Genomic DNA, 57,671 nt, shown 5'->3' on the forward strand with positions numbered 1-57,671 from the left:
GTCGGCTTCGTCATTCCACCAACCGACAATGCCGGTATCGAACGCATGCTTCAGCTGCGTGTTGAAGAACCACGTGCGTACGGCAGGCTGATTGAAATCCACTTCGCGCACGGGCTTGAGCGAAAAGTAATCCGTGTTCTGCGGGCGACTCTTGAACCAATAACCATGTTCCTGCGCGTAGCGGCCTTCCACCGTATCTACGTGGATGCGCGGTTTCATGATGCCGGTCATGTGCATGCCAAGCTTGTCCATCTCGGCTTTCAACGCACCGCTTGGACCATCCGGAAATTTCGTGGCATTCCAGCGGAACTCGCCGTAGTTGTCGTCACCCCAGGCTTTCCAGTCGAAATCGAAGGTGAAGTTGTCGATCGGAATATGCCGCGTGCGATACCCCTGCACGATGCTCTGCAATTCCTTCTGATCGATGCCCCATTGGCTGTTGGTAAAACCCATCGCCCATTTCGGGAACAGCGGCGGCGCACCGCTAAGGTCCGCGAGCGCGGCAAAGATTTGCGGCGGCTTGCCCGCGATCACGTCGTAGCTGACATCCATACGACTGATGCCTGTGATCTGCACATGCCCGGCGGCCAGATCGAACTTGGCCCCCACCGTATCGACCAGCAGGCCGTAGCCGCTGGTGCTCCACACGAACGGGCCGCCCGGATAACCCTGCTCACCGGCTTTCACGATCTGCACGCCCTTGCGCAGCAATCCGCCTGTTGCCGGTTCAAAGGCATCGTAGCCACCGATACCGTAAAGCGAATCGCCTGCGTCGTGCTGCAGATCGATCTGGCCGTCCATGAGGGAAGCGGGGTCGGTCTGCAACAGCGTATGCCCTTGCGCATCGGCAATGGTCAGGCTTGCCTTGTGTTTGTCCCAGATGACGGTCAATGCATCGGTTGCCACCGAGGCGCTGTCCGCCGTCGTCGTGACATGCAGGTTAGCCAGATCGCCATGTGCGGCATGAGGATCCATCACCACGCCCGGCGGTGTGCTGATGTGATCGGGCATGCCGTGAATCTGCAGTACGTTCGGCGCGAGGAAACGCAAGCTGATGCGATCCTTGCCGCGTACCAGATCGATGCCGTGCGCATCGGCATGTTCGAGCTGAAAGTTTGGACCGGCTGACTTCACAGGCGGCACCGCCAGGATCGGGAACGCGACCGTCGACAAGAGGCCGCATATGGCCAAGTTACGCAGTGTTGTCATCCAACCGTCCTTCTTCAGTACAGGATCGCCCGAGCACAGCCCAAGCGCGGGCGCGATAGCGCCCGACTATAACCAGATGTCTCGTATAAGGGGATAACGCGTGGCCGTCCATACCGGCCTAAGCGGATTGTTACATCCGCTCACGCAGCGTCCGTTTCAGTGCAGGATCGCACTGCCATAAGGCGGCAGGCTTAGCTGCCCCCGGGTCACCGTGGCGCCCGGCGTGCTTTGCACGAGAATCGTCGCATTCGGCAACGCTGCGCCCAGCGATACGGTTCGCGTATCGCGCGAGAGGTTATGCACGACCAGCACGCGGGATTGCGCATCCTGCAGCGTATACGCAAGCACATGGGGATCATCGACGGGCACGTTGTGCAGCACGCCGTCCCTCAGTGCGCTGATCTGCGTGCGCCAGCCGATCAAGCTGCGATAGAGCTTGAGCAGCGAATTCGGATCGGTCTCTTCGGCTTCGACGGAAACGTCCGGACCATCGCTCGTGCTCCACGTTTTCCAGCTCGCCACACCGGGACCGCTGTTGCGATACCAGCGCATCGGTTCGCGGATATCTTCGTCGGGCTTGATGCCTTGCATGCCCAACTCTTCGCCGTAGTAGATGAACGGGTGACCCGGCAGTGTCAGCAGCAGCGCTGCGGCAAGACGCATATGCGCCGTGTTGCCCTCGAGTTCGCTCATCACGCGGTTCTGATCGTGGTTGGTCAGAAACGGTGCGTCGTCGAATTGGCCATCCGCATGTGCGCGATACGCAGCGTAGGTATATTCCAGTCCCGTGCCGATACCGAGATTGCGCTCCTGCCGCACACTGTTGAGCAATTGCGTGGCGAGCGGAAAATTGAACACCGTGTTCAACGGGCCCATGTACGGCACCAGATCGTCCGGATTCTGGCGCGCCACTTCGCCGACCAGCCACACGTTCGGGTCCGCCGCTTCCAGGCCGTGGCGATATTCGCTCCACCACGTCACGTTCTTTTTCAACGCAACGGGGCTATCCATGTCGGATCGTAGATCGTCATAGATGTGCTGGGCTGCGTCGAGACGAAAACCATCCACACCCTGCTTCAACCAGAAGCGACCGACGTCGATCATTTCCTTGCGCACCGCGGGATTGTCGTAATTGAGATCGGGCATCGCGCTCGTGAAAACGCCGACGTAATACTGACCATTCGGCGCGCGATGCCATGCGGGACCACCGGTGGCGCTGATCGCATGCAGATCGCTCTGCGGCGTAGCCCATACGTACCAATCGTGATGCGGATCTTTCGGATTCTGCGCCGCCTTGAACCACGGATGCTGATCGCTGGTGTGATTGATCACCATGTCCATCACGACCTTGATGCCGCGCTTGTGCGCTTCATCCAGCAATCGCTTGAAATCCTGCATCGTGCCGTATTGCGGACTGATGCCTTCGTAATCGGTGATGTCGTAACCGTGATAACTGGGCGACGGATTGATCGGCATCAACCAGATGCCGCTCACGCCCAGCGACTTGATGTAATCGAGTTTGGCAGTAATGCCATTGATGTCGCCCACGCCATCGCCATTGCTGTCGTAGAAGGCGCGAACAAAAATTTCGTAGTAGACGCCGGATGATTGCGCCGATGGCTTCGTTGCCGAATTGCCCTCTTTCGCACCAGCAGGGAGCGCCAGCACAAGCATCACCATAGCCATGGTGATAGCGCGAATGACGGGGCGAATCTTTGACATGCAGGGTTCCCGGGGATGGAGTGTCGTTGTCATGGCATCGGCTGCACAAGCGTGTCGACAACGACTAGGGCGAACCGGGCCTCGCCTGAAAAGAACCCGGTTCCGCAACAGCGCGGAACCGGGGAGGGAGTCGACTTGGCGCCATGAGAAAACGCCAGGCGATGGATTAAATTTTCAGGTTGAAACCAGCGTAGAACGTGCGTCCGAAATACTGGATCGTGCCCGTCTCGGACGGATTGCCGAAGTAGGTGCGCGTCGGCTGGTTGGTGATGTTGAGAACCTGGAACAACAGGCTGACGTTCTTGGTGAGGTTGTACGCCGACTGCATGTCCCACACCGTTTCAGGCGCGAAGTAAACGATCTGGTTGGTGACCGCAATCTGCGAATCCGACACGAACTTCGAACGATAGTTGCCGGTGATGTTCGCCGAGAACGTGCCGTTGTCGTAGAAGATCTGTGCACTTGCCACGTTACGCGACAGTCCCGGCAGACCCTGGGCTTGCGGCGGACCGCCGAGCGTGGATGTCTGACCGAACGGGCTCTGCGTCAGCGCGTAGTTCGCACCGAAACCCAGCCCCGACCAGATGCCCGGCAGGAAGTGCGTCTTCTGCAACGACAACTCAAGACCACGCACCATGCTGCCCGGCGCGTTGTACGCGGTGGTGTACGAACCGTTGAGGTACGGCACGCCGGTCGCCGGATTGATCGGCACCTGGATGCCCACCGACGCGAAGTTGAAGTTGTTGTACGTCACGTTGGTCTGCACGAACGTGTCGATGTGCTTGACGAACACGCCGGCAGTGAACAGACCGGTGGAATCGTCGAAGTAGTGTTCGTAATCGAGGTCGTACTGCATCGCCGTCAGCGGACGCAGCAGCGGGCTGGTGCCGCCCCACACGTTGTACTGACCATTGGTGATGTACGAACCGGCGCCGGCCAGCATCGAATCGATCGGCGGACGCGACAGCACTTTCGACACGGAGAAACGCGTCTGATCGCTGTCGGTCCAGTGATAGATCAGGTTCAACGACGGCAGCCACTTGGTATAGGTCATGCCGACATTGATCGGGATGAAATCGTTCGCTACGTAGCCAAAGCCGTCGGTCATCGGCACGCCCTGGCCGGGCTCCACTTCTTGAATACCCGAGCTGTATTGCGAAGTATGCGTACCGCGCACGCCGATGTTGCCCGTCACTTCGTGGCCAAACCACGTCGTGTCGATATCCGCCATGACGAACGCATCGCGCACCTTCTCATTCACCGCGCCGCTCTGAATGCCCGACCAGCTGTTGTTGTCCAGATCGAGCTGCGGATTGGGATGAATACCGTACTGAGCGAGAATCGCAGCGGTATTCAGCTGCAGAAAACACGGCATGCCACTGAACTTGCCTTTCCAGCAGACAACCTTGGTGTCGCTGCTGTTCAGCGGCAGCGGCGGCTCGGGATTGGGATTGGGTGTGTACGAATTCCATTCCGAACCGTAGACCCAGACCGTGCGATTGGCTTCGAAGGTGTGGTTGTTGATGTAAATACCAGCCTGGATGTCGCTGAAGATCGGATTGTCTTCCAGGTCGTACTGGACCGCCGTGCGGAACGCCTTGTAGCGATCGTGGTAGATATACGGATACACGCCGTAACGCGACAACGCCATGTCGGCAGGATTGGTGTAAACACCGGGGTTGCTCACCGACGCGGAGCCGATGTTCAAGCCATTGAACGCGAACGTCGTGGACTGATTCATCAACTGCGGGTTGGACGTGCCGAGCCCTGTATACGCGTCAGCCGTGGTATCGACGTTGATTTCATCGCTTTCGGCGTGCGAGAGCGAAAGATCCGACTCGACATGCCACGGACCGCTGTTCCACTTCAGATTCAGGCCGCCGGAAAAGATTCCCGTATCGGTGCTGTAGTTGTCGGCCGTGGTTTCGTTGGAGAACTGAACCTGTCCTGCCGGAAGCGCCGTGTTGGTGCTTGCAGTACCGCCGAGCAGCGCACCACCGGCACCGATGACCGGATTGGTGATGATGGCATTGTTGCCGTAGAAATTTTGCGAGCGAAGACCGTAGCCGTAGTAGTTGTTGTCGAACTTCGAGTAGTACATGTCGCCCGTCACCTGAAGATGATCGGTCGGTTTCCACACGATGGTCGACAGATAACCGGTACGGCGCTCGCTGCCGCCGTCCTGCTGCAGCTGGATACCTTCGGGCAGGTAGGCTTTCTGGCCGTCTGCCAGCGTGTACAGATTGCCGTCAGAGGCTTCGCCCACGAATTGTTCGGCGATATGCGGCTGATACAGCTGCGCAAAACCCAGGCCGACACCTAGCGTGTTGTCGAGGAATTTTCCTTGATACGCCACGCTGATGCGGTAACCGTTCGTGCCGTCACCGACGATGTCATGCCCCTGTCCGTTGTAGCTTCCGCGCGCGTCGACGTTGAGCGTCTCGTCTTTTTTATTGTCCAGCGGATTGGCCGTCTGCAAGGCAATCGAGCAGCCGACACCGCCTTCGATCAACGATGACTGCGACGACTTGTAAACGGTCGCCATGCTGATCAGTTCCGAGGGGTACTGATCGAACTGGATGTAGTTGCTACCGCTGGTGGATGGCTGTTCGCGTCCGTCCAGCGTCGTCTCGATGAAGTTGCCGGACAGACCGCGGCAGTTGATCTGCGAGTCCTGGCCGGCAATACGCTCGGCCGCAACGCCGGGCAGACGCGTCAACGCATCGGCAATGGATTGATCGGGCAGACCGCCGATGTCCGCGGCCGTGACGACGTTCTGAATCGTGTCGGCGTAGCGCTGATAGTCGATCGACTTCTCGACGCTGCTGCTGAAGCCGGTCACCGTCACCGTCGACAAGCTCTTGGCCAATGCCTGTTGGCTCTTGGGATTGCTCGTCGACTGATCCGTGCCGCCATTGCCCGTACCGGTACTGGCCGTGGTCGTTTGCTGGCTGGTGCCAGACGTTGTTGTTTGCGGGCTGTCGCCGGCTGCCTGTGCACCGAATGCCATGCATAGTCCTGCCGATGCCAATGCCACTACCAGCAAATTGCGCTTGAGAATCACGTGTTCCCCTCCCCCGAAATTTTTGTCGTTGCGTCGTTCTTGATCGCCAACCACCGTCATTCACGCTGCATGTGAATGCCCCGACCGCTCGCACCCCAATGGTCATGGTGGAGGCGTGAGCGGATGGTAGGGCGCGTTTTTCCAAGCACACCACACCCTGCATACGTATTCATTTCGTCGGCCGTCCGGCATGCATCGCAGCGCAACATGCCATTCACACGCCGTCGTGATGAACATGAAAAATACCCTGAAAATGAGCCTTTTCCTGCCTTTTACGCAATGGATGCCTGGTGCGCGACGTACACGTGCGATTCGACGTACGCACATCCATGACGCACTCGCAGCACGAATGAATACGTATGCAAACCCCTGCGATCCGCGGCAGGGCAAAGGCTAAGCTGCACTCCGTTCGCGCAGGTGCCAGGAGGTGCCTGCTTACAGTGGGGTTTTCGATGATCGATGCATCCTGGTGGCGCGGCGCCGTCATCTACCAGATTTACCCGCGTAGCTTCCTTGACACCAACGGTGACGGGGTGGGTGATCTGCCGGGCATCATTCAGCGCCTGGATTACGTGGCGAGCCTGGGCGTGGATGCGATCTGGATCGCCCCGTTTTTCCGCTCGCCAATGGCCGATTTCGGTTACGACATTGCCGATTACCGCGATGTCGATCCGCTGTTCGGCACGCTCGACGATTTCGATCGACTGCTCGCCAAAGCGCACGGCCTCGGCCTGAAAGTGATGATCGATCAGGTGTTGAGTCACACCTCCGATCAACACGCATGGTTCAAGGCAAGCCGCGAAAGCCGCGACAACGACAAGGCCGACTGGTACGTATGGGCCGATGCGAAGCCCGATGGCAGCGCGCCGAACAACTGGCTGTCGATCTTCGGCGGTTCCGCATGGAAATGGGAGCCGCGCCGCAGCCAGTATTACCTGCACAACTTTCTTTCCTCACAGCCGGATCTGAACTTCCATCATCCGGATGTGCGCGCCGCCGTGCTCGACAATGTGCGCTTCTGGCTGGACAAGGGCGTGGATGGGTTGCGACTGGACGCGATCAATTTCTGTTTCCACGACAAGCAGCTGCGCGACAACCCGCCCAAGCCGAAAGAAAAGCGTGTCGGCCGCGGTTTCAGCGCGGACAATCCCTACGCGTTCCAGTATCACCTCTACAACAACACGCAGCCGGAAAATCTCGCTTTTCTCGATGAATTGCGCAGTTTGCTCGACCGTTACCCGACGGCCGTCACGCTGGGCGAAATTTCTTCGGAAGACTCGCTCGCCACGATGGCCGAATACACACGCGGCCACCGTTTGCACATGGGCTACAGCTTCGAACTGCTGAGCAGCGATTTCAGTGCGCACTACATTCGCGACACGGTGGAGCAACTCGAAGCGCAGGTCAGCGAAGGCTGGCCGTGCTGGGCGATATCCAATCACGACGTGGAGCGCGTGCTCACGCGTTGGGGCAACGGCAATGCATCGCCGCGTCTTGCCAATCTGCTGACGGCGATGGTGTGTTCGCTGCGCGGCTCGGTTTGCGTGTATCAGGGCGAAGAGCTTGGCCTGACAGAAGCGGAGGTGCCTTATGAATCGCTGCGCGATCCGTACGGCATCGCGTTCTGGCCGAACTTCAAGGGCCGCGATGGATGCCGCACGCCGATGCCCTGGGACGACAGCGCGCACGCCGGTTTCAGCCCAGCCGATCCATGGCTGCCCATCGACGGAAAGCACAAGACGTTGGCGGTTGCGCGGCAGGAAGCCGATCCGGATTCGGTCTTGCAGGGCTTTCGGCGCTTCATGACGTGGCGCTCCGATCAACCAGCCTTGCGCTGGGGCGCGATTCGCTTCCTCGATACGCCCGAGCCGGTACTCGCCTTCGTGCGCAGTCACCGCGATGAAGACGTGCTGGCGGTGTTCAATCTGGGCAAGCAGCCAGCCGACGTGACGCTCGATCTGCCCCACCTCGATAAGGCGCAGCTGCTGGACAGCCACGGCCTGCTGCAGGGATCGCTCGACGGCCAGCGATTGCATCTGCCCGGTCACAGCGTTTTATTTGCGCGGCTTGCGAAGTAGTACCGATATTCACGGATTTGGCTGGTTTAAATCCGCTGAAATCCCCGTCAACGGCCCAACCCTCAGTTGCCTGCTCCCTCTCCCCTCCGGGGAGAGGGCTGGGGCGAGGGGCCAATCTCGCGATGAATGGCGCTATTGCACGAAACATTCAAAGCCATGCTTTACGCAAGCCATGAGGATGGTGGCAAGTCCACCCCTCACCCTCTCCCCAGAGGGGAGAGGGAACCATTCGAGCGCAACTGAATTTCGGGGCTAATGTCGTAAGTCATGCGCCAGGGGCGCGAATCGTTCGGCAATCTGGTTCATAATCGACGGGCTAGCCCTGTCCATGTACTGTGCACCCCCACGTACGCTCACGCCCCGCCGCGACACAGGTGAAACGACCCTGCTCGGCTTAGGACGGAATTGAATATAGCGGCAGCATGAGCCCGATTTGACCCGAGGAACACTGGTTTTGAAGACAGCGAATGAGACGGCAGCACAACGGTGCAATCCTGGTGTAAGTGGTTTGAGCCTGTATGTTCCGCAGCCGCGTGTGCCGTTGCGCGACTGGTGCGAATGGACCGGCAATTCGTGGGACAAGGTGCAGGCCGTGGTCGGCCGCAGCTTTCGCCGCCCGGCGCCGTATGAAGATGCCTACACGATGGCCGCCACCGCGGTGCTTCGCCTGATCCGCAACTACAACATCGACCCGCGCGAAGTCGGCCAGCTTGCCCTGGGCACCGAGAGCAGCAAGGACAACTCCGCCGGTGCCGTGATCGTGCGCGGCATGGTCGATCGCGAGCTGGAACGCCTTGGCTTGCCGCGTCTGTCGCGCAACATCGAAGTGCCTGAATTCAAGCATGCCTGCCTTGGCGGCGTGTATGCGCTGAAGAGTGCGCTGCGCTATGTCGCCTTCGACGGACAGCATCGCAAAGCCATCGTCGTGTGCAGCGATATCGCCGAATACGAGCGCGGCTCCACCGGCGAACAGACGCAAGGCGCAGGCGCCGTGGCCATGCTGGTGGAAGCCACGCCGAAACTGTTCGAAGTGGATCTGGAACACTCCGGCAGCGCATCGGACTACCGCGGCCCGGATTTCCGCAAACCGTTCGCTCGCCATTTCGATCAGGACTATTCCGAGCGCGGCAAGCGTCTGCACGATTTCCCGATCTTCAGCGGCAAGTACTCCACGTTCGCCTACCTCGACGAAACGGGACAGGCGTTCGACGCGATGATCGAACGCCTCGGCACGACCGGCAGCGAATTCCTCGCGTCGGTGGATAGCCTGTTTTTCCATCGTCCGTATCACATGATGCCGCTGCAGGCATTGGCCTTTATCTACGCCCGCGCACTCGCACGCGCACCGCAACCCAATGCGGAATTTCAGGCGCTGTGCGAACAGGCTGGCGTGTCGCCGGAAGGCGTGATCGAAGAATGTCGCAACAATCCGGATCTGTACGGTGACTTCGTGCGTCGCGGCGGTCACGCCGATGCCGCGCAGGAACCGCATCCGCTGACGACGAAGTTGTCGGGCGTGGTGCGCAAGAGTCCGGCGTTCCAGCAATTGCTCGCCACGCGCGTGAAACTTGGCACCGATTCGGCCATGGAACTGGGCAATCTCTACACCGCCGCCTTGCCGGCGTGGATTGCTGCAGGTTTCGAAGATGCGCTGGAGCAGAACGTCGACCTGACGAACGCCAAGCTTGCCGCTATCGGCTATGGCAGCGGCGATGCCGCCGAGGCTGTGCCGCTGCGTGTCGTACCGGGTTGGCGGGATGCCGCCAGCAAGATCGGTTTCCGCAAAGCGCTGGAAGCATCGGTCGATCTGTCACAGCAGCAGTACGAAGCCCTGCACGACGGCAAGCACGTCGATCTGAATTGTCCGCCGCGCGATCAGTTCGTCATCGCCCGCACCGGTAGCACGTACGAAAACGCGTTCCAGGACTTGGGCGTGGATTACTACGAATTCGCGCCTTAATTGGCGGCGACTCGGCGCTTCACCGAAAGCATGTTGCCCGTCATTCCCGCTTGACCAGCTTCGCTGTTGAGAAGCGCCTCGCGGGAATGACGAGCCGAGACACTCGCTTCGCGGCCCATTTAGCTAGACTCGGTCTCGCTGAAGCGACACCACGAGGCTGGCGCGATCATGTTCAAATTAAAAGGCGTACTCTCGCTTCACTCCGACGACCGTGCTCTGGGCGGCGCCGATCGCATCGCATTGCTGGCCAAGATTGACGAAAACGGATCGATCACCGCTGCCGCCCGCGCCGTAGGAATGAGTTACAAGGGCGCATGGGACGCCATCGACGCCATGAACAATCTGGCGGATGAGCCCCTCGTAACACGCGTAACCGGTGGCAAGGGCGGCGGCGGCTCGCAACTCACCGAGCGTGGCAAGCGGTTGATCGAAGCCTTCGCTGCGCTGGAAGATGTGCATCGCCGCTTCTTCGAACAATTCGAAACGCTGGCCAATGAATCGGCCGCCGACATCAAGCTGATAAGGAGCCTTATGTTCCGAACCAGTGCGCGCAATCAGCTGGCCGGTCGTGTGGTGAACATCCACAAGGGTGCCGTCAACGACACCGTTGAACTTGCATTGCCCGGTGGTGAACATGTCGTGGCCACCTTGACCTGCGAAAGCACGCAGGATCTCGGACTTGAGATCGGCAGCGAAGCGATTGCGCTCATCAAATCGTCGTCGGTGTTGATCGCACTGCCGGATGACGGTATGCGCCTTTCCGCGCGCAATCAATTTCCGGGAACGGTCGTCCAGGTGACGATGGGCGCGGTGAATGCGGATGTACGTATTCGCCTGGACGGCGGCAGCGTCATGACGTCCATCGTGACGACCGAAAGCGTGTCGGCCTTGGGCTTGGCCGAAGGTGTGGCGGTGGTAGCCGTGGTCAAGGCATCCAGCGTCATTCTGGGGACAGCCCGCTAGTCCGCGCTTTTGTACTGCCCTTCACAGGAAACCGTCATATACTCGACCTTATTACGCCTCGACCCGAGGCGCGGGGATAGGTCGGGCTTATGCTTCCCAAGGGCGGATGTGCATTCATCACGCAGCAGACCACATCGCGCGCCGCTGGTTTTCGTTGCGGCAACACCGCGATGACGCGCCGATGGTTGGCGCTGTTACTCGCCCTCCTCGCCTTCTCATCCATCAACGTCGCTGCGCAAACGGCGCCCGCCGATCAGCCGGTTGTGCGCGTCATTGCCGATGGCAAGGCACCTATAACGCTCGATCACACTGCATTGGCCGCGATGCCGCGGGTCAGCGTCACTGCATCTGCGCATCACGAAGCACCGAGTCGATGGCAAGGCGTGTCGCTGCAAAGCATCCTGCAAAAAGTGGACGCACCAAGCGGCGAGAAACTGCGCGGACATGCCATGACGACGATCGTGCGCGTCACCGCATCCGATCACTACCAGATTGTTTTCAGCCTCGCCGAACTCGATCCGATGCTCGGCAACGAACAAGCGATGCTGGCCGACACGCAAGACGGTCATCCGATTGCGAAGGACGGCCCTTACCGAATCGTTGTACCTGGGGACAAACGGCCGGCACGCTGGATACGCAGCGTGACGACGATCGAGGTAATCAACACCGCAGCACCCTCACCCTGATTCCTTTCCATAACCACGCAGATGGTGATTGCGTTTCGCCACGCCATCACGGGAGAACTCCACATGCTGAAGAAATGGATAGTTGCGAGTCTGGCTGTTGCGTTGATGATTGCCAGCATCACGGCACAGGCCGATACGGCAAGCCCTGCCGATCCGCAAGCCGCACAACCGGCTCCTGCTGCGCCATCCACTCCTGCCGCGTGCTCAAGCACGCAAGAGTTCTTCGCTACCGATTGCCCACTGACCTGGCACGGCATCACGCTGTACGGCGCGTATGACGTCGGCTTCGGCTGGGTCAGCCATGGCATGCCGACCAACGGGCATAACTATGAAGGCGAATCGTTGGTCAATCGCAACGGCAATCGGTCTCGATATCTGATCGAACCGAACAACCTGCAGCAGACGGGTGTCGGCATCCGCGCGAAAGAAAAAATTGTCGAAGGCTGGACGGTGGTGTTCAACGCATCGACCGGTTTCAACCCACAGTCTTTCGAGATGGCCAATTTGGCGGCCACCAATACCGTCAATAACGGCCGTGCGCGGCAGAATTATTCGTTTGCCGGAGATGGCGCACGTGCGGGCCAAGCGTTCAACGACGAAATCTATGGTGGTATCTCGTCGACGGATTTCGGCACGCTTACGTTCGGTCGTCAGCGCGCGCTCGGCACCGATGTGATGCTCCAATACGATCCCGCCGGCGGTGCCTACGCCTTTTCGTTCATCGGCTATAACGGTTTGATGGCTGGCGGCGGCGACACGCAGGACACGCGTTGGGACAACGCCGTGAAATACCGCCTCACCTATGGCCCGTTCCACGTCGGCGCGATGTACAAATTCACCGATGGTCAGGGCGGTTGCTACTCAGCATCGTCCACCTGGACGGCTGCCACGTGTACACAGGAAGGCACGCACAACCAAGCTTATGGATTGGACGTCGGTGGAACGTACAACAAATTCTCCGCCGACTTTGTCTACCAGCATGTCGACCAGGCGATCAGCGTCGTCAACCCGCTGCTGGGGCCGGAGAGTCTGACGCAACCGTATCAATCGACGCTCAATAGCATCAATACCAACCCCATTACCGGCGCCAACGTGATCTCGCCGGCCAACACCGAATACGGCATCGTGACCAACAACAGCGCCATCATGGGCACAGCCAAATATACGTGGGACGCGTTCAAGTTCTTTGTCGGCTACGAACATATCCGCCAGATGAATCCCAACAACCCCTTGGGCGTTGGCGCCACCGCGCAGGGCGGTTATCGCCTGAGCGGTGTCGAAGACAACAATCTCGATTCGCCCAAGATCGTGCAGGTCTGGTGGACAGGCGTGAAATACGCGCTCGGCAGCAAGACCGACATCACGGTGTCTTACTATCACGAGCTGCAGAACGACTTCCGTATTCCGACGACCTGCTCAGTCGCCGCCGGATTCCGCAGCTCCTGTGGCGGCACGCTCAACGAAGTGTCGCTCTATGTAGATCATCACTTCACCAAGCGTTTCGACGCGTATGCGGGTGTTGCGTATTCCGACGTGAGCGGCGGCCTTGCCATCGCCATTCCGCACGGTCCCGGCGTTCCCTACTACCACGACAACAATCTTGCGCCGACCATTGGTGCCCGCTTCATCTTCTGAGCGGTTTGCGGGCGATCGCATCGAGAGTGCACCGACAAAGTAGCCGTCCACACATTGCAGGCAATCATGAAACGCCGCTGAGGAAAGTACGTGCGTAGCTTCCTCGGCGACATGTCTGCGCTTATGATCGGGCGATCATCCTCGAGGAGCCAATCATGCGTGCCATCCTGGTCATCATCGGAATCGTGCTGTTGGGCGCAGGGCTTTGGGTTGTGTTCGGTCACGGCAGCTATACGCAAACCGATACCGTCTTTCAGCTGGGTTCGGCGAAGCTCACCGCGACCCACGACAAAGTCATTCCCGAATGGCTGGGCATTGCAGGCATCGTGGTAGGTGGCTTGCTGACACTCGGCGGCCTGCTCTCGAAGCGCTGATTTTCTCCCTCTCCCCTATGGGGAGAGGGCTGAGGTGAGGGGCCAATGTTGTGCTGCCCGCCATTTGAAGCGAGCTTTTGCTCTCAACGCTTCTCGCAATGAAAGCGCGCGCTGTAGAAACATTTTCGCAAGCCCGAGCCCCTCACCCCGCCCCTCTCCCCATCGGGGAGAGGGAGGAATGCGTAGCCGCACAGCGGCTACAATGCCGCAGATGGATGTCTCGCACCTGATCGACTCACTCAACGACGCGCAACGCGAAGCGGTCTGCGCGCCACCCGGCCACTACCTGATTCTTGCGGGCGCAGGCTCCGGCAAGACACGCGTATTGACCCATCGCATCGGCTGGCTCAATCAGGTCGAGCATGTGCCGCCGTGGGCGATTCTTGCCGTGACCTTCACAAACAAGGCCGCGGGCGAAATGCGCGCGCGCATCGAGCACCTCATTCCCGGCGGTACACAAGGACTGACGGTCGGCACCTTCCACGGCATCGCGCATCGTCTGCTACGCAGGCATTGGCGTGAAGCCGGATTGCCAGAAAGTTTCCAGATTCTCGATGCCGACGATCAGCAACGGCTGGTCAAGCGCGTCATCGCCGGACTCGGCCTGGACGAAGCACGCTTCCCGCCGCGTCAGGCCGCATGGCAGATCAACAGCTGGAAAGACGAAGGCAAGCGCGCGGAGAACATCGAGCACGGACAACATCCCGTCACGCGCACATTGGTGCAAATCTATCAGGCGTATGAAGACGCATGCCGTCGTGCAGGCCTGGTCGATTTCGCCGAACTGCTGCTGCGCGCACACGAATTGTGGTTGAAACAGCCGGCCATTCTTGAGCATTACCAGCAACGCTGGCGCTATCTATTGATCGACGAATTCCAGGACACCAATTCGTTGCAATACGCGTGGATTCGCGTGCTCGCCGGTCAAACCGGCCAGGTCTTCGTCGTGGGCGACGACGATCAGGCAATTTACGGCTGGCGTGGTGCGAAGGTCGAGAACGTGCAGCAATTCCTGCGCGATTTCCCTGGCGCGCGAACGATCAAGCTCGAACAGAATTACCGTTCTACGTCGAACATTCTCAAAGCCGCCAACAGCGTGATCGAACGCAATGGCAGCCGTCTTGGCAAACAGTTGTGGACGGCCGGCGAGGAAGGCGATCGCATTGCCGTTTACGCCGCGTATAACGAGCAGGACGAAGCACGATTCGTCATCGAGCGCATTCGCGAATACATCGCCGAACACGGCAACGCGAAAGACTGCGCCATTCTCTATCGTTCCAACGCGCAATCGCGCAACTTCGAAGAGCAGTTGATCCAGCACGATGTTCCGTATCGCGTGTATGGCGGCCTGCGCTTCTTCGAGCGCGCCGAAATCAAGGATGCGCTTGCTTACCTGCGCCTCACCGCGAATCGTCACGACGATGCGGCGTTCGAGCGCGCCGTGAATACGCCGCCACGCGGCATCGGCGATCGTACGCTGGATGTGTTGCGCCGGCGTGCGCGGCAGGACAGCACGTCAATGTGGGAGGCTGCGCTTGTCGAACTTTCCAGCAGCACGGAATTAGCAGGGCGCGCGAAGAATGCGGTGAAAAGCTTCCTCGCCATGATTGACGAGATGGCGCGCACTTTTGCCCCCTCTCCCCTCCGGGGAGAGGGCTGGGGTGAGGGGACAACCTCGCCGGAACTCCTCGCTTCGAACAGCCCCTCACCCAACCCTCTCCCCGAAGGGGAGAGGGCTAGTGCGGCATTGCCACTGGCCGAACAGATCGACCACGCCATCGTGCAATCGGGTCTGCGCGATTTTTATGAAAAAGACAGCCGCGGCAATGCCGAATCGCGCGTAGAGAACCTGGACGAACTGGTCAACGTCGCGTCCCGCTTCGAATTGACACCCGATGACATCGAAGCAGGTCTGAGCGAACTCTCCGCATTTCTTTCGCACGCAGCACTTGAAGCCGGCGAAGGCCAGGGCGACTCGTGGGATGACTGCGTGCAGTTGATGACACTGCACTCGGCGAAAGGCCTCGAGTTTCCGCTGGTTTTCCTGGTTGGCGTGGAAGAAGGCTTGTTCCCGAGCCAGCGTTCCGTCGAAGACGAAGGCCGACTGGAAGAAGAACGCCGCCTCGCCTACGTCGGTATCACGCGTGCACGCGAACGTCTCGTCATAACGCACGCCGAATCGCGCCGCATGCACGGCACAGAAATGCTGGCGCGCCCTTCCCGCTTCCTGAGCGAAGTGCCGCCGTCGCTGATCGACGAAGTACGGCCGCGCGTGCAGGTCAGTCGCCCGCTCTACGCCGGCCGCTTTGCCGAACCGGCGCCGTCGCTGAAAGAAGATTTACCGGTGAGACTTGGACAACGCGTCAGCCATCCCAAGTTCGGCGAAGGTGTCGTGGTCAGTGCCGAAGGCAGCGGCGCGCATACGCGCTTGCAAGTGAACTTCGAAGGCGAAGGCAGCAAGTGGCTGGTTGCCGCTTACGCGAACCTCACGCCGCTTTGAGGAGAGTGCGCCGATGAGCGAACAAGATCTCCGCGACAGCCGTCGCCAGCTCAGCTTTTTTCATGGCCAGCTCGAAGACTTGTACAAGCGTCTGCCGTGGGGTCATCGCTTGGTCGATGGCCTTTCGATGGCGGCGCAGGCCTTGGCTGCGGGCAGTCTCGGTTACAGCGTCGGCTTGCTGCTACACACGGAGCAAGCCTTCTGGGGCGCGCTGACGGCGATCTCCGTCACGCAACAAACGTACATGGATACACGCAAATCGTCGCTCGATCAGGTGATTGGCGCGGGCATCGGCGGGACGGTCGCGCTGATCGGCTCCTATGTGGCGAAGGACAATTACACCGCCTATGCCATCACCATGGCGGTGGCGATCATGCTGTGCTGGTGCTTCAAAGTGGGCAGCTCCGGTAAGTTGAGTGCAACGACGGTCACCATCGTCATGCTCGTCCCGCATGCAGGTCCGTTCTGGACCGTGGCACTTACTCGACTGGGTGAAGTCACCATCGGTATTGCGAGCGCGCTGCTGGTCACGCGGCTCGCACATTGGCTGGAAGATCACTGGCTGGGCGATCCCAACGCAGATTCTTGAATCCATCTCGCAGTTAAACGCAGGCTCTTGCTGTGAAACCTGCGCCGGATAGGCCGGTCCATTTTGATCGACGCCACACGTATCGATCACGCCATGAACGCCGCAGCAGAAAAACAACAACCGTGTCTGCACCACGATATCTGCGTACACATCTTTACCGCATCGGCTGCAATGGTCGGCGTGTGCCTTACGGTGATCGGCATCATCCGCGTCGTGATTTCGCTGCGTCGGCCGGACATCTTTGGCGATGATCTGCTGGCCATCAACGCCATGCTCTATCTCGCTGCCTGCCTGGTGTCGTACTGGGCGTTGCGCACACGTAACCTGCGGCGAAATCACCGGCTGGAACGTGGCGCGGATGTGTTGTTTCTTGTCGCGTTGACGCTGACGGCGGTGAATGCGGCGTTTATTGCGTGGGCCGTTTCCGTGCATTGAGGGGCTTACCCCTCCCCAACCCTCCCCTACTTCGCAGGGGAGGGAGTTTGATGCGCGCTGCATTACACCTCCCTCGAATGGGAGCCGCGTTGCCCCTCCCCCTGCGAAGTAGGGGGAGGTTGGGAGGGGGTCGCACGCACTAGCCGTATCGCCAGGTTGTTTGACCCCACCCCAACCCTCCCCTGCTCGCAGGGGAGGGAGCAGCGAATGACCAAGTTCCTGCCGTTCGAAAAAATTTACGCGTTCTATACGCGGGGCGCCGATTTCGCTACCCGCTTCTTATACCCCGGTCTCCACAATGCGCAGCTGTGTGGCACCGAGGCTTTTATGGACGCTATCTATCTCATTTTCGGTTTTGTGCTGGCTGCGGCCACGCTGGGCTTTCTGTTGCTCTGCGACCGCCTGGGGCCACGAAGCTAACCGCGCGCGGCGCTGCCGCGAGTCTCTAACGGAGCGAATCCCATGAACTTTTTCTACGGACTGGCCGCCGTCATCGCGGTGGCTTTGACGGTTTATTTGTGCGTGGCGCTGTTGAAACCGGAGTGGTTCGAATGACTGCCAATGATTTCATCCAGATCGGTATCTTTCTGGTCGTCCTTTTGTTGCTCGTCAAACCGATGGGCCGCTACATGGCGCATGTGTACGCCGACGAACCCAATCGCGTCACGCGTCTGGGCGGTGGCGTGGAGCGCTTCATTTATCGCCTCTGCGGCATCAAAGCAAATGAAGACATGGGGTGGAAGCAGTACGCCATCGCCATGCTCGTCTTCAATGTGTGCGGCATGGTTGCGGTCTATGTTTTCCAGCGTGTGCAGCAGTGGCTGCCGCTGAATCCGCAGCACTTTCCGGCACTCTCGCCGGATCTGTCGATCAATACCGCCATCAGCTTCGTCACCAACACCAACTGGCAGGCCTACTCCGGCGAGTCGACGATGAGCTATCTCACGCAGATGGCCGCGTTGGCAGTGCAGAATTTCCTGTCTGCAGCGACGGGCATCGCGGTGCTGATCGCCGTGGTGCGTGGTTTTGCGCGCAAGACGACGAAGGGCATCGGCAACTTCTGGGTCGATCTGACGCGTACCACGCTTTATGTGCTGATGCCGCTGTCGTTCCTGCTGGCGATGCTGCTGGTCTCGCAGGGCGTCATCCAGAACTTGAAGCCGTATGTGGACGTGCCAGTGGTGCAGACCAGCTCGTACGCCCAACCGGTGACCGACTCGGCTGGCAATCCGGTCAAGGATGCTTCCGGTAATCCGGAAACCAAACCTGCACAAACCACCACGCAAACCCTTCCGATGGGTCCGGCTGCATCGCAGATTGCGATCAAGATGCTGGGTACCAACGGCGGTGGTTTCTTCGGTGCCAACTCGGCACATCCGTACGAAAACCCGACACCGTTCTCCAATTTCCTGGAAATGCTGGCGATCTTCCTGATCCCGGGCGCACTCTGCATCACCTTCGGTCAGATGGTGAGCGACCGTCGGCAGGGTTGGGCGATTCTCGCCACGATGCTGGTGATCTTCATTCCGCTTGTCATTGGCGTAACGGCTGCCGAACAGAGTGGCAATCCGATACTGCATTCGCTGTCGATCGATCAGCACGCATCGGCCTTGCAATCCGGCGGCAATATGGAAGGCAAGGAAACGCGTTTTGGCATCGTCGCGAGCAGTCTGTTTACGGCCATCACCACGGCTGCTTCCTGCGGCGCGGTGAATAACATGCACGACTCGCTCACGCCGCTCGGTGGTTTGGTTCCGATGTGGTTGATGCAGTTGGGCGAAGTGATCTTCGGCGGCGTGGGTTCGGGTCTTTACGGCATGTTGGCCTTTGCGGTGGTCGCCGTATTCATTGCAGGACTGATGGTAGGCCGCACGCCGGAATACCTGGGTAAGAAGATCGAAGCCTACGAGATGAAGATGGCGAGCCTCGCCGTGCTGATTCCCTGCGCGCTCGTCGTGATCTGCACTGCTATCGCCGTGATGATGCCAACCGCGACCGCCACCGTGGGCAACCCGGGCGCGCACGGTTTCAGCGAAATTCTCTACACGGTGACGTCGGCTACCAACAACAACGGCAGCGCGTTCGGTGGGCTCTCCGCGAACATTCCCTTCTGGAACGTCATGCTGAGCGTATGCATGTTCTTCGCACGCTACACGCTGGCGATCGCGATGCTTGCACTGGCGGGCTCCGTCGCCGCGAAAAAGCATGTACCCGAATCGGCCGGCACGCTGCCTACGCACACGCCACTCTTTGTCACGCTATTGGCCAGTGTGGTGATCATCGTCGGCGCACTTACCTTTTTGCCCGCGCTCGCGCTCGGTCCCATCGCCGAATATCTGATGTCGGCGCACTGATCCCTCCGGGCTGATTGAATAGGAATTCTGATTCCATGACTTCGCATACACACGCCGTTAGCAGCTTCGATCGCACGTTGATCTGGAGAGCCGTTGCGGATGCGTTCCGCAAACTTTCGCCGCGGTTGCAGTTCCGCAATCCGGTCATGTTCGTGGTGTTCGTCTGCAGTGTTCTCACCACCTTGTTATGGGTGCAGGCACTTGCCGGTCACGGTGAGGCGCCGACCGCCTTCATCTTCTGGGTTAGCATCTGGTTGTGGTTCACGCTGTTGTTCGCCAACTTCGCCGAAGCATTGGCCGAAGGCCGAGGCAAGGCGCAAGCCGCCGCACTGCGCAGTTCGCGCAAGGACGTGATCGCCAAGAAATTGGCCGAACCCAAGCGCGATGCTCCCATTGTGTTCACGCCATCGAGCGAATTGCGCACCGGCCACTACGTGCTGGTGGATGCGAACGAGCAGATTCCCGGCGACGGCGAAGTGGTCGCCGGCGCAGCGAGCGTCGATGAAAGCGCGATCACGGGCGAATCCGCACCCGTCATTCGTGAAGCCGGTGGCGATCGCAGTGCAGTAACTGGCGGTACGCGCGTACTGTCGGACTGGCTTGTCGTGAAGATCACCAAGAACCCGGGCGAAAGCTTCCTCGATCGCATGATTGCGATGGTGGAAGGCGCGTCGCGCCGCAAGACGCCGAACGAAATCGCGCTGACCATTTTGCTGGCGAAGTTCACGCTGATCTTCCTGCTGGCCTGCGCCACGCTGCTGCCCTACTCCATCTACAGCGTGCAGGTGGCAGGTAAAGGCAATCCGATCACGTTGACCGTGTTGATCGCGCTGCTGGTCTGCCTGATTCCCACCACGATTGGTGCGCTCCTGTCGGCGATCGGCATTGCCGGTATGGATCGCATGATCCGCGCCAACGTCATCGCGACATCCGGCCGTGCCGTGGAAGCGGCGGGCGACGTCGATGTGTTGCTGCTGGACAAGACCGGCACGATCACGCTCGGCAATCGTCAAGCTGTCGCGTTTCATCCGGCCCCGGGCGTCGAAGAGCGCAGCCTCGCCGATACGGCACAGCTTGCGTCGCTCGCCGACGAAACGCCGGAAGGCCGCAGCGTCGTAGTGCTGGCGAAGGAGCGCTTCAATCTGCGCGAGCGCGAGCTGGAATCGCTGCACGCCGAGTTCGTTCCGTTCACCGCGCAGACGCGCATGAGCGGCGTAAACATGGGCGAGCGCCGCATTCGCAAGGGCGCGCTGGATGCTGTGGAACGCTATCTGGAAAGTCTCAACAGTCATCTTCCGCCGCCTGTGAAGCGCATGGCCGAAGACATCGCACGCCGCGGCGCGACGCCGCTGATCGTCACCGAAGGCGACCGCGCACTTGGTGTGATCGAACTGAAAGACATCGTGAAGGGTGGCATCAAGGAACGCTTTGCCGAATTGCGCCGCATGGGCATCAAGACGGTGATGGTGACGGGCGACAACCCGCTCACCGCCGCAGCGATTGCCGCCGAAGCCGGTGTCGACGACTTCCTCGCAGAAGCGACGCCCGAAGCAAAGCTCAAGCTGATCCGCTCCATGCAATCGCAAAGCCGCCTGGTCGCGATGTGCGGTGACGGCACCAACGACGCCCCCGCTCTCGCACAAGCCGACGTGGCTGTGGCGATGAACACCGGCACCCAGGCGGCGAAAGAAGCCGGCAACATGGTGGATCTGGATTCCAATCCGACCAAGCTGATCGAAGTGGTGGAGATTGGCAAACAGATGCTGATTACGCGCGGCTCGCTGACCACGTTCTCGATCTCCAACGACGTGGCCAAGTACTTCGCGATTATTCCAGCCGCGTTTGCCACCACCTATCCGGCCTTGAACACGCTGAATGTGATGAAGCTGGCGACACCGCAGAGCGCCATCCTTTCGGCGGTGATCTTCAACGCACTGATCATCATTTTCCTGATTCCGCTGGCATTGAAAGGCGTGAAGTACCGCGCGCTCGGTGCCGGTGCACTGCTGCGCCGCAATCTATTGGTCTATGGCCTGGGCGGCATCGTGGTGCCGTTCATTGGCATCAAGTTGATCGACATGCTGTTGGTTCTGTTTGGACTCGCCTGAGGAGGCGTTGTTATGCAAACCGTGAAACTGTCCGTTTCGTTACCCGATGCTGACCATCCGCAGATGGAATTACGTGTCACGTCAAATGATTCCGATTGCGATGTGGTGATAGAACTGCCGGTACGCGGGCAGCCAAGGGGAGCCGCGACAGCCACCGATGCGCCACTGACGGCAGAAGACGAATACGTGCTTGGCGGTTACGCCGGCATCTGACAAAAAAATCGGCGTCGCTACGGGGCGATGCCGTCCCAGTAGTGACTCGTTTGAGAGGAAGTTATGTACGTCAAGAAGGCTCTTGTCACCTCCATCCTGCTAGCCGCCGCGCCGTTGTCGCAGCAAGTGTTGGCGCAATCGACCAACGTCAGCGTGATGCCGGCCGGTCCTGCTCCGACGGCGCTCGCCCAAGCGGGCAGCAGCGATTGCAGCCATGGTTTCTTCACGCGCTTTGCCGATGCCTATCGCGAAGATGCGCAACCATCTTCCTCGAGTTCGCCTGCACCTGCGCGCCGCGCGATGGATGCGCCGTTCGATTCGCCGCCCTTCCCCAATTCGGAGTGGCAGATGGGTGGCGTACCCGCGCCGATCGGCGTGCCGGATACCAATTCCACCTATCCGTTGGAAAAGGCACTGGCTTGCACCAAGGTCGGTAATTGGATGCAGCGCAATCGCATCGAAGTTTTCGGTTGGGTGACACCGGCGGCCAATGCGAGTACGTCCAACTTTTCGAACTTCCCCGTGTCCTACAACACGCGCCCCAATCGCGTTGAGTTGGACCAACTCGTTACCAACATCACGCGTGTCGAAGACACGGTGCAGACCGATCACATCGATTGGGGTTTCGACATTTCCAATCTATACGGCTACGACTATCACTACACCGTGACCAAGGGCATCTTCAGCAATCAGCTGCTGAACAATCCCGCGCCGGGCCAGCCGAGCAACGGCAAGATTTACGGCGACGATCCGATGCTTTTCTACGGCGATATCTACATTCCGTGGGTTGCGGAAGGCATGGTCATTCGCGTCGGTCGCTGGTTGTCGCTGCCGGATATCGAAGCACAGTTCTCACCGCAGAACTATCTGGTGACTCACTCGATTCTGTACACGGTCGATCCGTACACGCAGACCGGCGTGATGACAACGACCAAGCTAAGCAGCCAGTGGACATTCCAGATCGGGATCAATGCCAGCAATGACACGGCGCCGTGGAATTCATCCGCTCGCCCGTCGCTGCAAACCTGCGTGCGCTGGGTATCGGCCGATAACAACGACATGCTTTACCCCTGCATCAACAACTGGAACAAGTCCGACTACAACTACAACAACGTGCAGATGTACGTCACGACGTGGGGCCATCGTTTCAGTCAGCGCTTCCATATGCTGACCGAGGCCTACCGCATGTATGGCCGCGCCATTCCGGGCTATGGCCCCGGTGGCACGCCGGGTGTTGCCGGCTCGTCGCCGGTGCCGGGCGAAGCGGGCGAATTCGGCGTCGTGAACTATCTGAACTTCGAATTGAACACCAACAACATGCTGTCGTTCCGCAACGAGTTCTACAACGACGAAAAAGGTCAGCGCACGGGTTTCGCCACGCGCTACAGCAGTCATACGATCGGCATTACACACTGGGTTTCGCAGGATCTGGAGATTCAGCCGGAACTGCGTTACGACCATTCGTATGACGAGAACGCATACAACGGCGGCCGGAAAGACTATCAAGTCCTTGCCGTGCTCGACGCGATCATTCACTACTGAGGTAACCGCCATGGGTCGGTTGATTCGCAATGCACTAACCATGTTGGTGGTGATGACCGTCATCACCGGCCTGATCTATCCGATGGTCGCCACCGGTGTGGCGCAGGTGCTGTTTCCGCACCAAGCCAACGGCAGCCTGATCGAACGCGACGGCAAGCCGATCGGTTCCGAACTGATCGGCCAGTATTTCGACGACCCCAAGTATTTCTGGGGCCGTCCGTCGGCCACGACACCGCAGCCGAATAACGGCACCGCGTCAAACGGCTCGAATCAGGGACCGACCAACACCGCGCTGCGCGATGCCGTGCAGCAACGCATCGATGCGCTGCGCAAGGTCGATCCGGGTAATACGGCGCCGGTACCGGCAGATCTGGTTACCGCATCGGGCAGCGGCCTTGATCCTGAAATCAGCCCCGCGGCTGCGCAATATCAAGTAGCACGCGTTGCGCGTGTGCGGCACTTGAGCGAGCAGCAAGTGCAGACGTTGGTGGCGCAGTTCACGCAAGGCCGCCAGCTGGGCTTGCTTGGCGAACTACGCGTCAATGTCCTGCAACTGAATCTCGCGCTGGACAGCCAGCAGGTGCATTGACATGGCATTTCCGACGATGTCACAACGCCAGGGACGGCGACTTTCCTCTGCAGCGATTCCGGCGCAAGCCGGAGTCCAGTGTGCCGACGTGATTTGCACAAAGCTCCCGCTGCATCGCTACTGGATTCCAACCGCCTGCGATGACAGAAGGAAAGACAGTCGCTTTCGCAAAGCATTGCGCGCATGATGCCCGCCATCGGCAACTCGATGACTGCCCATGACCGAAACATCCCGTGACGCACGCGCCGATGCCCTGCTCGATGTCGTGCAGGAAGACAGCCATCGGCGCCTGAAGATTTTTCTTGGTGCAGCTCCCGGCGTCGGCAAGACCTACGCCATGCTTTCGGCTGCGCGCGAGTTGAAACGACAGGGCGTCGACGTGGTAATCGGCTTGGTGGAAACGCACGGCCGCGCTGAAACAGCGGCGTTGCTCGAAGGCCTCGAAGTTCTGCCGCGACTGGTTCTGAACTATCAAGGCCGCGATTTCACCGAATTCGATGTCGATGGCGCGCTCGCGCGCAAGCCGGACATTCTGCTGGTCGACGAACTCGCACATCGCAATGTGCCTGGCAGTCGGCATGAACGGCGCTGGCAGGACATCGCCGAGTTGCTCGATGCAGGTATCGAGGTTTACACCGCGCTCAATGTGCAGCATCTGGAAAGCCTCAACGATCAGGTGCGCCGTATTACTGGCATTACGGTGCGCGAGACGGTTCCCGATGCTTTTCTCGATCGTGCGCGCGATATCGTACTCGTCGACCTTCCGCCACGTGAGCTGATTACACGCCTGCGGCAAGGCAAGGTCTATATGCCGGAGACGGCAGCGGCCGCGCTCGATGCGTTCTTCTCGCCGACGAACCTCGGTGCATTGCGCGAGCTGGCGGTTGATACCGTTGCGGGCCACGTCGATAGCGATCTGCGTGAGCACATGCTGGCGCGCGGCGGTGCGATGCCCGTGCGCAGGCGCGTCATGGCAGCGATCGACGGGCATGCGCAAAGCGAATACTTGGTGCGCATTGCGCGGCGCATTGCCGAGCGCCGTGGCGCGCCATGGAGCGTTGTGTTTGTCGATACCGGCGCAGCGCTGGACAACGCGCGGCGTGAGCGTGTCGATACGGCGATGCGTCTCGCGCGTCGTCTTGGCGGCGATGCCACCGTATTGCGCGGACATGCGATTGCCGATGAGCTGCTGTTGCACGCCGACCGCGAAGGCGTTGGCCAGATTATTCTCGGCCGCACACGCGAACGCCTGCTTGCGCGCATGGTTGGACGCTCACTGACGCAACAATTGCTTCGTCGTGGTGCGCATCTTGAGTTAACGATCGTTGCCACACCGACAGAGCGCGCACAGGCACGCCGGCGATTGCGCCTAATGCCAGCGCGAGGGCGGCGCGACGAATACATCTTTGCGACCGTTGTCACAGCGGTCGCCATCGCACTGGCATTTGTCGCCGATCGCTACCTATCCGTCGCCAATCTTGCGCTGATTTTCCTCACCGCAGTGATGACCGTCGCGGTGCGCACACGCATGGCGGTAGCAGTCTACACCGCGATCCTGTGTTTTCTCGGCTACAACTTTTTCTTTGCACCGCCGCGCTACACGCTGGCCATCTCCAATTCGGATGACGTACTCGCGGTGACCCTATTCCTAGCGGTCGCATTGATTTGCAGCCGGCTTGCTACGCGTCTCGCCAGTCAGGTGGAATCGCTGCGCGCCGCGCATGATCAATCGCACGCACTGCTCACGCTCGGCCAGCGTTTGACGGCCAGCGCCGATGCGAACGGCGCACGCGAAGTGGGCGCCGCCGCACTAGCGCACGGCTTGCGATGCGAGGCGGCGATTCTCGCGCGCGATGTCGAACATCATCTGCAAATTGCCGCACATAGCACGCCCGAACTCAAACTGACGGCACAGGACCTCGCCGCTGCGGAATGGTGCGAACAGCACGCCGAAGCGGCGGGCCGTTTTACCGATACGCTGAACGCCGCACGCTGCTGGATGTTGCCGCTCGGCAGCGAAGATCGTCGCCTTGGCGTGGTTGCACTGCGATTTGAAAACGGCAATGCGCCGGATATCGAACGCCGCAGTCTCGCACTGGCGATGGTGCAGGATATCGGTCAGGCGCTGGAGCGCGCGCGTCTGGCGTCGGAACTGGAAGGTGCACGCGTACAAGGCGAGACGGAGCGTTTGCGCAATGCCCTGCTTTCGTCTGTTTCGCACGATCTGCGTTCACCGCTGGCATCGATGATCGGTGCAGCGGGCACGCTCTCCAGTTACTGGGCGCAATTACCTGCAGGCGAACGGCAGGAATTGCTCGACGCGATTCTGGGCGAAGGGCAACGCCTGGATCGCTATATCCAGAATCTTCTCGATATGACGCGACTGGGTCACGGCACACTCAAGCTCAATCGCGACTGGACCGACGCCGAGGAAATCGTCGCCTCCGCGGTGACACGTTTGCGCAAACTGTTCCCCGAATTGCGCGTGGATTGCATGCTGCCGAACGAAACGGTGCTGTTGTTTGTGCATCCGGCATTGATCGAGCAGGCGCTGTTCAATATCCTGGAGAATGCCGCGCGTTTCTCACCGCCCGGTGAAGCCGTGCGTGTGGTGGTGCGCGTAGCCGGTGACCGGTTGTTTATCGACGTGATCGATCGCGGCCCCGGCATTCCCGAAGAAGAGCGCGCACGCATCTTCGACATGTTCTATTCCGTCGCACGCGGCGACCGCGCGCCGCAGGGCACCGGCCTGGGCCTGGCGATCTGCCGCGGCATGATCGGCGCGCACGGCGGCAGCGTGGAGGCCTTGCCCGGCGAAGGCGTTGGGACCACCATTCGCATCAGCCTGCCCCTCCCCACGCCTCCTACGCCATGACTGCTGCCAATCCGTGCGCCTTGGTCATCGATGACGAGACGCAGATCCGCAAATTTCTCGATATCGGTCTGCGCGCCGAGGGCTATGACGTGTTGCTCGCCGCCAATGCGGCGGAAGGGCTGGCGCTCGCAGCGACACGCGATCCGGATGTGGTGATTCTGGATATCGGACTGCCCGATCGCGAAGGGCACGACGTGTTGGCCGAACTGCGCCAATGGACGCAAGTCCCCGTACTGATGCTGTCCGTGCGCGATACCGAACAGGAAAAGGTCAAGGCGCTGGACGCCGGCGCCAACGATTACATGACCAAGCCTTTCGGTATCCAGGAGCTGATGGCACGACTGCGCGCATTGATGCGCAATCGGGTTGGCGGTGCCGAGGCGCCACCACGCTACGACGACGGGCACCTGCATATCGATCTGGGTTTGCGCGAAGTGACGCTTGATGGTGCGCCGCTGGCATTGACGCGCAAGGAATACGCGGTACTTGCGATGCTCGTGCGTCATGCCGGACGCGTGGTCAGTCAACAGCAATTGCTGCGTGAGATATGGGGCGGCACACATGTGCAGGACACGCATTATCTGCGCATAGTGCTTGGCAAACTTCGGCAGAAACTCGGCGATGACCCCGCCACACCGCGATGGTTGAAAACTGAGCCCGGCGTGGGTTATCGGTTTCTGCCTGGCGGCCAATAAGACGCCTCAACTTCATCGCACATAAAAAATCCCCGGCACATGGGTTACCGGGGATTGGAATAACGCTGGATGTGCAAAACCCGTCTTGTGATTCGCGCTTTACAAATGAAAAAACATCCGTGTTCGCAATGCTCCACACACAGCTGCTTGTTGTGAGGGCGCCAAGCAGCGAGTGGAATGTAAGGCGAAGCACGACAGCGAAATATCGGACGGGGCTTAAATGCAGGCCCCATCGCACACTCATCAGACAAAGACGAGATTTACGGCGAAATGATTTGCGCTACTCGCGCAATCGCGGCACGCCATGGGCATCGCGTTCTTCGATAGCGATGGGACGCGTGTCCAAACGTCCACCCACCACATCCGCAGCGGGCAACGGTTCGGCATTGTCGCCACGTGCCAAGGCGATGGCGTTGCGATAGCAGCGCTGCGCCAAGCCGGTGTCGCCGATGCCGGTATACGTATCACCAAGGGCTTCCCACGCATTCGCGCCGGGTGCCAGCGCCAGCGACCGTTCGAGGTACGGACGTGACTTGGTCCATATCTTCAGGCGAACGCACATGCGACCCAGCGCGAGCAGCAGGCTCGGATCATTGGGATGCCCATCCAACCAGCTTTCGGCGCGGCGCAACCGCGCTTCCAGATCATCGCCCGCGAGCGTGCCGTAGGTCTCGACCAACTGTGACGACCATTCGCGACGCAGCGCGGATTCCACTTCATCCATAGCCGGAAGCGTGAGTCCGTACGCGGCCGCTTTGCGGGCGTAAGCGTCGACAACGGCAGGTGCGCGCCGCTGCGATTTCGGCAACGACGACCACAACGCGTTGAGCACGGCGCCATCGCCCGCACCGTTGAGGCTGGCGACGAGAATCTGCGTTTCGAGTGCGTTGTAGGCACGCGTGCCGAGCACGCCGCTTTTCTGCAACGGATCGAGTGCTTCGCGCGCGCGACGCGTATCGCCGTTGGCCAGCGCCGCCATCGCATATTCGCGCCAGCCACCCGGACTCAAACTGCCGCTATCGGCTTCAGATGTGAGCAGCGCCAGTGCTTCGGCGGGTTTGCCATCGCGGCGCAAGACGCGTGCACGCAGGACACGCGCAGCACGTGGCGCAACCTGGGCAGCTTCATCCAATGATTCCAACGCACGCCCGTGCTCACCGCGACGCGATGACGCTTCTGCTGCAGCAAGCAACGCAGGGCCACGCAACATGTCCAGACGCGACGCACGGTTGAGGTCGCGTTCGGCATCGCCATGGCGACCCTCCATCAACGCCACAAGACCGTCCGCAAGCCGCTGCTGACTGACGCGGCGATGACGGCGCGAGAAGGCACCAAACGGCCAACGCACGACACGCCACAACACGTTGATCGCTGCCCACAGGAGCACCAGCAACACGACAGCAGCGAGCAAACTGGTCTGCGCGGTGACACCGCGAAAGCGGATCAAGACATAGCCGGGATCTTCCGCCACCCAATGCCAGCAGAAAGCTGCCACCGCGGCGGCGATCACCAGCAGCAGAATCCAGCGCCAAACCTTCATGGCTTGTTCCCTGCTGGTGCAACGGCGCTGCTTCCACTATCGGGTTTGAGTGCGTGCACAGCGCGCAGATTGCGCAGTTCGCTCAATGCACCGCCGAGTTTTACCGGAATGGCCGGCTTGAGCTGAGTACTCATCGTGGCCAGATGCTCGCGAGCTTGTTGCACCGCCGCCGATTGCGGATCGAATTGCGTGGCGAGACCTGCATCGGCGCGCTTGAGTGCCGCGGTGCAACCGTTGTCGTCCCATGCGAGCAAGGACGCCTGCGCCTGCGCCAGATCGAGCGCAATGAGCTCGCGCGCAATACGCGCATCGGCGATATCGACGGGTGCACCGTTATCGCGCTGAATCTGGATCACGCTGTGCAAGCCGCGCACGATGCGCGCCCACACGCCGTTGTCCTGGTTCGTGACGGGTTCGTCCAACGGTTTCAGCGGAAGATTGGGAAGATCGTTGCGCAGCTGCATCACGGTATCGAGCAACTGTTCGCGATCGGCGACCTGACTCTTCACCAAGGCATCGTGCTCGGCATCGATGCTTTGACGCACACCGTTGAACGCGTTGTCGTTCACACCGGCCAGCGTCTGCGATGCAAGCGCGTACGCCTGCGCGGCACCTTGTGCATCGTGGAACAGCGTATAGCGCTCCGTGCCCATGCGTAGCAGGGATTCGGTTTCATCCAAGCGCATCGCGTCCTGACCGGATAGCGTCTTTTCGGAAAGCCGGCCGACGGCTTCTTCCAGATCGCGCACACGCTGGTCCTGCGCGAGCAATTCCTCACGCAGCGAGTGATTGACCTGATCGCCGTCGTTCAACCGCTGCAGCAGCACGGTGTCCTGGCCATTGGCGGCGGTGAGCGCGTGCTCGGTGGCCGTGACGCGATCTTCCAGTCCTGTCGTCGTGCGCAGCGCGACGGTGCTGATCTGAGTGAGCTTCCATTGCTTCCACCCCACGTAACCCACGCCGATCAGCGCGATCAACGCAATCAGCAGGGTCAGCGCCAGCGTGCCTCCCGTCGAACGCGACGATGTCGCTGACCGGCTGGCACGCGGGCTGTCGGAGGGCACGCTCTTGGGCGCGGCGGGGGTGCTTTCGGGGGTGAGGTCGTCCTGGCTCATGCGCGCATGCTAACAGCCCCCGCGGCCGGCTTAGTGGGGCATGCGTGAACAGATTTTGACAGTGGCGGCCAGCAAATCCTCGGAATGGGCAGACGTGGCCAGTTCGACCCGCGAAAAGCCGTCCAGACGCGCAAGCTCCGCGATCCGCTCGCTGCTCACTACAGCGACCGCGCGGCGCAAGCGGTCACGCGCGGCGGCGGGCAGAAGTGTCAGCAGATGACGCATGGCCTCGGCGCTGGAAAAGAGCACGCAGGCGGTACTGGGAAGTTGCATGACGGCATCGATGTGACGCCGGTTCAATCGCGGCGCGCCGCGGGTATAGACGTGCACCTCGCGCACCGTCGCACCACGTTTGGCGAGCTGTTCCTGCAAGAGGCCGCGGCCATCTGGTGCGGTAATCAGCGCCACGCGCCGGCCTTGCAAGGATTGCAGCGCCGGCAATGCGAGTACGCCTTCGCTGTCTTGCCGTGTCGTGGGGACTTGCGCATCCACGCCGTGCTGGTGCAACACGCGCGATGTGCCCTGACCGGTAGCGACGACATTGGCATGTGTATCCAGCGCCGATAGCGCCGTGGCATATCGCACGGCGGCGGGGCTGGTGAAAATCAGCAGGTCATCGCGCTGTGCCTGTTGCCATTGCGCGCGTGCCGTGTCGACATCGGACATCGCACGCAGGGAAAGTCCAGGCAAGAGCAATGGCGTAGCACCAAGCGTGCGAACACGCCGCGCCAGCGACCCGCCCGTGCCCGCCGGTCGGGTAATCACAACCGTACAGCCGGCCAGTGAACTGCCGTGTTGTGAAGACTGCGCGCTCACGCCCGTTTCGCCGGTATCTGGGTTGGGTCTGGAGTGTAGCGTCTACACTGTACGTCTCACCTCCCCTCCCTGTTGATGTTCGATGGACAAACCCGCTTTGCATACCGCCGCCCAGGCCTTGGTCGCATTTATTCACGATGGCATTCCGCTGGCGCGGGCCATGGCACTCGAACTCGGGGATTACGATGGCGAGCGGCTCACCCTTCGCAGCCCGCTGGCACCCAACGTGAACGATAAAGGCTGCGCCTTTGGTGGCAGTCTCGTCAGCCTGATGACATTGACCGGCTGGGGCCTCGTCGAATTGGCGCTGCGCCAGCGCGGCGAAGATTGCGATGTGTACGTGGGCGAATCGACCGTGCGCTACCTGAGTCCCGTGTGGGAGGACTTCCAGGCCGAAGCACAGCCCGCAGCGCACGCCGACTGGACCACCTTCTTCGCCACGCTCGCTACACGCGGCCGTGCGCGCATCGGCGTAACGTGTCAGATTCCCGGTGAAGAGGGCAAGCCGGCCGCTACCCTTGAGGCACAGTTCGTGGCGAAGCGTCGTACGACTGCGGCAGAATAGGTTGTCCTGAAGGGGAGGCTCGTCTCATGCGTCGAATTGTCGGTCCGCTGGTGCTGTCCACCGTGCTGCTGTTATCCGGTTGCGCCACCGATAAGCGCAGCGATTCGCTCGACCACACCCTACTCGAATACGCCAACGCGGTGCGTTGGGATGGCTTCGAAGCCGCCCAGCAGTTCGTCGATCCCAAAGTGCGCGATGCACATCCCATCACCGACTTTGATCGCCAACGCTTCACTCAGTTACGCGTAAGTGACTACGACGAAGGCACAGGCGCGATTGCAGGCAGCGACCCCAACGAGATCCGGCAGACCGTGAACATCGGCCTGGTCAACATTCATACACAGGCCGAGCGCCACATCATCGACCATCAGGTCTGGAAGTACGACCAGGCGAAGAACAAGTGGTGGCTGGAAACAGGGCTGCCCAATCTCGACGAAACGGCGCCTCCAAACCCCAACGGTTATTGAGGCCTGAACCCCGCTCGCCGGACAAGCCCAAGGCCCGTCGCGCAGGTATAATCTGCCGTTTACCTGCAACCGCGCGGCCTGTCCGCGCCCGTGGATGGTCCATGAACGATTTTATGCACAAGCTGCCCCAGTTCGTGGGCAACCATTTGTTTCTGGTCGCCTTATTGGTGGCGGTGATCCTCGCGTTGTTTGTCACGCAGGTGATGGTGTGGATGCGCAAATACACGGAGCTGACGCCGGCCGGCCTGACGCAGCTGATCAATCGCGATACCCCGCTGTTGATCGATCTTTCCGCGAGCGCCGACTTCGAAAAAATGCATGTACCCGGCGCCAAGCACGTGGCTATGAGCCAGTTCGATCCGGAAAACAAGGATCTGGCGAAAGCGCGCGAGTTGCCTGTCGTAGTGATGGACAAAGACGGCCGCAACACAGACAGCGCCGCGCAGCGACTCATCAAGGCGGGCTTTACGCGCGTCTACACCCTGGGTGGTGGCGTGCTGGCGTGGCAGGCGGCGCAATTGCCGACGGCGAAAGGCCGCAACTGATCAGGCTTCGTTGATGCCCGCGCGTGCGGCGAGAATCTGCGCCAGCACGTCGGGTGCGTAATCGAACGAGTCGTAATAAAGCCGGTCTTCGGGCAGACCGGCATCGGTAAACAATTTTCGTCCGGCATCGATCATCGCTGGCGGCCCGCTCATGTAGACGTCGTGGCCGGAAAGATCCGGATGATCGTCGAGCACCGCTTCGTGCACCAACCCTTCGCGCGTGCCATCACGGCGCGCCAATTCCGGATCGGAAAGCACCGCGTGAAAGCGAATATTCGGCGTAGCGGCCGCCCACTGTTCGGCAAGCGAGCGTTGATAGAAATCCGCAGGACTGCGTGCGCCCCAATAGACGTTTATCGCGCGGCGCGTACCTAACGCGAGAAAGTGTTCGACGATGGCTTTGACCGGCGCAAAACCGGTACCGCCTGCCATGAAAATCATGGGCCGCTCCGAATCTTCACGCGGCACGAAGGTGCCGAGCGGACCTTCGATGCGCAGCGTGTCGCCTTCCTTGAGCACGTCGCTCACCCATGATGTAAACCCGCCGCCCGCGACGTGGCGAACGTGCAGCTCGATCGTGCCATCGGCTTGCGGGCCATTCGCAATCGAAAACGGCCGGCGGCGGCCGTCTTCCAGCAAAACATCCAGATATTGACCAGGCAACCAGTTCAATCGCGCCTCGCCTGCCTTGGGTTCCAGATGCAAGCCGATCACATCGGGTGCGAGCTGCCATTTACGCGTTACACGCACATCGAGTTGCCGACGCGCCACGTCTTCAACCGACGTGATTTCACGTGCCGCCACGACGAGATCGGTCAATGGCACGGCCTGGCACAGCAAAACGGCGTGGCGCGCACGATCATGCACATCCAGCGCGGTAGGCGGATTGCGCGGATAGTCGCAACGGCCCTCGATCAAGGTGGCCTTGCAACTGCCACACACACCGGCGCGGCAGGAATACGGCAGCGCGACACCCGCGCGCTGCGCCGCTTCCAGCACGGTTTCGCCGGGCAGTACGTCGAAACGGCGGCCGGAATTGGAGAGGGTAACGGTATGCACGTTGAGGTGACCTGAGCGATCCTGCATTGTCGCCGCTGGGGTGGTCGGCGGACAATGCGGGCTGATCAGGCGAGTATCAACGTATGCGCATCTGGAAACAGGATATCGACCTTGCCAGCCTCAACGGTTGGAGCACCAACACGCTGATGGAGGCGATTGGTATCCAAATCACCGCCATGGGCGACGACTGGCTTCAGGGCACCATGCCCGTGGACCGCCGCACGCATCAGCCCTATGGCCTGCTGCACGGTGGCGCCTCGGTGGCGCTGGCCGAAACGCTCGGCAGCACGGCAGCCATGCTCACGCTGGATTCGGCCAAGGAACGCGCGGTGGGTCTGGATATCAACGCCAATCACATGCGCGGCGTGCTCAGCGGAACGGTGACCGGTACGGCGCGCCCGCTGCATCTGGGCCGTTCCACGCAGGTGTGGGAAATCCGCATTGAGGACGAAAACGGCAAGCTCGTGTGCATTTCACGCCTGACGATGGCGGTGGTGCCCGCCACTGCCGTAGGTTCGCGTTGATGCCATGCCTTCCCTTTGCACGGCGTCGCGATGACTGACGAAACGCCGTATGCGCGCCTTACGCCCGATCTCGTGCTCGATGCCGTCAATGCCTGTGGCTTATGGCCCGACGGCCGGCTGCTCGCGCTCAACAGCTACGAAAACCGGGTCTGGCAAGTCGGCGTGGAAGATGACGCGCCGGTGATCGCAAAGTTCTATCGGCCCGGCCGATGGAGCGACGCGGCCATTCTGGAAGAACATGCCTTCGCGCAGGAACTCGCCGATGCAGAGATTCCGGTTGTCGCACCCAGCGTTTACACCGGCCGCACGCTGCTGCATTACGACGGTTATCGCTATGCGCTCTCACCCCGAAGTGGTGGGCGCGCGCCCTCGCTGGAATCAGCCGATCAGCTGGAATGGCTGGGCCGGTTGATTGCGCGCATGCACTCGGTCGGTGCGCGCGCTTCTTTCGTGTATCGCGGCAGAATCGATCGCGAAACCTTGATTGAAACGCCGATGCACGCCGTGCTTCATTCCCACCTGCTTCCCGCATCGCAGATCGATCGTTATCGTGGCGCCGTAGAGCGTGTGGATCATGCTGTCGCCGCGCGCTTTGATGCAATCGGCCCAGTGCGTACGCTGCGATTGCATGGCGATTGTCACCCGGGCAATGTACTTTGGACGGACGCAGGCCCGCACTTCGTCGACCTGGACGATGCGCGCATGGGGCCGGCCGTGCAGGATTTATGGATGCTTGCGCATGATCAGCGCGCGATGGATGCGCTGCTTGAAGGTTATGGTTCGATGCGTGATTTCGATCACGCAGAACTTGCACTCATTCCTGCGCTACGTGCCATGCGACAAGTACATTATGCCGGCTGGATCGCGGCGCGCTGGCAGGATCCGGCCTTTCCCGCCGCGTTCCCGTTTGCCGCCGAACCGCGCTGGTGGGAACAACACATCACCGACCTGCACGAGCAGGCGGAAGAACTCGAATAACGATACACGAGGTATTGAATGCGCCAGATTTTGTTTCGCCTCATCGGCATTTTGGAAGTTGCGGGCGGTTTTTATGGTTTGGCGCGCGTACTGCCTCGCCTGTTGGAAATCGGACCCTTGCGCACTGCGGCGATTGGGCTCATCGAATTGGCGTTGTACGTGTTCGTCTTGGTGGCCGGCGTTCTGCTGATTGAAAACAGCGAACGCGGCGTTCGTCTCTCCAGCATCGCGCAGTTATTGCAATTGCCGCTGATCGCCACGCCGGTCTTCAGCTACGGCTTTCACTGCGGCGGCTTTGTGAACCTATACACCACGCTGCATATCCCCACTCACCCGGATATCGGGTGGCATTTCGGCAGCGAGGGCTTCATTCTGCAATTCGTCGGTCCGGCGGTGTCGCACCTGGGCGTCAACCTGCTGGCCCTGCTTTCCTGGCTGATCCTCAAGCTTCGCTAAGAATCGCCTGTCAAAACGGCCCCTTCGCGCATGGCGGGTTATCATGGCGGGATGAATAGCTCGTCGCCCGTTGCCAGGTCCGTGACCGATCTGCCAGTTATCCGCCTCAAATCCGACCGCACCCCGGGACATCCATGGGTGTGGTCGGCGCAGGTCAACAAACCCGAAACACGCCTTCCGCCCGGCAGCGTTGTCGATGTGGTGGATGCGAAGAACCGTTTTGTCGGTCGCGGATTCTGGAATGGTCACGCGCGTATTGCGTTGCGCCTGCTGACCACAGATGCCAGTGAATCGATTGACGCCGACTGGATCTCGGCACGCATCGAACGTGCCGTCACGCTTCGCCGCGAGTTGCTGAAGCTCGATGCGGTTACCGACGCATGGCGCGTCGTGCACAGCGAAGGCGACGGTCTTTCCGGGCTTATCGTGGATCGCTACAACGACATTCTGGTGATCGAATACTTCGCCGCCGGCATGTGGAAATTCCGCGACGCGATCCATGCCGCGCTGCTGCGCCAGTTTCCTGGCGCACGCCTGTACTGGTTTGCCGAAAGCCATGTGCAAAAGCAGGAATCGTTCGACTGTCGCGCGATGGAAGCACCCACTCCGGTGGAAGTGCATGAGCACGGCCTGCGTTTTCATGCTGCGCCGGGTTACGGGCACAAGACCGGTTTCTTTGCCGATCAACGCGACAATCGTCAACGCTTCGCCGAACTTGCGCGCGGCCGGCGCGTGCTCGACCTGTGCTGCAACGCAGGCGGGTTTGCCGTACACGCCGCAGCCGGCGGTGCGCGTGAAGCAATCGGCGTCGACATGGACGCGGGTATTCTGGAAATCGCTCGCGCCAATGCATCGGCGAACCATGTCGATGTGCGTTTCGAACAGGCCGATATCTTCGACTGGCTCCGTCAGGCTATCGCGCGCGGCGAGCACTACGACGCGGTAATCCTCGACCCCGCCAAACTCACCCGCGACCGCACCAAGGTGATGGACGCGTTGAAGAAATACTTCGCGATGAATCGCCTCGCACTCGACGTGATTCCACCGGGCGGCTTATTGTTGACGTGTTCGTGCACCGGCCTGGTCAGCGAGGCGGATTTTCTTGAGATGCTTCGCCGTGTTGCACTCAATGCAGGCCGCGAAATACAGATACTGGAAACGCGCGGCGCGGGTGCCGATCACCCGGTGCGTGCCGATGTGCCGGAAAGCCGCTATCTCAAAGCAGTGTTTTGTCGGATCGACTGAGCGGTTCGGCACCCACACGCCAAAGCAAAATCAGCAAGTAAGCCAGCATGAGAAACGCAATCAACAGAAAAACCGCATTGCGAAATGTCGTGGCGTAACCCAGTGCCGACGCATCGATGAAACCGTAAGGATAAGCGCCGATCACCTCACCGCGAACCATCGCGTAAATGAAATAAATCAGCGGATAGATACTCCACCAAAAGGGTAACACCCAACGAAGCCGCATGGCGCGCAACGCGACAAAACTAAAAAGCACGTATAGCGCCGGCACCACGTAGTGAAGCAGCACATCGGCGATCAACTGCAAACCTTGCGGCTTCCACACATGCCGCAAAAGCAGAAAATAAGCGACGCTGACAAAGGCAATGCTGGTCGCCACCCAGCCCACCGCGACCGGTCTTACAAAAAATCGGCCCAGCCAAGACGCCGGGGCCATCATTGGTGCCACTGAAGCAAGCAGCACCAATAAGTTGGTCGTGATGGTGAAGAAGCCCAGATACAGCACCACGCCGTAGCCAATCGATTTGCCATTCGCTTCAGCGAGACGCAGGGAAAGGTAAAACTGCAGCGCCAACGCGACGAACACCACCACCGCCGTCAAACCAAGCAACGCCTTGGCTGCTTTGCCCGATGTCGCCATGACACCCCCCAATCCGTAAGGATTGCCCGATACTACCCGCAATCTCAGGGACTGATACGCCTGCGGGTAAACTGTGCCCAGACAGCCCGGAATCACCCATGCCTTTGATCGATATTCTGCTGATTCTTCTCATTGTCCTGCTCATCTTGCAGGTCGTGACTTTGCTGCGCGGCCGCGGCGACGCAGGCCTCAACGCCCGCCTCGACGCTCTGAAGGACGACAACCGCCATCTGCGCGAAGCGCTGGCGCAAGAACAACGCGCCGGCCGCAGCGAACTCAGTCAAACACTCCTGCAATTCGGCCAGCGGCTGGACACACTGACCGAACGCACCGACACCAGCATTCAGTCACTCAACCAGCGACTCACCGAAGACGCACGCCGCGGCCGCGAAGAACTCACCGTCACGCTCGCCCGTCTTGGCGAACAACAGCAGCAGCAATTGAAGGAACTCACCGCCGATAACGAAAAACGCCTCGGTGAAGTTCGCACCACGCTGGAAACCAAGCTCAGCGCCATCCAGCAAGACAATGCGACCAAGCTGGAACAAATGCGCGCAACGGTCGACGAAAAACTGCAATCCACGCTCGAAACGCGCCTGGGCCAATCCTTCAAGCTCGTCTCCGAACGACTGGAAGCCGTGCAGCGCGGCCTCGGCGAAATGCAATCGCTCGCCAGCGGCGTCGGCGACCTGAAACGCGTGCTCAGCAACGTTAAGACACGCGGCATTCTCGGCGAAATGCAACTCGCAGCATTGCTCGATCAAATGCTCACGCCCGAGCAATACGCCTCGAACGTCGCCACGGTTCCTGGCTCCGACGAACGCGTCGAATTCGCCATCAAGCTCCCAGGTGGCGAGCGCGACAGCCAGGTGTGGCTACCCATCGACGCGAAATTCCCGCGCGAAGACTACGAACGCCTGCTCGACGCACAGCAGCAAGCCGACGCCGAAGGCGTCGAACGCGCTGCAAACATGCTCGAACGCCGCATACGCGACGAAGCCAAAACCATCCGCAGCAAATACATCGCCGCGCCCCACACCACCGACTTCGCCATCCTCTTCCTGCCCACCGAAGGCCTCTACGCCGAAATCATCCGCCGCCCCGGCCTGTTCGAAAGCTTGCAACGCGAACAACGCGTCACCATCGCCGGCCCTACGACGCTCTCGGCGTTGCTCAACAGCCTGCAAATGGGCTTCCGCACGCTTGCCATCCAGCAACGCAGCAGCGAAGTGTGGCAACTGCTCGGCGCGGTAAAAAACGAATTCGGCAAATTCGGCGACGTGCTGAAAACCGTCCGCAAAAAACTCGACGAAGCCGGCAAACACCTCGACACCACCACTACCCGCACGCGCGCTATCGAGCGCAAATTGCGTGATGTGGAATTGCTGCCCGGTGAACAAACACAGCAATTGCTTGGTGATTCTGTGGCGGGTGAAGAAGAGATCGCTGAAGACCAATAGGTCGCTGCCCGCGTTTTGGCTTTTCAGTTTTGGCCTTTCAACTTCGGGTTTTCAGCTTCGGCTTTCCGCTGTTCGCTTTTTCAAAAAGTGCGCGAAGCGCACCGCTCTTGATCTTCGAGCCCCTTATGCGGTGAGTGAGACGGGGACGAAAAGGCCCGCAGGGGAATCGGCATGGATGCCGATTCCTTTTCGCCAGGGCAGGATGCCCTGTCGAAAAGCCCGGCCCCGTCTCACGGTCTCGGAGGGCGAAGCCCGGAGAGCACCGCATACGGGGTGCCCTTTCTTTGGGTTACTTTTCTTTGGGCACGCAAAGAAAAGTGACTCGTCCGTCGGCAGACGGGCGAAACGCCCGCCGCGTAAGCGAGCCCACCGGCGATATCGCATCAACCAAGCGATACAGTCACCGGATTCCGGCCTTCGCCGGAATGACGGGATAACCGTTGAGGTGAATTTGACGGCGCTGGTTCAAGCTAGCGCTTGTGCAGCAGCTCGCTTGATCAGCGCATCATCCGGGCGAACCCCTGTGTAGAGCACAAACTGCTCCACCGCCTGCAACACAATCACCTCTGCCCCCGTAATAACCGGCTTCCCGAGCAACTGTGCCAACCGCACAAGAGGTGTCAAAACCGGCAACGCCACCACATCAAACACCATCCGCGCCGCCTCGACTTCCTCTCGGCTAAATGCCAACGTATCCGCCTCAGCCCCACCCTCCATCCCAATCGGCGTCACATTCACCAATAACTCCGCGTTCAATCCGGACGCATCAGCCGCCCACGCATACCCACAAATATCCGCCAATCTGCGCCCTGCCTCTTCATTACGCGCAACGACATACCCCGACATAAATCCAGCATCACGAAACGCACACGCCACAGCCTTCGCCATCCCTCCACTACCACGCAACACCACACGCGTATCCGGCGAAATACGATAACGCTCGATCAACTTCCGTATCGCGATGTAATCGGTGTTGTACGCACGCAATAAACCATCGTCATTGACAATCGTATTGATCGACGCAATCGCCTGCGCCGACGCATCGATTTCATCCACCAACGGAATGCATGCCTCCTTGAACGGCATCGAGACCGCGCAACCGCGAATCCCCAGCGCGCGGATGCCCGCAATCGCCGCAGGCAAATCCTTCGTCGTAAAAGCCTTGTAGACAAAATTCAGATCCAGCGCCTCATACAGAAAATTCTGAAAGCGCGTTCCGAAGTTGCCCGGGCGCCCGGACAGGGACATGCAAAGCTGGGTGTCGCGGTTGATCGAACGAGGCATGTCGCGGGCTCTGGGTCAGTCGGCAAGGTCCGCCATTGAAACCGGCCAAAACGGCCCGAATCTCCAGCGAACCCGCCAAGCATACCCACCTCGCCAGGCCAGTCCGTGAACCATCCTGAGCCGGCAGGCTTGACGCCAGCGCTACACTTACCCGCCTGAGCACGTTTCAAGGAAGCCGCATGAGCGAGCACCACACATCCAACGGGGTTACCCGCGACGAAGCCGAAGAAGCCGTGCGCGTCCTTTTGCGCTGGGCGGGCGAAGACCCGTCGCGCGAAGGCCTGATCGATACGCCCAAACGCGTCGTCAAAGCCTACAAGGACTGGTTCAACGGCTACGAGATCGATCCGGGTGAGTACCTGCGCCGCACCTTCAAGGAAGTGGCCGGTTACGACGAAATGGTCGTGCTGCGCGATATCGAATTCGAAAGTCATTGCGAACATCACATGGCGCCGATCATCGGCCGCGCGCACGTAGGTTATCTGCCCACTAATCGTGTGGTCGGCATCAGCAAGCTTGCGCGCGTGGTCGATGCCTACGCGCGACGCTTTCAGGTGCAGGAGAAGATGACGGCGGAGATCGCCCGCTGCATCCATGACAACCTGCATCCCAGCGGTGTGGCGGTCGTGGTCGACGCAAGCCACGAATGCATGACCACCCGCGGCGTGCACAAGCGTGGCGTATCGATGATTACCAGCCAGATGCTCGGCAGCTTCCGCGACGATGCACGCACACGCGCCGAGTTTCTGGATTTCATCGGCATCCACGGCGGCCGGCGCTGATGCGCGCCTTGGCCGCCGCGCTGCTGTTCCTACCGCTCGCGGTGCTGGCCCAGGGGACGGACCTTTTCCATGCCATGGATACCAATGGCGACGGCCGCATCAGCGAAGACGAGTATGTGACGTACATGAGCCAGGGCTTCTACCGCCTGGATCGCAACCACGACGGCATTCTCGAATCTGACGAACTGCCCGGCGGCCGCGGCGGCCCGGTCACCCTCAAGCAGTGGCAGGACAACCTGCGGCGCGAATTCCACAAGCTAGACCGCAACCACGATGGCTACCTGAGCCCACGGGAACTGGCCCAGCCGCCGATGTAACCGCTACAGCCGGCTTCCCTGCGGCGTTTCGCACACTTTCAGCCCATGCCAAGGGTAGTGTCATCGGCTATCGTTCGCGCTCCACCTTTCCGTACACATCACTGCATGGACTCCGCTCCGACCACCGTCACCCGCCGCCACAACGCCGCGCTGTCTTTCATCTTCGTGACGGTGATGCTGGACATGCTGGCCTTCGGCATCATCATTCCGGTGCTTCCGCACCTGGTCGTGCAACTGAGCGGCGGCAGCATCGCGCACGCAGCTGTGTGGACGAGTTTCTTCGGCACGCTGTATATGCTGATGCAATTCGTGTTCTCGCCGATCCAGGGCACGCTTTCCGATCGCTTCGGCCGGCGCACGGTGATTCTGATTTCCAGCTTCGGGCTTGGCATCGACTTCATCGTGATGGCGATAACGCCAGTGCTGTGGCTGCTTTTCATCGGCCGTGGCATTTCCGGCATTTGCGCGGCAAGTTTCTCGACGGCGAATGCGTATATCGCCGACATCGTGCCGAAGGAAAAACGCGCGGCGGCTTTTGGTGCATTGGGCGCGGCGTTCGGCGTCGGTTTCATTGTCGGCCCTGCGCTGGGCGGTTTCCTTGGTCATTTCAGCCTGCGCTTGCCGTTCTGGGCGGCGGCGGTGCTGTCGCTCGCCAATTTCTGCTACGGCTTCTTCGTGTTACCCGAATCGCTGCCGCTGGAGAAGCGCACGAAACGATTTGACTGGAGCCATGCCAATCCGTTCGGCGCGCTCGTCTTGCTGCGCCGTTATCCGCAGGTGTTTGCGCTGGCCGCGGTGTTTTTCCTGATCAATCTGGCGCAGTTCTCGCTCAACTCCACCTACGTGCTGTACACGGACTACCGCTACGGCTGGGGCCCGCAGGCCGTGGGTTACACGCTGGCGCTGGTGGGTCTGTGCAGCGGTCTCGTGCAGGCGGTACTGGTGAGCAAACTGATGCCACGGCTCGGCGAAAAACGCCTGATCATGATTGGCCTGACGCTCTGCGTGGTTGGCTATATGTTCTTTGGCCTGTCCTCGGTGGGCTGGGTTTTCCTGCTCGGCATTCCGTTCCTTTGCCTGGGAGGCCTTTCCGGACCGCCCGCACAGGCGCTGATGACGCAGCAAGTCGATCCGCACGAACAGGGTCGTCTGCAAGGTGCACTAACCAGTCTTGCCAGTCTCGCCGGCATCTTCGGACCGGCGCTGTTCGCCAACCTTTTCGCGTTGTTTATCAGCGATCACGCGCCAATCCATTTGCCCGGCGTTTCCTTTGTGCTCGCCGCGTCGTTGCTGGCGATCGCGGCGATCATCGCGTACTACGCAATCCAACACGTGCAAGCGTCCCATTCCCCCTCTTCGACGGAACCTTCCGCTGCCATGGCGTGCGAACTCTCGCCACTGGCTGGTGAAGTGGCCGGCGAATCTCTTCACACCGATAAAACGGAGTCGTCCCCATGAGCATTTCGATGTACCAGACCGCTGTACCTGTCTTCCTGCGCGCACTCGGCAACCTCAAGCACGTGCTGCAGCAAGGTCAGGCCCACGCCAAGGACAAGAAGGTCGAAGATTCGGTGATGCTGCAAAGCCGCCTGATCGCCGACATGTTGCCGCTGGTCAAGCAAGTGCAGATTGCTACCGACATGGCCAAAAACGCTGCCGCGCGTCTGGCAGGCGTCGACCCGCTGAAGTTCGAAGACAACGAAACCACGTTCGATGAGCTGATTTCGCGCATCGACCGCGCTGTCGATTACATCAAGAGCTTCAAGCCCGAGCAGATCGACGGCAGCGAAACGCGTGCCATCGTCGTTCCGTCACGCAATGGCGAAACGAAGTTCGAAGGTCAGGCCTATCTGCTGCACTTCGTACTGCCGAACGTGTTCTTCCATTGCACCACCGCTTACAACATTCTGCGCGTGGCTGGCACGAACATCGGCAAGAACGATTTCATCGGTAAAGCGTAAGGCTTTTCTTTTCGCGTGCAGGGCGAATCATTCGCCCTGCACAGCGTCTCTTGATGCTGTCGCCCGCAATGGGCACATCGAGCAACTCGCCCTGCATCAAACACAACCCCTCTAGTACTTGTACGTACTGCATCGTGCAGTAACGGGCTTTTTTTCGTCTTTCAGATTTCCTGGCACTCGCCCTTCATCAAATTAGGCGCCGTCCGATTGTTGCAAAAACCTCGGTCGCTTATTTGATCGTTACGGTTCGCAACGAATTTTCCCTTCTGGGGTCGGGCCGTAAATCCGCGGCAGTCACCTTAGTAGCCATGCGTCATGGCTAGGGATGACTTTCGCTTTTGTCATCCGCCATTCGCTGTACCGCTAAGCAACGAACGGCGACTCCAGGGAGAACACCTTGAAAGCAGGAAGTACTTTTAATTACTCGTTATTGGCCTTGGCCTGTGCAGCCGCGCTGGCGAGCACGAGCGTGTTTGCGCAGTCCACAACCGGCAGCATTGGTGGTCAGGCGCAGCCAGGCGTAACGATCACGGCCACCAGCTCAACTGGCTTGGTTCGCAAAACCATCACAGACAATTCGGGGCGCTATAGCTTCACTAACCTCCCGCTTGGCACGTATAGCGTCTCGCTTCAGCGAGACGGGGTTGTTGTTGATAAGCGCGACAACGTGAGTATTGTCGTGAACGCGAACACAGATGTGTCGTTCGCTTCGGCTTCGAATGCGAAGTCGCTTGGCACGGTTACTGTCTCTGCCGCAGGACTACCCCCTATCGACGTGACAGCCGTGGATTCGCGCACAGTTCTCACATCCAAAGAACTTGCGCAGCTTCCGATTACTCGTAGCGCAGAAGCGATTGCGTTGCTTGCACCGGGTACTGTTGGTGGCAGCAGTTACTTCAGCGGCCCGACCGGCAATCCACTAGTTTCGTTCGGGGGCGCATCAGTTACTGAAAATGCCTATTACATTAATGGCTTCAACACGACAGACCCGCTTTCCGGCCTAGGTGGTATCAGCTTGCCTTATGGCTCGATTGATCAGCAAGAAGTGTTCACCGGCGGCTATAGCGCCAAATACGGACGTTCGGACGGCGGCGTTATCAACCAGGTTGGCATGCGCGGCACCAATCAGTGGCATTTTGGCGTGCAGGTATTGAGGGAACCTGGTTTTCTTGCATCTGATCCCAAGAACGTCTACTACCCCAACACGACACTTCCCGCAGGTTACGGTTATCAAAATCCCGCGCTTGCCGGCACGCTTTACCGTTCGCGCAAGGACAATACGGCTACGCACACGGCGTACAGCTTTTATGTCGGCGGTCCGCTGATCAAAGACAAGCTTTTCCTTTTCGCATCGGCAGAAGCTGAGAAGAGAGACGGCTTGTCGACATCGTCGTCATCGTCCTCCCAACCATACGACGAGCACTACAGTTACAGCCTGCCAAAGCATTACGTCAAGCTGGACTGGAATATCAACGACAGCAATATCCTCGAGTTCACCAACATATCGAGCAAAGAATCCTTTAGCGGCAGCCTGGATGAGTACGACTACGACACTCGTTCGCAAGGTCCACTGTTCGGTTATGACACATCGACCAAGACGGGCTCTGATATCTACATCGGCAAGTACACCAGTTATATCACCGATGACTTGACCTTCTCGGCCACTTACGGCAAGACCAAGGTTATGGATTACAGCCAAGTTCCTGGCGCTGATCCCACGCTGCCTTATCTCGGTGGTGTGTTGAGTGAGGATCCGAGCATTACTGGTGGAATCCCCATCACCAATGGCATTACCACGCCCTACGTAAAGTCGCCTGATGCCAGAAGCAGCAGCCATGGCCTGCGCCTGGATCTCGAATACAAACTGGGCGATCACACGCTTTCCGCTGGCATTGACAACATAACCACTTCATCGACTGATGAAGGTCAACAGGTATTTGGACCTGCCTATGCATGGCTCTATGGCAAGGCCAGCAAGCCAAATACCCCGCTGAATCCCGACTTCGGCGTTGGTGCGCCAGGTGGTAATGGTTACTACGTGCGCAAATACATCTACACCACGACGACCAGCATGTCGGTGGATCAAACCGCGCAATACCTGGAAGATCGCTGGCAGGTGAATGATCGCTGGTTGGTGAGCATTGGTCTTCGCAACGACCAATTCTCCAACTACAACAATCTCCATCAGGCATTCGTGCACAACACGAATCAATGGGCGCCACGCCTCGGATTCAGCTGGGACGTATTGGGCGACTCCACGTTCAAGGTATTCGGTAACTTGGGCCGCTACTACCTTGCGCTGCCCAATAGCGTGGCCGAACGGGCAGCGGGCCCTTCCACTTATACCAACGAGTATTTCACCTACACCGGTATTGATCCGACCACCGGCGCGCCGACTGGGCTAACTCCTATCGGACCCGGCCCGATCTCTTCCAATGGCGAATACGGGCAAACGCCGGAACCCAAGACGGTTACCGCGACTGATCTTCGTTCGCAATATCAGGACGAAGCTATCCTGGGTTTCACCAAGATGCTTGGCAGCAAATGGATGTACGGCGCCAAAGTTACCGTGCGCAGGCTGGAAACAGCTATCGATGACGTTTGCGACGATGATGCTGTGGCCAGAAAGATCGTTGCGTCGGGTATCGATCCGAATAGCGTCGTATTTCCGAACAGCTGCTTGATCTTCAATCCCGGCAAGACCAACACATTCTTGCTGGCCAATGCCGATGGCAATGGCTATTCCAAAGTCACGATGACGAATCAGGATTGGGGTTTCACCGATGGAGCAAAGCGTAAGTACTACGCACTTGATCTATTCCTGGAACATCCATTCGATGGCAAGTGGCAGGGTCGCATCGACTACACATTCTCGCGTAGTTATGGCAATACCGAAGGTCAGGTGCTTTCCACCATCGGTCAGGACGACGTGTCCAAGACGCAGGACTGGGATTTCTGGCAGCTCATGGAAAACAGCAATGGGGTTCTGTCGAACGATCGCACACACGTGCTAAAGGCCAGAGGTGCGTACCAAATCTCGCCGGAATGGATGATTTCCGGTTCGCTGCAAATCGCGTCTGGCGCACCCAAAGTTTGCCTGGGCTATTACGGCACTGACGAATCCGATCCGGTGTTGTATGGCTCCGCTTACCACTATTGCGCTGGCAATCCGACGCCGATCGGTAGCCTGGGACGGTTGCCATGGACGAAGCAGCTCAATCTGGGTGTGACATATCGACCACCGTTTGCGGATAAGAAACTCGCATTCAGCCTGGACGTTTTCAATGTGTTGAACGAACGCAAACCTACAGTGCTCGATGCAACCTACGAAACCGATCCGTATACGGTTTCCAACACCTATGGCATGCCGCTGTATCAAGAAGCTCCACGCTACGTTCGCCTCTCGGCCACGTACGACTTCTGATTCATGGATTGAAGTGACAGCCATCTTTTAACGCTGAAAGACGCAAAAGAAAGATGGTGGCCTTACCCGGGCTAAGGGGCCGGCATTGCCGGCCCCTTTTTCGTTGGTTCGCGTTTATCAGAGGTGGGGTTGCCATAGGGCGGACCGAACCGCATATACCGGTCATAACCAGCTACCTGAGACCAAACATGGCTGACACCAAACATCTAAAAATCGACTTCGTCTCCGACGTCGTCTGCCCATGGTGCGCCATTGGGCTCAAGTCGCTCGAACAGGCGCTTCAGAAGCTCGACGGCAGTGTGTCGGCCGATCTTCACTTCCAGCCCTTCGAGCTGAATCCGCAGATGGCGCCGGAAGGCGAGGACGTGGCTGAGCATCTGGCGCACAAGTACGGCAGTACGCCGGAGCAGATGGCCCAGAACCGTGAAGGCATACGCCAGCGTGGTGCTTCGCTGGGTTTCACCTTCGATATGGACAAGCGCAGCCGCATCTACAACACCTTCGACGCGCATCGCCTGCTGCATTGGGCCGAGCTGGAAGGCAAGCAGCATGCGCTGAAGCTTGCACTGCTGGGAGCGTATTTCACGAAAGGTGAAGACGTGAGTTCGTACGACGTGCTGGCCCGGGTGGCCGGCGAAGTGGGTCTGGATGCCACCAAGGCCCGCGAGGTGCTCGACAGCGGGCGCTATGCGGACGAGGTTCGCACGCAGGAGCGTTTCTTCCAGGAACAGGGCATTCGCGCCGTGCCGTCGGTGATTGTGAACGGGCGCTACCTGATCCAGGGTGGCCAGCCGCCGGAAGTCTTCGAGCAGACCCTGCGGCAAATCGCTGCCGAAAGCTGAGGCAGCCATCTGCGGCAGGCGGTGGACGACGTGAGACAATGCGTCGTCCCGTTCCGCCCTGCCCTGCATGCTGCGACTCACCGATATCAAGCTACCGCTGGACCACGCCGAGGAGGCGCTGGCGGCGGCCATCCGCGACCGGCTTCACGTCGGCCAGCAGGCTATCCGTAGCTACACGGTGTTTCGCCGTGGCCACGATGCGCGCAAACGTGGCGCGATCCAGCTGATCTATACGCTGGATGTCGATGTCGCGGATGAAGCGAAGTTGCTGCAACGTTTTGCGGACGACCCGCATGTGCGTCCCACGCCCGACACGAACTACAAATTCGTGACGCAGGCGCCGACGACGCTCGCACGTCGCCCTGTCGTGATCGGCCTGGGCCCCTGCGGTTTATTCGCCGGACTGATTCTGGCGCAGATGGGCTTTCGCCCGATCATCCTCGAACGCGGCAAAGCGGTGCGCGAACGCACCAAAGACACCTGGGACCTGTGGCGCAAGCGCAACCTGCATCCGGAGTCGAACGTGCAGTTCGGCGAAGGCGGTGCGGGTACGTTTTCCGACGGCAAGCTCTACAGCCAGATTTCCGATCCGCATCACTACGGACGGAAAGTGCTGGTCGAATTTGTGAAAGCCGGCGCGCCGGAAGAAATCATCTACGTCAGTAAACCGCATATCGGCACCTTCCGCTTGGTGACGATGGTGGAAAATATGCGCAACACCATCGAATCGCTGGGCGGCGAAATTCGATTTCAACATCGCGTCGACGACATCGAAGTCGAAACCGATTCCGATGGCGTGCGTCACGTACGCGGTGTGGCGCTGAGCAACGGCGAGCAAATTCGCACCGATCACGTTGTGTTGGCACTGGGCCATAGCGCACGCGATACGTTCGAGATGCTGCACAAGCGCGGCGTGTATCTGGAAGCCAAACCGTTCTCGATCGGCTTTCGCGTCGAGCACCCGCAATCGATGGTCGACAACGCACGCTTCGGTCCGCAAGCGGGACATCCGCTGCTCGGCGCGGCGGACTACAAACTTGTGCATCACTGCCACAACGGCCGCTCCGTCTACAGTTTCTGCATGTGCCCCGGTGGTACCGTCGTGGCCGCAGCAAGCGAGCCGGGCCGGGTTGTCACGAATGGCATGAGCCAGTATTCACGCAACGAACGTAATGCAAACGCGGCGATTGTGGTCGGCGTCGAACCGAGCGACTTTATTCCGTATGACGACAGCGGCAGCCCGCTTGCAGGCATCGCGTTGCAACGTCATTGGGAAAGCCGCGCTTTTGAACTGGGTGGCGGCACCTATGAAGCGCCTGGACAGTTGGTGGGCGACTTCATCGCCGGTCGTACTTCGTCGGCGTTCGGCGAAGTACAGCCTTCCTACAAGCCAGGTGTGCATCTGACCGATCTCGCTCACGCCATTCCCGATTACGCCGTGGAAGCCATTCGCGAGGCCATGCCTGCCTTTGATCGAAAGCTGAAGGGCTTCGCGCGGCATGATGCGATTTTTACTGGCGTGGAGACACGCACGTCGTCACCCGTTCGCATACGCCGCAACGACGACGATTATCAAAGCCTCAACACGCGCGGGCTGTTTCCCGCAGGCGAAGGCGCTGGTTATGCGGGCGGCATTCTTTCAGCTGGCGTCGATGGCATTCGCGTTGCCGAAGCCGTAGCGCTGAGCATCGCTGCCATGCATCAGGCAGCACATGCTCACTGACGATCTGAAAACCGTCATTCGCGACGCGTATGCACGCATCAAGGATGGACTTCCCGGCTTCCGGGCGCGCTCCGCGCAAACACGCATGATTGCGGAGGTGGCCCGCGCGCTGTCGCACGCGGGCGGCGCCGCGGTGATCGAGGCGCCTACCGGCACCGGTAAATCGATGGCTTATCTGATTGCGGGCGTGGAAGTAGCGCGTGCGCAGAAAAAGAAACTGTTGATCGCCACGGCCACGATCGCGCTGCAGGAACAGTTGGTGGAACGCGATATTCCACTGTATTTGAAACTCAATGGCAGCGATGCCAAGGTCGCCATCGCGAAAGGCCGCGGCCGCTATCTGTGCCCGCGCAATTTGCGCATGGCCGCCAACAGTCTCGTCGACAGCGGACAAATGGGATTGGCGCTCGACACCGATCTTGCGCTGTGGAGCAAACCACCTGCAGAGCGTGACAAAACGGTTCTGCGCAGACTCACGGATGCGTTCGACCACCATGAGTGGAACGGCGACATGGACGCCGCACCGGAAACACCCGGCGACATGCTTCGCGCCATGATCACGACCAGCGCCGGCGGCTGCACGGGGCGTCGTTGTGCGCAATTCATGGCGTGTCCGTTTTTCGCGGCTCGTCGTGCCGTGGCCGATGCGGACATCATCGTCGCCAATCAGGACCTGGTGCTTTCCGATCTCACGATGCCCGGTGACGATGACAACTGGGGCGGCATCATTCTCCCCAAGCCCGACGACACGCTTTACGTGTTCGACGAGGCGCATCACATGCCGAACAAGACGATCGATCGCGGTGCTTCCGATGTGCCGCTAGGCACGGCCGTGCGGCAGATCAGTCGCCTGGCGCGCCAGGTGCATGCGGCCTATTCGCTGACCGATAAGGAAGTGATCGCCAAACTCACGCTCGATACCGGCGATGCAAAACTGCAGGAATTGAGTGACGCGCTGGAAGATCTCGAACGCGAGATAAAACTATCGTGGTTGCCGGATCCCTCCGAAACGGAACCGATGTATCGCGGTTCACTGGGGCAGCTTCCCGATACGTGGGTGCAACACGCCACATCGCTCTACATCCTGACGTCGGAAGTGCATCGCTGGCTGACCGCGGTGCGTCGAACGGTCACCGAGATGAGCGAAGGCGGCCCAACCCAGGAAGCGCTGTCGCGCGAATTGGGCATCGCACTGGAACGCATGGATCGCCAGGTACGCACATGGCGCGCATGGTCCAGCGACGATCCCGAGCATGCACCGCCACTGGCGCGCTGGGTCACGCTCTCGCACGATCAGCAATTCGTTTGTCATGCGTCGGCCGTTTCGGCTGGCGCATTGTTGCGCGCCATTCTCTGGGACAACGCCAGTGCCGCGATCATGACGTCCGCCACGCTCAGCGCAGGCGGAAACTTTCGCGGCTTCGCCGATGCTGTGGGTTTACCGGACGACGCGGTAACGATAAGCCTGCCCTCGCCGTTCGATCTCAGCACGCAAGCCCGTCTGGAAGTACCTGCTTTGTCCGCACTACCGGATGAGCGCGAACTGCATGCGCAAGCCGTCACCGAATGGCTCGCCGAACATCTGGACTGGGATGCGGGCAATCTCGTGTTGTTCACCTCACGCGCAAAACTGGAGCGCGTGCTGCAACGCCTGCCCATCGACAAAGTGCGCAAGGTTCGCGCACAAGGGTCGCTTGGTAAAACGCAACTTATCGCCGAACATGTTGCCGCGGTGGAATCGGGCAAAGGCAGCACGCTGTTTGGTCTTGCATCGTTCGGCGAAGGGCTCGATCTTCCCGGCAAACTTTGCGAAACCGTGGTGATCACGCAATTGCCGTTCGCCGTGCCGACCGACCCGGTGGGCGCAACATACGCCGAATGGCTGGAATCGCGCGGCCGCAACCCATTCCTCGAAGTGTCCGTACCGGAAGCGACGCGATTGCTGACGCAGTATTGCGGACGACTTATTCGCAGCGAAACCGATCACGGCCGCATCGTGTTGCTGGATCGTCGCGTGGTCACGCGACATTACGGCAGCCAGATGCTAAAAGCTCTACCACCCTTCCAGCGCGTGATCGAGCGTACGGCATGACCATCATCCGATTGCGCGAATGTCACTCCGTGCCATGGAAGAACGGCATGGGACGTACGCGCGAACTGGCGATCCATCCAGCTGGCGCGGGTATGGACGATTTCGTCTGGCGTGTCAGTGTCGCGGATGTGGATAGCGCATCGCCGTTCTCTGCGTTTCCGGGCATCGATCGTCACATCGCATTGCTGCAAGGCGCCGGTTTTACGATGACGCTGGACGACGGTCGCGAGCATGCACTCGTGGCGCCTTTCACGCCTTTTGCATTTCCTGGCGAGGCGCATGTTTCGGTGAGCCTCACCGGCGGCCCGACGCGCGATTTCAATCTGATGATTCGCCGCGAGCGTGCGCGCGGTGAACTGGTCGTCTGGGAAGGGCCATGCCGTCAGGTTGTCGATGATGCCGTTGCGCTGATTTTCTGCGTGCAGGGACATGTGGATACGTCGGAAGGACGGCTGCAGGCCGGCGAAGCGTGGCTTCCCGTTCGGCAGACGGATCGTGTCACACTGGATTTGCATGCATTGGCACTTGTGGCACGGGTTGAAGTGCGCGGAAATTAGTGCGTGTGGCGTCAAGGTGTATTTTGTGACGCTCTTGCTTCTATGCTCGTCATTCCGGCGCAGGCCGGAATCCAGTGACGACAACATACAGACGAGGTACTTAGGCACAGCCTGAGTACACTGGATTCCGGCCTGCGCCGATACGCTTTACAACAGCGTAGCTGGTCAATGACGAGTGAAACAACTTCGCAAACCAACATAATGAGGTAGCCGTATGCTCGTGCTAGTCCTCGGCTTGATTCTTTTTATCGGCATCCATTCGGTGCGCATCGTTGCGGACAGCTGGCGCACGCAATTCATCGCCAAGCACGGGCTGAAGCGTTGGAAGGGCATCCACTCCCTGTTCGCCATTGTCGGTTTCGTATTGATCGTGTGGGGCTTCGGGTTGGCCAGACAGCATCCGGTCGTGCTCTATGTACCGCCGATATGGTTGAGCCGCCTCAATGCATTGTTCATGCTTATCTCGCTGATCTTTTTCGCGGCGGCGCGTGTACCGAACAATCACATCAAGGCGAAGTTCGGCCATCCACAAACCCTCGCCGTGAAGATCTGGGCGTTTGGCCATCTTCTCGCCGTAGGCATGCTGCACGATGTGGTGCTGTTCCTGCCGTTTTTGATCTGGTCGATCGCGCTGTACGCCGTGTCCCGTCGCCGCGACCGGCTAGAGGGCAAGGTGTATCCGCCAGGCACCGTCAAGGGCGATGTGCTGATCGTCGTGATTGGCGTGGTGGTCTGGGCCCTCTTCGCCTATTGGCTCCACAGCCTGCTGATTGGCGTTAAGCCCGTGATGTGAACGGGGTGCCAGCAGTCATCTTCGCCTGCCGGGCTGCCTGGGCTAAAGTTTGGGCAGTTCTCTCCACCGGGTGAAACATATGGTCGGCTTTCTGCTCTGGTTGGTGTTGCTGATCTTCTGCTGGCCGCTGGCCCTGCTGGCGCTGGTGCTCTATCCCATCGTGTGGCTGCTTTTGCTGCCATTCCGCCTGGTCGGCATTACTGTCACGGCAGTTTTCGAATTGCTTGGCGCAGTGCTGATGTTGCCTGCGCGCGTTTTGCGCGGACGGCCGGTCTGATTTTCAGCCGCTGCCTGCGCACGCGTCGCGATGTCTGAAAAACCTTTTTCACCCGCTAGCGAACGCAACCGCGGACCTATCCTGACGGTGTTGCGCGAGTGGTTTGCCGATCGTACGAGGGTGCTGGAGATTGGCAGCGGCACAGGCCAACATGCAGCGTATTTCGCGGCGGCGATGCCGCAGCTTCTATGGCAGTGTTCGGATCGCGCGGAATATTTATCCGGTATACGTTTGTGGCTCGACGAAGCGGCGTTGCCCAACGCGCCGTCACCCTTGCCACTGAATGTCATGGGCAATTGGCCGACTGAGCGCTATGACGCCGTATTCAGCGCCAACACCCTGCACATCATGGCGTGGCATGAAGTCGAGCACATGTTCGCGAAGCTTCCCAGTGTCATGACAGACAATGCCTATGTCGCCATCTACGGCCCGTTCAATATCAATGGCCGCTTCACTAGCGAGAGCAACGCATCGTTCGACCGCGACCTGAAAATGCGCGGTGCACATATGGGTATTCGTGATGCTACCGATGTCGATGCGCTTGCATCGAAAGCAGGTTTCGATCTCGTCGACGACGTGGCCATGCCGGCGAACAATCGACTGCGTTTGTGGAAGCGGCGCCGGATGTAATCTGTCCGGCGCCGTTTCGTCTTTCTTACTGGCCCGATACGACCGGCAAGCTGATGAAGCTTGCATGGTCGGGCGTATGCCAGATGCGCTGCGTGGCTTTCACGTAATCGCTCGGCTTGGCGTCGAAGATGTTGTCGACGAACGTCTGCGGGTTGCGGTCATACAACGGGAACAGCGTCGACTGCACCTGCACCATGATGCGATGGCCCGGCTGGAACACGTGATTCACCGTCGGCAAACCGAAGGTGTAAACCAGCGGCTCGTTTGACGCGATCGCCTGCGGATGTTCGAAACTGGTGCGATAACGGCCGCGGAAGATATCGAGCGAAATCGGCAGCTCGTAACCGCCCATCGACGGAGTCGACGGCACCGTGTCGGGATATACGTCGATGATCTTCACCACCCAGTCGCTATCCGTGCCGCTGGTCGATGCCACCAGATTCACCTGCGGCGCACCGCCCAGATGCATCGGTGCAGTGAGCGGCTCGCTGACGTATGTCACGACATCCGGACGGCCATCGACAAAACGCTGATCGTCGAGCAACCAATGCGTCCACGCTTCATGATCGGTCGCCACGACGGGACGCGGGAGATACGGCACGGGCTTGGCCGGATCGGAAACGTATTCGTCGTACTTCGCATCGCTTGCGCTCGGCGCATCGAACGACAAACGGCCATCCGCCTCGAGGTAGAGCGGCTTCGGCTTGGATGCGCAACCCTTCTCGCACGACAGCGGCCAATGGCTGTAACGATCCCAGTGATTTTCGCCCGTGTTGTAGATGAACACCGGCGGCGTGTTTGCCTTCGGCGCGCCATCTTTCAGGTATTGATTGAAGAAGGGCAGCAACACATCACGACGGAATTGCAATGCGGTGTCGCCGTCCCACTTCATCGGTCCGAGCTCGCTACCGTCGTAGTTCACCTGACTGTGACGCCATGGGCCCATCACCAGATGGTTCAAGGTGTTGGTCTTGTCTTTCGGCTCGATCGCTTCGTAGCTGTGGATCGCGCCCCACATGTCTTCCTGGTCCCACAGGCCCTGCTCCCACATCACGGGCACTTTCAGCGGCTGCTGCGCCATCACTTTGTCGAGCGCCTGGGCCGACCAGAAAAGATCATAGGCCGGATGCTCATGCACCTTGCGCCAGAATGGCAGCGCGTCCAAGCCATTCGCACGCGCGTAATCACCGGCCGATCCGGCACGCAGATAGTTGGTGTAATCGTCCAGATTCTCGCGCGGGATCATGTAGCCCGTGCCTTTCTGCGTCGTCTGGAAGGTGATGTAGTCGAGATTGTTCTGGCGGAACGCACCGTAGTGGAACCAGTCATCGCCCATCCAGCCATCCACCATCGGGCTTTCCGGTGCAGCGACCTTCAGCGCCGGGTTCGGATTCACCAGCGCCATCACCACTGTGAAACCTTCGTACGACGAACCGAGCATGCCAACTTTGCCGTTCGATTCGGGAAGGTTCTTCGACAGCCAGTCGATGGTGTCGTAAGCGTCGGTCGACTCGTCGATCTTGGTGCTGTTGAGCGGTCCGCGCAGCGGCAACGTCATCACGTAGTCGCCTTCGGAACCGTATTTGCCGCGGATATCCTGGAACACGCGGATGTAACCGGCTTTCACGAACACTTCGTCACCCTGCGGCAGGATGTCGAGCATGTGCGTGGAAAGCGTACGCTGCGCGCGCATGCTGGCGTTGTACGGCGTACGCGTCAGCAGGATCGGCGCGTTGTGTGCGCCCTTCGGAATCACGATCACCGTGTGCAGCTTCACACCGTCGCGCATCGGGATCATCACGTCGCGCTTGATGTAATCGTAGGAGTCTGTCGGTGCCTTGAAGCCGGCCGGAATATCCGGCGTCATCGGCGCGGTTTGCGCATGGGCGCAGGCAGCGGAAAACGCCACCGCGAGTGCGGTGAGCGAAAGCAGGGAACGAATGGGACGCATGGGAATCTCCGCAACGGCCGCCCAAAGCCCTGGCGGCTGGTGCCATCGATGTCAGGAATGCTGCTCTCCCGGCAGCCTTGTGACTTTACGCGATCCTGTCATAAACCCATGCATGACTTTCCGCCTAGTTCCCCCTTGCATTTGCGGCTCACTGAGGGAGGATGTCGGCGGGTTACTTCGTAGGATTTCGCACCTTGCAAGCCATCGACACCCTGACACCGTGTCCCTGCGGCAATGTCGCTGGCTACGCGCGCTGCTGCGGCCCGTTCCATGATGGTGCTGTCGCGCCGACGGCCGAGATGCTGATGCGTTCGCGCTACAGCGCGTATGTGCTCAAGCGCGAGGACTATTTGCTTGCCACCTGGCATCCCAGCACGCGACCGGCACACCTGAAGCTTGCTGCGCAGCAACCTGCGCCGACATGGCTTGGGCTCGACGTGAAATACCACGAGGAAGACGGCGAGCACGCGACGGTCGAGTTCGTTGCGCGCCTGCGCTATGGCGGCGGCAAAGCCCAGCGCATGCATGAGATCAGTCGGTTCGTGCGCGACGGTGGTTGCTGGTATTACCTGGACGGCCGTTTCCCGGAAAGCTGAAACGTTCGCGTTCGTTAGCGAATGATCAATTCGCTTTCGCCATCGAATCGTGCATTCGGCCCAAAACGCCGTTCGACGATACGGCCTTTGCCTTTGTAATCGATCGCCACGATGGTGCTGGCGCGCGTGCCGTACTGCTCGCCTCGAATGAATGCCGACGAGAGCCAACGCTCGCGCTCAAGACCCACGCCTGTATCCGGCAGCGTTTCATCGGGCGCCTGACGTTCATCAGCCAACGCAGCCAAGAGCGGTGCGAAATCCTCTTCGTGACCAGCATCCATCCAATGCCTCAGCCGCTGCATCAAGGCACGCGTCTTCGGCCACGGCGTGTTGAAGTCGGCGTTGGAAAGACCGTGAATGCCTGGCTCAATTGCTTGCGCACGCGCCTGCGGACGATTGCCGATGTAAAAACCATGCGCGGTATCGAACGTAAGCAGATTGAAGGGACGATAATCGGACGCTGTATCGACCAGTTTTCGCGCATGCACCAGAGCGTCATCTGGACCATTGAGATAGTCCGTCGCCAGCAAGCCACGGGATGCGCCGTGTTGCGGATCGCGCGGATCGCGCACATTGGTCACCACGCAACAGCGTCCCGCGGCCGTTGCACCCAGCCACGTACCGCCTGCCTCCAGATCGCGACCGCCGGTGATGGGCGAGTCGGCCCAATGCGCCAGCGGCGCGCTGGGTCTGGCATGAAACTCGTCGCGGTTGCCCGCGAGCAAAAGCCGCCAGCGCGGGTGGACATGCCAGGCGAAGGCGATCAGACACATGTGCGTCTCCTCAACCCGTCCGCAGCGAAGCGCGACGGCGCGCCGCTTCGGCCCAGCGCGTGGCCACGCGCGGCGATGTCACGCAGACAGCGGCATCCGTCACGGTCGTCACGGCGCGTTCCAACAACTGAATGTCGGCTTCGTGCTGACGAGCCACATGCGGATCCTCGAAAAAGATCGCGCGCTGGCAACGGCGCTCCAGCACAAGATCGGCAATCTGTGCGTCGCCGCCCATCGGGCCGCTCTGGTAGCGATGCACCCAAAGCTTGTCTTCCGGCCAACCGCGGCTCCAAGCCAACTCGTTGAGCTGCTGGCCTGTCGTCCCAGTACCCACGCGACGCGCAAAACGGGAAAGCAGATCGAAGTGATCGGAAGCATACGCCATCATTTGCGGTTTCATGGCGTCATGCGCAATCAAGGCGATCGTCTGCGTTTCCAGCGCGTACAACGCATCGGCGCCGGGATCGGGCGCGAGACCTTTGTGCATGCGCTCCGCTTCGATCCAATCGCGCGCCGACGCCACGGTCGAGATGAACGGCTTATGGTGAATCACGCATTGCCGCTTCAGTGCAACAGCTTCGGGAAACGTGGACGACGGTGTCACCGGGTTCATCAGATAGATCGCACCGTCGAGCACACGTCCCGATTCCGGCAAGCCCACGACTTCG

51 protein-coding genes (2 of these 51 cut by a window edge) are annotated in these 57,671 nt (G+C 59.9%); 39 read left to right on the forward strand and 12 right to left on the reverse strand.

Features of this window, described 5'->3' with window-relative positions:
• The 3 genes from EKH79_RS17615 to EKH79_RS17625 form a co-directional block, all read right to left on the reverse strand.
• Window positions 1-1,209 carry the 5' portion of a TIM-barrel domain-containing protein gene (locus tag EKH79_RS17615; RefSeq protein WP_126675164.1) on the reverse strand. Its footprint begins 1,161 nt before the window's first position, so 1,209 of the gene's 2,370 nt are visible here — the first part of the coding sequence; the start codon lies at window positions 1,207-1,209; its stop codon lies beyond the left edge, outside the window.
• Between the two features lie 156 nt (window positions 1,210-1,365).
• Window positions 1,366-2,931 carry an alpha-amylase family glycosyl hydrolase gene (locus EKH79_RS17620; RefSeq protein ID WP_233590383.1) on the reverse strand — a complete coding sequence of 522 codons (1,566 nt, stop codon included), beginning with the start codon at window positions 2,929-2,931 and terminating at the stop codon, window positions 1,366-1,368.
• 166 nt (window positions 2,932-3,097) lie between these two features.
• Window positions 3,098-5,995, reverse strand: coding sequence for a TonB-dependent receptor (locus EKH79_RS17625; protein WP_158621282.1), 2,898 nt, complete (start codon window positions 5,993-5,995; stop codon window positions 3,098-3,100).
• Window positions 5,996-6,447: 452 nt separating this feature from the next.
• Between EKH79_RS17625 and EKH79_RS17630 the strand changes: the two genes are divergently transcribed.
• The 18 genes from EKH79_RS17630 (at window position 6,448) to EKH79_RS17715 (ending at window position 27,591) form a co-directional block, all read left to right on the forward strand.
• The gene (locus EKH79_RS17630; protein ID WP_126675166.1) at window positions 6,448-8,073 is read left to right on the forward strand and encodes an alpha-glucosidase family protein; all 1,626 of its coding nucleotides are present in this window, start codon (window positions 6,448-6,450) and stop codon (window positions 8,071-8,073) included.
• A 454-nt stretch (window positions 8,074-8,527) separates the two neighbouring features.
• Complete coding sequence (locus tag EKH79_RS17635) at window positions 8,528-10,033, forward strand: hydroxymethylglutaryl-CoA synthase family protein (RefSeq protein WP_126675167.1); 1,506 nt, start codon at window positions 8,528-8,530, stop codon at window positions 10,031-10,033.
• 168 nt (window positions 10,034-10,201) lie between these two features.
• Window positions 10,202-10,996, forward strand: coding sequence for a TOBE domain-containing protein (locus EKH79_RS17640; protein WP_126675168.1), 795 nt, complete (start codon window positions 10,202-10,204; stop codon window positions 10,994-10,996).
• An 89-nt stretch (window positions 10,997-11,085) separates the two neighbouring features.
• Entirely contained in the window at window positions 11,086-11,682 is a 597-nt protein-coding gene (locus EKH79_RS17645) for a molybdopterin-dependent oxidoreductase (RefSeq protein ID WP_126675169.1), read from the forward strand.
• Window positions 11,683-11,745: 63 nt separating this feature from the next.
• Window positions 11,746-13,317, forward strand: a complete 1,572-nt coding sequence (locus EKH79_RS17650; protein WP_158621283.1) for a porin — start codon at window positions 11,746-11,748, stop codon at window positions 13,315-13,317.
• 155 nt (window positions 13,318-13,472) lie between these two features.
• Window positions 13,473-13,691: a hypothetical protein gene (locus tag EKH79_RS17655; RefSeq protein ID WP_126675171.1), complete on the forward strand. Its 219-nt coding sequence runs from the start codon at window positions 13,473-13,475 to the stop codon at window positions 13,689-13,691.
• A gap of 211 nt (window positions 13,692-13,902) precedes the next feature.
• Window positions 13,903-16,191: a DNA helicase II gene (locus EKH79_RS17660; protein WP_126675357.1), complete on the forward strand. Its 2,289-nt coding sequence runs from the start codon at window positions 13,903-13,905 to the stop codon at window positions 16,189-16,191.
• Between the two features lie 13 nt (window positions 16,192-16,204).
• Window positions 16,205-16,780, forward strand: a complete 576-nt coding sequence (locus EKH79_RS17665; RefSeq protein WP_126675172.1) for an FUSC family protein — start codon at window positions 16,205-16,207, stop codon at window positions 16,778-16,780.
• 93 nt (window positions 16,781-16,873) lie between these two features.
• Entirely contained in the window at window positions 16,874-17,215 is a 342-nt protein-coding gene (locus EKH79_RS17670; RefSeq protein ID WP_126675173.1) for a hypothetical protein, read from the forward strand.
• A gap of 207 nt (window positions 17,216-17,422) precedes the next feature.
• The gene (locus EKH79_RS17675; RefSeq protein WP_126675174.1) at window positions 17,423-17,635 is read left to right on the forward strand and encodes a hypothetical protein; all 213 of its coding nucleotides are present in this window, start codon (window positions 17,423-17,425) and stop codon (window positions 17,633-17,635) included.
• Window positions 17,636-17,677: 42 nt separating this feature from the next.
• Window positions 17,678-17,770: a K(+)-transporting ATPase subunit F gene (gene kdpF, locus EKH79_RS17680; RefSeq protein ID WP_115496368.1), complete on the forward strand. Its 93-nt coding sequence runs from the start codon at window positions 17,678-17,680 to the stop codon at window positions 17,768-17,770.
• Window positions 17,767-19,569: a potassium-transporting ATPase subunit KdpA gene (kdpA, locus tag EKH79_RS17685; RefSeq protein ID WP_126675175.1), complete on the forward strand. Its 1,803-nt coding sequence runs from the start codon at window positions 17,767-17,769 to the stop codon at window positions 19,567-19,569. The genes kdpF and kdpA overlap by 4 nt, the downstream gene beginning before the upstream one ends.
• 35 nt (window positions 19,570-19,604) lie before the next feature.
• Window positions 19,605-21,677: a potassium-transporting ATPase subunit KdpB gene (gene kdpB / locus EKH79_RS17690; protein WP_126675176.1), complete on the forward strand. Its 2,073-nt coding sequence runs from the start codon at window positions 19,605-19,607 to the stop codon at window positions 21,675-21,677.
• A 12-nt stretch (window positions 21,678-21,689) separates the two neighbouring features.
• Entirely contained in the window at window positions 21,690-21,890 is a 201-nt protein-coding gene (locus tag EKH79_RS17695; protein WP_126675177.1) for a hypothetical protein, read from the forward strand.
• Between the two features lie 63 nt (window positions 21,891-21,953).
• Window positions 21,954-23,432: an outer membrane beta-barrel protein gene (locus EKH79_RS17700; protein ID WP_126675178.1), complete on the forward strand. Its 1,479-nt coding sequence runs from the start codon at window positions 21,954-21,956 to the stop codon at window positions 23,430-23,432.
• Between the two features lie 10 nt (window positions 23,433-23,442).
• On the forward strand, window positions 23,443-24,021 hold the full coding sequence (kdpC, locus tag EKH79_RS17705; RefSeq protein WP_126675179.1) for a potassium-transporting ATPase subunit KdpC: 579 nt from the start codon (window positions 23,443-23,445) through the stop codon (window positions 24,019-24,021).
• 217 nt (window positions 24,022-24,238) lie between these two features.
• On the forward strand, window positions 24,239-26,896 hold the full coding sequence (locus EKH79_RS17710; protein ID WP_126675180.1) for a sensor histidine kinase: 2,658 nt from the start codon (window positions 24,239-24,241) through the stop codon (window positions 26,894-26,896).
• On the forward strand, window positions 26,893-27,591 hold the full coding sequence (locus EKH79_RS17715) for a response regulator (protein ID WP_126675181.1): 699 nt from the start codon (window positions 26,893-26,895) through the stop codon (window positions 27,589-27,591). The genes EKH79_RS17710 and EKH79_RS17715 overlap by 4 nt, the downstream gene beginning before the upstream one ends.
• A gap of 280 nt (window positions 27,592-27,871) precedes the next feature.
• On the opposite strand, the gene EKH79_RS17720 is transcribed toward EKH79_RS17715, so the two are convergent.
• From EKH79_RS17720 to EKH79_RS17730, 3 genes are read right to left on the reverse strand one after another with little or no spacing between them, the layout of a single operon-like run.
• Window positions 27,872-29,131, reverse strand: coding sequence for a heme biosynthesis protein HemY (locus tag EKH79_RS17720; protein ID WP_126675182.1), 1,260 nt, complete (start codon window positions 29,129-29,131; stop codon window positions 27,872-27,874).
• Window positions 29,128-30,246 (reverse strand): uroporphyrinogen-III C-methyltransferase, encoded by a 1,119-nt coding sequence (locus EKH79_RS17725; RefSeq protein WP_126675183.1) that lies wholly within the window; start codon window positions 30,244-30,246, stop codon window positions 29,128-29,130. Before EKH79_RS17725 ends, EKH79_RS17720 begins: the two co-directional genes overlap by 4 nt.
• A 30-nt stretch (window positions 30,247-30,276) precedes the next feature.
• A complete protein-coding gene (locus EKH79_RS17730) occupies window positions 30,277-31,062 on the reverse strand; it encodes a uroporphyrinogen-III synthase (protein ID WP_126675184.1) in 786 nt (261 codons plus the stop codon).
• A gap of 82 nt (window positions 31,063-31,144) precedes the next feature.
• On the opposite strand from EKH79_RS17730, the gene EKH79_RS17735 reads away from it, so the two are divergent.
• From EKH79_RS17735 to EKH79_RS17745, 3 genes are all read left to right on the forward strand, one after another.
• A complete protein-coding gene (locus EKH79_RS17735; protein ID WP_126675185.1) occupies window positions 31,145-31,627 on the forward strand; it encodes a YiiD C-terminal domain-containing protein in 483 nt (160 codons plus the stop codon).
• A 26-nt stretch (window positions 31,628-31,653) separates the two neighbouring features.
• Window positions 31,654-32,094: a hypothetical protein gene (locus tag EKH79_RS17740; protein ID WP_126675186.1), complete on the forward strand. Its 441-nt coding sequence runs from the start codon at window positions 31,654-31,656 to the stop codon at window positions 32,092-32,094.
• Window positions 32,095-32,195: 101 nt separating this feature from the next.
• Window positions 32,196-32,639 carry a rhodanese-like domain-containing protein gene (locus EKH79_RS17745; protein WP_126675187.1) on the forward strand — a complete coding sequence of 148 codons (444 nt, stop codon included), beginning with the start codon at window positions 32,196-32,198 and terminating at the stop codon, window positions 32,637-32,639.
• On the opposite strand, the gene EKH79_RS17750 is transcribed toward EKH79_RS17745, so the two are convergent.
• Window positions 32,640-33,725 (reverse strand): 2Fe-2S iron-sulfur cluster-binding protein, encoded by a 1,086-nt coding sequence (locus tag EKH79_RS17750; RefSeq protein WP_126675188.1) that lies wholly within the window; start codon window positions 33,723-33,725, stop codon window positions 32,640-32,642.
• Window positions 33,726-33,781: 56 nt separating this feature from the next.
• On the opposite strand from EKH79_RS17750, the gene EKH79_RS17755 reads away from it, so the two are divergent.
• Genes EKH79_RS17755 through EKH79_RS17770 form a run of 4 tightly spaced genes read left to right on the forward strand, consistent with a single transcriptional unit; the run spans window position 33,782 to window position 36,901 of the window.
• Entirely contained in the window at window positions 33,782-34,222 is a 441-nt protein-coding gene (locus EKH79_RS17755) for a hotdog fold thioesterase (RefSeq protein ID WP_126675189.1), read from the forward strand.
• 30 nt (window positions 34,223-34,252) lie between these two features.
• The gene (locus tag EKH79_RS17760; RefSeq protein ID WP_126675190.1) at window positions 34,253-35,200 is read left to right on the forward strand and encodes a serine/threonine protein kinase; all 948 of its coding nucleotides are present in this window, start codon (window positions 34,253-34,255) and stop codon (window positions 35,198-35,200) included.
• Window positions 35,201-35,218: 18 nt separating this feature from the next.
• Complete coding sequence (locus EKH79_RS17765; protein ID WP_126675191.1) at window positions 35,219-35,656, forward strand: hypothetical protein; 438 nt, start codon at window positions 35,219-35,221, stop codon at window positions 35,654-35,656.
• Between the two features lie 51 nt (window positions 35,657-35,707).
• On the forward strand, window positions 35,708-36,901 hold the full coding sequence (locus EKH79_RS17770; protein ID WP_126675192.1) for a class I SAM-dependent rRNA methyltransferase: 1,194 nt from the start codon (window positions 35,708-35,710) through the stop codon (window positions 36,899-36,901).
• Here the strand turns inward: EKH79_RS17770 and EKH79_RS17775 are convergent.
• The gene (locus EKH79_RS17775) at window positions 36,873-37,541 is read right to left on the reverse strand and encodes a Pr6Pr family membrane protein (protein WP_126675193.1); all 669 of its coding nucleotides are present in this window, start codon (window positions 37,539-37,541) and stop codon (window positions 36,873-36,875) included. The genes EKH79_RS17770 and EKH79_RS17775 overlap by 29 nt on opposite strands.
• Window positions 37,542-37,639: 98 nt before the next feature.
• Here EKH79_RS17775 and EKH79_RS17780 point away from each other — a divergent pair, with 98 nt between their 5' ends.
• Window positions 37,640-39,001 (forward strand): DNA recombination protein RmuC, encoded by a 1,362-nt coding sequence (locus EKH79_RS17780; RefSeq protein ID WP_126675194.1) that lies wholly within the window; start codon window positions 37,640-37,642, stop codon window positions 38,999-39,001.
• Between the two features lie 465 nt (window positions 39,002-39,466).
• Here the strand turns inward: EKH79_RS17780 and EKH79_RS17785 are convergent, their stop codons facing one another.
• Complete coding sequence (locus EKH79_RS17785; protein ID WP_126675195.1) at window positions 39,467-40,285, reverse strand: shikimate 5-dehydrogenase; 819 nt, start codon at window positions 40,283-40,285, stop codon at window positions 39,467-39,469.
• A 179-nt stretch (window positions 40,286-40,464) separates the two neighbouring features.
• Here EKH79_RS17785 and folE point away from each other — a divergent pair, with 179 nt between their 5' ends.
• The 12 genes from folE (at window position 40,465) to EKH79_RS17845 (ending at window position 53,683) form a co-directional block, all read left to right on the forward strand.
• On the forward strand, window positions 40,465-41,067 hold the full coding sequence (gene folE, locus EKH79_RS17790) for a GTP cyclohydrolase I FolE (protein ID WP_126675196.1): 603 nt from the start codon (window positions 40,465-40,467) through the stop codon (window positions 41,065-41,067).
• Window positions 41,067-41,384, forward strand: a complete 318-nt coding sequence (locus tag EKH79_RS17795; protein WP_199754378.1) for an EF-hand domain-containing protein — start codon at window positions 41,067-41,069, stop codon at window positions 41,382-41,384. The genes folE and EKH79_RS17795 overlap by 1 nt, the downstream gene beginning before the upstream one ends.
• A gap of 105 nt (window positions 41,385-41,489) precedes the next feature.
• Window positions 41,490-42,842, forward strand: a complete 1,353-nt coding sequence (locus EKH79_RS17800) for a TCR/Tet family MFS transporter (RefSeq protein WP_126675197.1) — start codon at window positions 41,490-41,492, stop codon at window positions 42,840-42,842.
• Window positions 42,839-43,345: a DUF1993 domain-containing protein gene (locus EKH79_RS17805; protein ID WP_126675198.1), complete on the forward strand. Its 507-nt coding sequence runs from the start codon at window positions 42,839-42,841 to the stop codon at window positions 43,343-43,345. Before EKH79_RS17800 ends, EKH79_RS17805 begins: the two co-directional genes overlap by 4 nt.
• A 397-nt stretch (window positions 43,346-43,742) precedes the next feature.
• A complete protein-coding gene (locus tag EKH79_RS17810; RefSeq protein ID WP_233590384.1) occupies window positions 43,743-46,769 on the forward strand; it encodes a TonB-dependent receptor in 3,027 nt (1,008 codons plus the stop codon).
• 188 nt (window positions 46,770-46,957) lie between these two features.
• Window positions 46,958-47,611 carry a DsbA family oxidoreductase gene (locus EKH79_RS17815; protein ID WP_126675199.1) on the forward strand — a complete coding sequence of 218 codons (654 nt, stop codon included), beginning with the start codon at window positions 46,958-46,960 and terminating at the stop codon, window positions 47,609-47,611.
• Window positions 47,612-47,678: 67 nt separating this feature from the next.
• Complete coding sequence (locus tag EKH79_RS17820; protein ID WP_126675200.1) at window positions 47,679-49,334, forward strand: NAD(P)/FAD-dependent oxidoreductase; 1,656 nt, start codon at window positions 47,679-47,681, stop codon at window positions 49,332-49,334.
• Window positions 49,324-51,426, forward strand: a complete 2,103-nt coding sequence (gene dinG, locus EKH79_RS17825; protein WP_126675201.1) for an ATP-dependent DNA helicase DinG — start codon at window positions 49,324-49,326, stop codon at window positions 51,424-51,426. The genes EKH79_RS17820 and dinG overlap by 11 nt, the downstream gene beginning before the upstream one ends.
• The gene (locus EKH79_RS17830; RefSeq protein ID WP_126675202.1) at window positions 51,423-51,983 is read left to right on the forward strand and encodes a HutD/Ves family protein; all 561 of its coding nucleotides are present in this window, start codon (window positions 51,423-51,425) and stop codon (window positions 51,981-51,983) included. The genes dinG and EKH79_RS17830 overlap by 4 nt, the downstream gene beginning before the upstream one ends.
• Before the next feature lie 214 nt (window positions 51,984-52,197).
• Window positions 52,198-52,776, forward strand: a complete 579-nt coding sequence (locus tag EKH79_RS17835; protein ID WP_126675203.1) for an NnrU family protein — start codon at window positions 52,198-52,200, stop codon at window positions 52,774-52,776.
• 79 nt (window positions 52,777-52,855) lie between these two features.
• Window positions 52,856-53,053, forward strand: a complete 198-nt coding sequence (locus tag EKH79_RS17840) for a hypothetical protein (RefSeq protein ID WP_126675204.1) — start codon at window positions 52,856-52,858, stop codon at window positions 53,051-53,053.
• Window positions 53,054-53,083: 30 nt separating this feature from the next.
• Window positions 53,084-53,683, forward strand: a complete 600-nt coding sequence (locus tag EKH79_RS17845) for a DUF938 domain-containing protein (protein WP_126675205.1) — start codon at window positions 53,084-53,086, stop codon at window positions 53,681-53,683.
• 25 nt (window positions 53,684-53,708) lie between these two features.
• On the opposite strand, the gene EKH79_RS17850 is transcribed toward EKH79_RS17845, so the two are convergent.
• Complete coding sequence (locus EKH79_RS17850) at window positions 53,709-55,634, reverse strand: CocE/NonD family hydrolase (protein ID WP_126675206.1); 1,926 nt, start codon at window positions 55,632-55,634, stop codon at window positions 53,709-53,711.
• 194 nt (window positions 55,635-55,828) lie between these two features.
• Between EKH79_RS17850 and EKH79_RS17855 the strand changes: the two genes are divergently transcribed.
• Complete coding sequence (locus EKH79_RS17855) at window positions 55,829-56,230, forward strand: YchJ family protein (protein WP_126675207.1); 402 nt, start codon at window positions 55,829-55,831, stop codon at window positions 56,228-56,230.
• A 14-nt stretch (window positions 56,231-56,244) separates the two neighbouring features.
• Here the strand turns inward: EKH79_RS17855 and EKH79_RS17860 are convergent, their stop codons facing one another.
• Both EKH79_RS17860 and EKH79_RS17865 read right to left on the reverse strand, forming a co-directional pair.
• Entirely contained in the window at window positions 56,245-57,003 is a 759-nt protein-coding gene (locus tag EKH79_RS17860) for an NRDE family protein (RefSeq protein ID WP_126675208.1), read from the reverse strand.
• Window positions 57,004-57,013: 10 nt separating this feature from the next.
• On the reverse strand, window positions 57,014-57,671 hold the 3' portion of the coding sequence (locus EKH79_RS17865) for a methylglyoxal synthase (protein ID WP_126675209.1). The gene runs 224 nt beyond the window's last position; 658 of the gene's 882 nt are visible here — the last part of the coding sequence; its start codon lies off the right edge, out of view — the gene reads right to left on this strand; its stop codon occupies window positions 57,014-57,016.

The sequence above is a fragment of the Dyella dinghuensis genome, assembly GCF_003977615.1.
Lineage (GTDB): Bacteria > Pseudomonadota > Gammaproteobacteria > Xanthomonadales > Rhodanobacteraceae > Dyella_B > Dyella_B dinghuensis.

Coding starts and splice junctions, on each gene's coding strand:
- EKH79_RS17620 (WP_233590383.1), bottom strand. CDS start 2,931: ATGTCAAAGATTCGCCCCGTCATTCGCGCTATCACCATGGCTATGGTG.
- EKH79_RS17630 (WP_126675166.1), top strand. CDS start 6,448: ATGATCGATGCATCCTGGTGGCGCGGCGCCGTCATCTACCAGATTTAC.
- EKH79_RS17640 (WP_126675168.1), top strand. CDS start 10,202: ATGTTCAAATTAAAAGGCGTACTCTCGCTTCACTCCGACGACCGTGCT.
- EKH79_RS17645 (WP_126675169.1), top strand. CDS start 11,086: ATGCTTCCCAAGGGCGGATGTGCATTCATCACGCAGCAGACCACATCG.
- EKH79_RS17650 (WP_158621283.1), top strand. CDS start 11,746: ATGCTGAAGAAATGGATAGTTGCGAGTCTGGCTGTTGCGTTGATGATT.
- EKH79_RS17655 (WP_126675171.1), top strand. CDS start 13,473: ATGCGTGCCATCCTGGTCATCATCGGAATCGTGCTGTTGGGCGCAGGG.
- EKH79_RS17660 (WP_126675357.1), top strand. CDS start 13,903: ATGGATGTCTCGCACCTGATCGACTCACTCAACGACGCGCAACGCGAA.
- EKH79_RS17665 (WP_126675172.1), top strand. CDS start 16,205: ATGAGCGAACAAGATCTCCGCGACAGCCGTCGCCAGCTCAGCTTTTTT.
- EKH79_RS17670 (WP_126675173.1), top strand. CDS start 16,874: ATGAACGCCGCAGCAGAAAAACAACAACCGTGTCTGCACCACGATATC.
- EKH79_RS17675 (WP_126675174.1), top strand. CDS start 17,423: ATGACCAAGTTCCTGCCGTTCGAAAAAATTTACGCGTTCTATACGCGG.
- kdpF (WP_115496368.1), top strand. CDS start 17,678: ATGAACTTTTTCTACGGACTGGCCGCCGTCATCGCGGTGGCTTTGACG.
- kdpA (WP_126675175.1), top strand. CDS start 17,767: ATGACTGCCAATGATTTCATCCAGATCGGTATCTTTCTGGTCGTCCTT.
- kdpB (WP_126675176.1), top strand. CDS start 19,605: ATGACTTCGCATACACACGCCGTTAGCAGCTTCGATCGCACGTTGATC.
- EKH79_RS17695 (WP_126675177.1), top strand. CDS start 21,690: ATGCAAACCGTGAAACTGTCCGTTTCGTTACCCGATGCTGACCATCCG.
- EKH79_RS17700 (WP_126675178.1), top strand. CDS start 21,954: ATGTACGTCAAGAAGGCTCTTGTCACCTCCATCCTGCTAGCCGCCGCG.
- kdpC (WP_126675179.1), top strand. CDS start 23,443: ATGGGTCGGTTGATTCGCAATGCACTAACCATGTTGGTGGTGATGACC.
- EKH79_RS17710 (WP_126675180.1), top strand. CDS start 24,239: ATGACCGAAACATCCCGTGACGCACGCGCCGATGCCCTGCTCGATGTC.
- EKH79_RS17715 (WP_126675181.1), top strand. CDS start 26,893: ATGACTGCTGCCAATCCGTGCGCCTTGGTCATCGATGACGAGACGCAG.
- EKH79_RS17720 (WP_126675182.1), bottom strand. CDS start 29,131: ATGAAGGTTTGGCGCTGGATTCTGCTGCTGGTGATCGCCGCCGCGGTG.
- EKH79_RS17725 (WP_126675183.1), bottom strand. CDS start 30,246: ATGAGCCAGGACGACCTCACCCCCGAAAGCACCCCCGCCGCGCCCAAG.
- EKH79_RS17735 (WP_126675185.1), top strand. CDS start 31,145: ATGGACAAACCCGCTTTGCATACCGCCGCCCAGGCCTTGGTCGCATTT.
- EKH79_RS17740 (WP_126675186.1), top strand. CDS start 31,654: ATGCGTCGAATTGTCGGTCCGCTGGTGCTGTCCACCGTGCTGCTGTTA.
- EKH79_RS17745 (WP_126675187.1), top strand. CDS start 32,196: ATGAACGATTTTATGCACAAGCTGCCCCAGTTCGTGGGCAACCATTTG.
- EKH79_RS17750 (WP_126675188.1), bottom strand. CDS start 33,725: ATGCAGGATCGCTCAGGTCACCTCAACGTGCATACCGTTACCCTCTCC.
- EKH79_RS17755 (WP_126675189.1), top strand. CDS start 33,782: ATGCGCATCTGGAAACAGGATATCGACCTTGCCAGCCTCAACGGTTGG.
- EKH79_RS17760 (WP_126675190.1), top strand. CDS start 34,253: ATGACTGACGAAACGCCGTATGCGCGCCTTACGCCCGATCTCGTGCTC.
- EKH79_RS17765 (WP_126675191.1), top strand. CDS start 35,219: ATGCGCCAGATTTTGTTTCGCCTCATCGGCATTTTGGAAGTTGCGGGC.
- EKH79_RS17770 (WP_126675192.1), top strand. CDS start 35,708: ATGAATAGCTCGTCGCCCGTTGCCAGGTCCGTGACCGATCTGCCAGTT.
- EKH79_RS17775 (WP_126675193.1), bottom strand. CDS start 37,541: ATGGCGACATCGGGCAAAGCAGCCAAGGCGTTGCTTGGTTTGACGGCG.
- EKH79_RS17780 (WP_126675194.1), top strand. CDS start 37,640: ATGCCTTTGATCGATATTCTGCTGATTCTTCTCATTGTCCTGCTCATC.
- EKH79_RS17785 (WP_126675195.1), bottom strand. CDS start 40,285: ATGCCTCGTTCGATCAACCGCGACACCCAGCTTTGCATGTCCCTGTCC.
- folE (WP_126675196.1), top strand. CDS start 40,465: ATGAGCGAGCACCACACATCCAACGGGGTTACCCGCGACGAAGCCGAA.
- EKH79_RS17795 (WP_199754378.1), top strand. CDS start 41,067: ATGCGCGCCTTGGCCGCCGCGCTGCTGTTCCTACCGCTCGCGGTGCTG.
- EKH79_RS17800 (WP_126675197.1), top strand. CDS start 41,490: ATGGACTCCGCTCCGACCACCGTCACCCGCCGCCACAACGCCGCGCTG.
- EKH79_RS17805 (WP_126675198.1), top strand. CDS start 42,839: ATGAGCATTTCGATGTACCAGACCGCTGTACCTGTCTTCCTGCGCGCA.
- EKH79_RS17815 (WP_126675199.1), top strand. CDS start 46,958: ATGGCTGACACCAAACATCTAAAAATCGACTTCGTCTCCGACGTCGTC.
- EKH79_RS17820 (WP_126675200.1), top strand. CDS start 47,679: ATGCTGCGACTCACCGATATCAAGCTACCGCTGGACCACGCCGAGGAG.
- dinG (WP_126675201.1), top strand. CDS start 49,324: ATGCTCACTGACGATCTGAAAACCGTCATTCGCGACGCGTATGCACGC.
- EKH79_RS17830 (WP_126675202.1), top strand. CDS start 51,423: ATGACCATCATCCGATTGCGCGAATGTCACTCCGTGCCATGGAAGAAC.
- EKH79_RS17835 (WP_126675203.1), top strand. CDS start 52,198: ATGCTCGTGCTAGTCCTCGGCTTGATTCTTTTTATCGGCATCCATTCG.
- EKH79_RS17840 (WP_126675204.1), top strand. CDS start 52,856: ATGGTCGGCTTTCTGCTCTGGTTGGTGTTGCTGATCTTCTGCTGGCCG.
- EKH79_RS17845 (WP_126675205.1), top strand. CDS start 53,084: ATGTCTGAAAAACCTTTTTCACCCGCTAGCGAACGCAACCGCGGACCT.
- EKH79_RS17850 (WP_126675206.1), bottom strand. CDS start 55,634: ATGCGTCCCATTCGTTCCCTGCTTTCGCTCACCGCACTCGCGGTGGCG.
- EKH79_RS17860 (WP_126675208.1), bottom strand. CDS start 57,003: ATGTGTCTGATCGCCTTCGCCTGGCATGTCCACCCGCGCTGGCGGCTT.